This is a genomic window from Rhodococcus sp. JVH1, from assembly GCF_000280725.2.
Classification (GTDB): domain Bacteria; phylum Actinomycetota; class Actinomycetes; order Mycobacteriales; family Mycobacteriaceae; genus Rhodococcus_F; species Rhodococcus_F jostii_A.
In genome coordinates this window covers 7,455,275-7,511,463 of the sequence record NZ_CP166289.1, presented here as the reverse complement: position 1 = coordinate 7,511,463, position 56,189 = coordinate 7,455,275, and the positions used below count along the sequence as shown (strand labels likewise).

The window sequence follows — 56,189 nt, the reverse complement described above, 5'->3', positions numbered from 1 at the left end:
ATGACTTGGCACACTCACGGGGCACGAGTCGGTCGCACACGGGAATCCACCTCGGCCGCCACGGCAGACGCCTATACCTTCCGCCAGCCCGCGGCGTTCCGCCGGCCGTCACGACTGCATCTGCCTGAACCAGAACTCGACGGCCCGCGCCGGGCGGCGTGCCCAACGGGGGTCCGGCATTGTTCCACGCACGGTGATCGCGAAGAATTCCGCGTGCAGGCGCAGATGTCTATCCATAGCGGGAACGGGTTCTCAGTGGTTCGATTGCCGGTGGCACGGAGTGCGCCGGCACATTCAACCCGGGTAATCTGATGTCGGCGACCGTGAACGATCCGTCGTCGAGCAACACCGGAGCGATCCTTACCCCGGTTGACCGTTCGACCAACGCGAACACACCCCTCGACGTGTTGGTACTCGCGGCAGCCGCACGCAGCCTCGTCAGTTCGATCCCGGTCTCGCGGACAAGCGCAACCCGCGATTCGGGCGCCGTACCCACATCCGACCACGTGACCAAGACGCTGAGCGTCAGCAGTCAAAAGTTCGCGGGCAGTATGCCATTCGCACCACAACTCGTCGTTCCCCGAAGCTTCAGCTCTATGAATTCGTCCACCCTTGATGCTGCGGTGGTGCGAGATCACCTGGTGATGGTCACGTGGCAAACGCATCAGCGTATCGGTGATCCAGACATCGCCGCTGTTCCGCTGGATCATCAGCGACCCGCCGTTGCCTGATTCGGTCACGGCGGCATCAGGGCTGGAATGGGATGTGTGCCTCCCCTCTCGCTGTGGAAGCGCCTGTATCTGCTCTGCACACGCCCCCAAGGGCTCATCGCCGAGTACGACGAACTCGGCGCACTCGTCCGTGCGGGGGTTCTTGCCGAGCTCTACCTGACCGGCGAGGTAGCGGATCGCAAGGGCCGCGCGGTCATCGAGTCCACCCCGGTGCTTCCGGGCGCGCTGGAGCAACATCTGATCGCGCAGATCTCCGCCTCACACCCGCGCACCTGGGAACACTGGATCGGCACCGACCCGCGGCCCACCGAGCGGCTGGCCCGGGACCAACTCGTAAGTGAGACAATCGTGGCCACGGAGCAGCGCCGGGCCCTCGGCATGGTCCCCTATACGAGTTACCGGGCGTCCGACCTGGAGTTGAGGGCACGGCTGCGGGCGGCGGTCGAAAACACATTGCGCGCGGCCAAAGCCGACGAGCCCGACCACGACGCCATCACACGCGCCGCGCAGGGCGCCCTCTCGATGCTGCCGGACAATGCCAAGTCCCTCCCCCGCACACAACAGCATGAACTGCTGGCCGAACTCCGCGAGCGGGCCGAGTCCACCCTTCGCGCCTCCCATCCGCGCGGTCAGGGACGCGCGGTCACCGACACGGACGCCGTATACGCCGCCCTGTCAGTGCGAATCCCATATCGCTGCAAACACTTCCAAGTTGAAGGCGACTACCACGACCAAATCGTGTCCTTCTCGAAACGAATCGGTCCGATCGCCCCGGCGTTGTCGTCGGCATTGCGCACCATGAAGTGGACGCGCGGCGCCAGTTTCACTTAGACCGACCCGGCCGAGCGGGACATCCGACCCGGGTCCGATCGGCTCGGGATCCTCCGAGACCGTCGAGTCACGGAGCGGAGCCGAGGCGGCATCACACCCGAACCCGTTGATGCAGCGGTCCTCCCGCTGTGACCGGCGCCAGGCCGCGTCGAGCTCGCGGAGACCATCACAAGTTTTCGTTCAGAATCCGACAAGCGACATCCCAGATCCTTTTCATACCAGCCAATGGCAACCCAATGAAAAGGACCCGCCATGTTCCCCAAGACCGTCAAGTCCGTCAAGTCCGCCGCTCGCGTCGCCACCGTCACCGCCGTGCTCGGCGTCGCCGCCGTGGGTGGGGTCGGGGTCGCCAACGCCACCAGCTATGCGCCGGAGGAGGTGTACCTCACCGCCCTCGACGAAGAAGGCATCCCCTACGACTCGGCCTACTACGCGGTGGCGCTGGGCTACGCGGTCTGCGGGGACTTCGAGAGCGGCTACGACTTCTACGACATCGGACTGGATTTCCTGAGCGAGTCCTCCTACTCGCCGTACGAGGCGGGCTTCATCATCGCCGACGCCATTCACCCGCCACACGCCCCGCCGAGTCGGTTGCCGTACCCGAGACGAACCGGTCGGTGGGGTGTGCCCGTCGGTGTCGCTCCGCGACAGGCACCCGGAGCGTCAAGGCCCGGTGGTGATGCCGCGAGGCGGAACACCGGTCGGGTAGCACGACGACGCACGCGTCGGGGGTTGGAGGCGCTGCGCTATTCGAGCACGATCTGGAATTCGAGCTCGGTGTCGCCGATCCGAATGATGTCACCATCGACGAGCCAGACGCTGTCGACGACGCGGTTTCCGCCCACGTACACACCGTTCGAGGAACGCAGGTCCCGCAACACGAAGTTCATCCCGGTGTCCACGATGATCGTGTGGTGGCGACTGACCTTGCCCTGTGCGAGCACGATGTCGTTGTCGGGCATCCGGCCGATCCTGACCCCCGCCGATCCGATCCGAAAGACATGGCCCTGACGATCACGCAGCTGCGCGGCCAGGGCGCGTTCCAGCGTCTCGAGGACGGTGACCGTATGAGCGGCGGTCGCCAGCGCGGTCTCGGTCACCGCCAATGATTCCTGCCGCAGGATGCGGCCCTCCAGTTCCAACAGATCACGGCCCGGATCGATGCCGAGTTCCTCGGCCAGGTTCGAGCGCAGCCGGCGACACGCCTCGAGGGCGTCGGACTGTCGGCCACACACATACAGCGCGGTGATCAGCTGACCCCACAACGGCTCGCGATGCGGGTAGACGGACGCGAGGGACACCAACTCGGGAATCACCGCCTCGGCTCGTCCGCACACGATCTCGGCTTCCGCGCGGGCGGCGAGGGCCGACACCTTCTCCTCCTCGATCGCGGCGGCAAACGTCTCGGCGAACTCCAGATCCCGGAGATCGTCGAGTGCCGGGCCCTTCCACTCGGCGAGCGCGGCGGCCAGGTGCCCGCTCGCGTCCTCGAATCGCCGGGCGGCGGCGGCCTGGATCCCGGCCCTCTTCTCGGCGAGGAATCGTCCCAGATCACAACCCTGGTCCGGCACGATGAGCCGGTACCCCGGCGGCGCGCTGGCCAGCACGGCCCGGGCATCGACCCCGGCATGGCGCAGAATTCGACGCAGATTCGAGATGAACACCTGTAGGCTCGCCCGGGCCTCGGGCGGCGGCCGATGATTCCACACCCGGTCGGCGAGGGCCTCGGCGGACACCGGGTGGTTGCGGTTGATGATCAGGGCCGCGAGCACGGCACGCTGCTTGGGGCCACCCAGCGGTGGGGCGATCCCGTCGATCATCATCTGCACCGGGCCGAGTACGTCGAAGTGCAGTCCCGTCCCGGGCTGTGTGCCGTCCACTACATCGATGACCCTACCCCGGTGGCCCCCTCCGGTGCGGCCCCGTCGTCGGGGACCGTCGCGGCGCTGACACAAAGCCTGTCCGCCGTGACCCGCGGACAACGGTTGGCTGATGCCCGGACGTGGCGGAGGTGGTCGGTGTTGACTGAGGACGGCGAGGCATCCGGGTGAGGTGGTGACGGCATGGGTGAGCGCGGCATCTTGAGGCCGGGTGAGGTGTTCGCCGGGTACACCATCGAACGCGTGGTCGGCGTCGGGGGGATGGGCACCGTGTACGCGGCGGCGCATCCGCGGTTGCCGCGGCGGATCGCCCTGGGGTGCCGGGTGCTCGCCGCGGTCGGCGCAGGCCACGATCCCGAGCTGTGGACCCGCAACCGGAACGTCGTAACAGCCGCCTACCCGGAGGTCGGCGAAGTCCACGGTCGGCGTTCCGCGGGTCCTCAGGATATTCACAGGTTTCATGCATTGCTGCGGCCACCGTGGGGGGTGGACGATCGGGCTGTGCATCGACGACGCTGGCCGGCGAACCCTCCGCCCCCATGCGGGGGTGTCCGGGTGCACGGTCGCCGCGTGCTGGCCGCAGACCCACACCTGACGTTGGAGCTGGGGCGGATCGTCGGGTTCGGCAGCGGGCTCGCGGTGTACCTGGCGCTGACCGTCACCGGCATCCCGGCCGAGCGGGCCCGCCACGAGACCCGCACGCTGACCGACCCGGCGGATCGGTCGGCGCGGTGGTCCTACCTCGGGGTGTGCGCGGGTGCGGACCGGATCGCCGTCGCGGACCCGTACCTCGCCCACCCGGATCTGCAGGCGTGCACGGCCGGACTGTGCACGTACCGCACCGAGCCGCAGTACTGGATCGACACCCCGGCGCCGGTACGGTCGGTGACCCTCACCGCCGGGTGGCCGCAGATCGGTCTGGCACCTACGGTCGCGACGCTCACGCTGGCGCGTCGCGATCATGCGTCGACGAATCGGCGGTAGTCATTTCGCCGACCTGTCGGATGAGGAAGGTGTACAGATGGGATTCGACTCGGCCGACCCGGACCTGTGGCGGTCGGTGTTCGAGCGTGCCACGGACCTGGTGATGGTGTCGGATTTCGTCTCCGGCCGCATCGTGTTTCTCAACTCGGCGGGAATCCGACTGGTGGGCCTGCACGACGATGCGGACGCCCGCGCCCGGACCACCGCCGAGTTCCTCACCGACGCCGGGCTGGCCCAGACCCCCGAGGTGGAGGCGGCCCTGACCTGCGACGGGCATTGGGAGGGAATCAGCGAGCTGCGACACTTCGGCACCGGGGCACCAATCCCGGTGTCCATCTCCACCTTTACCGTGCGCGACGGGGAGGCCGGCCCGGCGGTGATCGCCATCATCGCGCGCGACCGCCGCCACCGCCGCACCCACGATCGCCGATTCCGGAAGGCCCTCGATGAGGCCGCGCACCGGGCCCGTGAACAACACGCCCTGGCCGAGCTCGGCCAACTCGCCGTCGACGCCGACCTCGACACCCTGCTGCCCGCCGCCACCGGTGCGGCCGCCTCCCTGATCGGGGTGCAGTGCGCCTCCATCTCCCGGATCACCGACACCGACGCGCTCGAGGTCCTCGCCTACCGCGGACACCCCCCGCAACCGCGGTCCTTCGCCACCGGGTCGGCATCCCAGCCTGGGTACGCCCTGGCCACCGGCGAGGTGGTGGTCTGCCCGAACCGGGAGCAGGAAACCCGGTTCGCCACCACCACGATGGCCGGGCGCGGGCTGCGCAGCGGCATCAGCGTGCCGATCGGCGACGGAACCCGCTGGGGGGTGCTTACCGTGCACAGCGCCCACCCCCGTGACTACACCGACCGCGACGTCGCGTTCCTGCGGGCGGTCGCGGCCGTGCTGTCCGCTGCGATCGGCCGGATCGACACCGAAACCCGGGTGCGGCAGCAGAGCAGCCGCGACCCGCTCACCGGGCTGCCGAACCGCACCGCCGCGTACCGGCGGATCACCGCCGCCCTCCACACCGCCCACCAGGACCACACCCTGCTCGCTCTGCTGCTGGTCGATCTCGACGACTTCAAAGTCGTCAACGACAGCCTCGGCCACGCCCACGGCGACGCCGCCCTGATCCGGCTGGCGGAGCGGCTGGTCGGGGCCGTCCGCCCGGCCGACACCGTCGCCCGCCTCGGCGGCGACGAGTTCGTCCTCGTCTGCGAGGACATCGGCACCGCGGACGCCGCGACCGAACTGGCCGACCGGATCACCACAGCCCTGCGCACCCCGGACCACTCCGCCAGAACCCCGGTGCCGCTGCGCGCCAGCATCGGCATCGCCCTCTCCGACCCAACCTGCACCGCCGACGAGCTGATCCGGCGGGCCGATCTGGCGATGTACCGGGCCAAGAGCGCCGGCGCCGGCGGTCACGCGCTCTACCACCCGGGCGACCGCGACAGCTACGACGCCGACCGGGTGCTGCGAATGTCCACCGACCTGCGCACCGCACTCGACCGCGACCAGCTGACCCTGCTCTACCAGCCGATCGTCGCCTTGAGGAACGGCGCCGTCGTCGCGGTCGAGGCCCTGGTCCGGTGGGCGCACCCCACCCTCGGGAACATCAGTCGCACCGAGTTCGTCGCCGTCGCAGAACGGACCGGCCTGATCGGCCCTCTCGGCTCCTGGGGGCTGCGCACCGCCTGCCGGCAAGGTGTCGCCTGGCCGACGCACCCCGGGACCGACGTCCGCGTCCACGTCAACGTCAGCACCGTGCAACTGCGCGACCCCATCTTCGCCGACCAGGTCGCCGACATCCTTGCCGACACCGGGCTGCCCGCGCACCGCTTGGGCCTCGAGATCAGCGAGACCGCGTCGGCGTCGGTGACCGCCCGCACCGTCGGCACCCTGACCGCGCTGCACGAGATGGGGGTCGTGCTGCTGCTCGATCACCTCGGCACCGGACATGGCCCACTCGGATATCTCATCCGCTACCCGATCTTCGACTCCCTCAAAATCGACAGGTCCTACATCACCGCCCTCCCCGGGCCACGCCCCGAGGCCGTCGTCACCGCCTTCGTCACCATCGCCCGTGCCTACGGCGCCACCGTCATCGGCAACGGAGTGGAAACCCGGATCCAACTCGACACCCTCCACGCCTGCGGCTGCGACCTCGCCCAAGGCTCCTATCTCGCCGAACCCGCCCCCGCCGACGCCATCCCCGCACAGCAGCGCGACCACCGGGCCGGCACCGACGGACCGAAACCAGCACCCCCGCCAGCCCACTGACCCTACAAAAGACGACCGGTGTCGAAAAGCGATCAATATCTTCAGCCCTCCCGATGCTGTCTTTCACGTAGTTCACGCGATGCTTCGGGAGTACACGGTGTCCATGCGCCGGCCGGTCGTCAGCGGCACGAGGAGATCTACGGCCAGGGGTGCCCGCATCCGCGTCCGCCGTCACCCGCGCCACCGCCGCCTCGGTGGGATACACATGGCTGAGGATGTGCACCATATGACCGCCGATGATGCGGTGATTCTTGCCCGCGGCGGCGGCAGCGAGATCCGCCAGCGCACTTGGGCCCCAGGTCCGCCGCGTTGGAGGCGGCATCGATCCGCACGACGTCAGCCACGCCAGGTTCCATCCAGGATCGCCCGACGCAGATGCTCGGCGGCCGCCGCCGCATCCGGGCCCGGGCTGCCGAGCACATCGTGTAACGCGATGATCGGATCGACCCGCACCACAGGCACATCGTCGACTAGGACGGTCGGATCGAGCGCCGTCGGTTGTGCCGCGGCGGCCGCAGTGCGCCATACGGTCCGGTCCTGCGGCAGAATGTTCTGGAAGACCACATTCGTGATCCTCCTGCTGGTCGTCATAGTGCCGACAGGTCAGCAGCACTTGCTGCCCGTCCTGCACGAAGTGCTCGGCTCAAGCTTCGGGTTGGCGGCGTGACAACCGTCAGGTTGGCGGCGTAACAACCGTCGGGAACGGCACCCGGCCCCGCACCGGGTGTCGTTCCTCTGTGCACGAGGTCGTGCACGTCGGGCAGTTGGCTCTTCGACCTGCCGGAACAACGAAAAGTCGGGCAGGAAACCCACGACCGCGGCGATGTCGTCCGGGGTGGCGAGTTGGCGCAGCGCAGTGGTGGAGGCGGCGGTAGCGCGGGCATGGTCGTCACCGCGAAGCCAGCGTGCGTTCATGTCGGTGTCAAGGGCCGCGGGTGCCACGGCGTTGACGGTGATGCCGCGTTCGCCGATGTCTACGGCGAGGGCGGGTGTGAACACCTCGATCGCCCCCTGGCGTAACTGATGACGTCGGGTCTGGCGGATCCGGAGGAAATGTTGACGATGCGACCGCCGTCGCGCATGCGGGGCAGGGCGTGCTGAGTCACGAAGAACGGGACTCGCTGGTTGAGCGCGCCAGTCGGTCGAAATCCTCAACAGTGACGCGCTCGAGCGCTCCGCACCGATTGATCCCGGCGTTGTTGACGAGGATGTCGAGCCCCCGGTCGAGCCCGAGACCGTTGAGTTCGGAGTCGAACTTCCGCATCAGCGCTTCGGGCCCCTCGGGTCGGGACAGGTCGGCCTGGACGGCGGGCGCGAGATGCCCGGCAGCCGTATTGCTGTCATCCATCGCAGCGGCGGCCGTCCGATCGGATCCGTAGTGGACGATCCTTCGGCGCCGGAGGCGGCCACCGCATGTGCGGCGGCCGCCCCGATGCCGCGGCTGCCCCCCCGGTGACCAGGGCGACCCGTCGGCCGATGTGCATTCCTACTGACGGGCCGCGAGGTCGAGGGCGATGTCGGTGATGAGGTCTTCCTGGCCGCCGACCAGTCCTCGTTCGCCGACGGCGAGCAGGATCTGCCGGGTGTCGAGCCCGTACTGTTTTGCGGCCGTTTCGGCGTGCCGCAGGAAGCTCGAGTACACCCCGGCATAACCGAGGGTGAGGGTTTCCCGGTCGACCTGCACCGGACGGTCCTGCAGGGGTCGGACGACGTCGTCGGCGGCGTCCTGGAGGGCGAACAGGTCGCAATTGTGCTTCCAGCCGTGCAGGTCGGCGACGGCGACGAACGGTTCGATCGGGCAGTTGCCGGCACCGGCGCCGTGCCCGGCGAGGGAGGCGTCGACCCGGGTGACGCCCTCTTCGACCGCGACAACGGAGTTGGCGACGGACAGCGACAGGTTCTGGTGGGCGTGGATACCGATCTGGGTCTCGGCATCGAGGATGTCGCGGTAGGCGCGGACACGTTGGCGGACACCGTCCATAGTGAGCCGGCCGCCGGAGTCGGTGACGTACACGCAGTGCGCGCCGTAGGACTCCATCAGTTTGGCCTGCTCCGCCAATTGCTGCGGTTCGGCGAGATGGGACATCATCAGGAAGCCGGAGACGTCCATGCCGAGTTCGCGGGCGGTGCTGATGTGCTGGGCGGAGACGTCGGCCTCGGTGCAGTGGGTGGCCACCCGCACCGACTGCACGCCCAGGGCGCGGGCGCGTTTGAGTTCGGCGACGGTCCCGATGCCGGGGAGCAGCAGGGTGGTGAGCTTGGCGCGGTGCACCACCGCGGCGGCGGCCTCGATCCATTCCCAGTCGGTGTTGCTGCCCGGCCCGTAGGTCAGGGAGTGCCCGGCGAGGCCGTCGCCGTGGGAGACCTCGATGGCGTCGACGCCGGCGCTGTCGAGGGTGCCGGCGATGACGGCGACGTTTTCGGGGGTGATGTGGTGGCGGGTGGCGTGCATGCCGTCGCGGAGGGTGACGTCCTGGATGTAGAGGGTGACGCCGTCGTCGGCGGTCGGGGTGGTGGTGCTCATCGTGCGATCTCCAATGCTGTGCGCTCGGCCAGCTTTTCGGCGACCTGGAGCGCTGCGGATGTCATGATATCGAGGTTTCCGGCGTAGGCGGGCAGGTAGTGGGCGGCGCCTTCGACCTCGAGGAACACCGATACCTTCCACACCGGTGAGCCGATGTCGGCGCCGCCGGTGAGGGTGGCGACCGTGTCGGCGCCGCCGAGTTCGGTGAACTGCACGTCCTGCTTGAGTCGGTAGCCGGGTACGTAGGCGGCCACCGTGGCGACCATGTCGGTGATCGACTGGCGGATTGCGTCCTGGTCGGGGTTGCTGACCAGGGCGAGGACGGTGTCGCGCATGATCAGCGGCGGGTCGGCGGGGTTGAGGACGATGATCGCCTTGCCGTGCGCGGCGCCGCCGACCTCCTCGATGGCCTTCGCGGTGGTTTCGGTGAACTCGTCGATGTTCGCGCGGGTCCCGGGGCCGGCGGACTTCGACGCGATCGAGGCGACGATCTCTGCGTAGTGCACGTCGGTGACCTTGGAGATCGCGGCCACGATCGGGATGGTGGCCTGGCCGCCGCAGGTCACCATGTTCACGTCGGGGGCACCCAGGTGCTGGTCGAGGTTGACCGCGGGCACCACGTAGGGGCCGATCGCGGCGGGGGTGAGATCGATCAGGTGCTTGCCGTAGGGGCGCAATGCTTCTGCGTTGGTCAGGTGCGCCTTGGCGGAGGTGGAGTCGAAGATGATTTCGATGTCGTCGAACTCGGGGTGCTCGATCAGCCCCTGCACCCCGGTGTCGACGGTGCTGATGCCCAGGCGGCGGGCACGTGCGAGTCCGTCGGAGGCCGGGTCGATGCCGACGAGGACGGCGATCTCGACGTTCTTCGCGACCTGCTCGAGCTTGATGACCAGGTCGGTTCCGATGTTTCCGGATCCGATGACCGCTACTTTGGTGGTGCTCATGGGTTTCTGCTTCCTTCTTCAGTCTGTGAACGAGACCCGGACGTCGCCGATCCCGGTGATGGAGGCGGCGTAGGTGGCGCCGGCGACGACGGGGACCATCGGGCCCAGCGCCCCGGAGAGCACGACCTCACCGGCGCGCAGGGGGGAGCCGTAGGACAGGCTGGTGTTCGCCAACCACACCAGCGCGTTCCAGGGGCTGCCCAGGCAGTCCGCCCCCACCCCACTGGAGACTTCGGTGCCGTTCTCGGTCATCGTCATCGAGATGGCGGACAGGTCCGGTGCCTGCGTGCGGGGAATCGACGCGCCGAGGACGTACAGGCCGGAGGAGGCGTTGTCGGCGATGGTGTCCGCGAGGCTGATGTCCCAGTCGGCGATGCGGGAGTCGACGATCTCGAACGACGCCACCACCTGCGCGACGTACTCGGGGGCGTCCTCGCTGGTGATCGGGTCGGTGATGTCGCGCGAGAGAATGAAGGCGATCTCGGCCTCGATGCGGGGTTGCAGCATCCGCGACCGTCTGACCTGTAGCTCGGAGCTGACGTCCATGTGGTCGAACAGCACCCCGAAGTCGGGTTGGTCGACACCGAGTTGGGCCTGCACCGCGGGTGAGGTCAGGCCGATCTTGCGGCCGACGATCCGGTGACCGGCGGCGACCGCCGCGTCGACGTTGCGGGTTTGGACGCGATAGGCGGTGTCGATGTCGTTCCGCCCGATCAGATCCCGTACCGGGGTGCACGGGGCGCCAGCACGTTCGGCGTCGGCCAGCCGTGCTGCGGCATCCTCGATCAGGTGATTGTCTACTGGGCGGACGGAGGTCATCCGGGGCCCCTTTCCTTGGTCGGCGTGATGGGAGCGGCGGGGTCTATTCGTCGACGGCGACGGCGGTACTGATGCCGAATCCGGCTATCCATTCCGGGATTTCGCGGTAGAAGGTCGAGGTGACGCGGTACTTCCCGGCGGCGCTCATCGCCGCGTACGCGGCGATCCAGGTGCGTACTTCGTGGGAGGAGTGCCCGGCCTGTTCGACGAACCATTCGTTGGTCCAGGAGTCGATCTGCTCGATCTCGCCGGAGGCGAGAACGTCGAGCAGGTGGCGATCCCAGTGCGGGTTGAGGGGCGCAATGGTGGCCACCCCGGCAGCGAAGTCGCGACCGGCGTCGATGACCCGCTGTTCGCGGGCATTGCGCTCGGCCTCGGTGGGGTTGCGACCGTCGATGAGCTTCTCCTTCACCTCCGCGGGGGCGGTGGCGAACTGCGGTACCGGCGGATCGTGGGACAGCCCACCGGATCCGACGAACAACACCCGCTTGTCGAGGTTTGCCGCGGCCCGCCCGACGGCCTCGCCTAGCAGTCGGACGCGGCTGACCGGGCCGAGTGGTTCGGCCACGGAGTTGATGAAGATCGGCACGGTCGGGACCGCGGTGATCGAGCCGACCAGCAGTTGCAGGGCTTGGGCGAAGCCGTGGTCGACGTGCATGCGTTCGGAGAACGCGACGTCGACTCCGCTGGCGAGGACTTCCCGGGCGACCGTGTAGGCAGCGTCGCGGTCGACGTTCAGTGGTCCGGATTCGGTGCCGTAATCGCCGACCGACTGGGCCGCGGCACCGATGCAGAACGGGGGCATCAGATCGTAGTAGACCCCGTTGTAGTGATCCGGGGCGAAGATCACGATCAGGTCGGGGGCGAAGTCGGCGATGAACGTGCGCGCATTCTCGAACGCGGCATCGACGTCGTCGATCACGGTTTGGGCCGGGTCGTTTCGTCCCATGAGGGGGGAATGCGACATCGTGCACAGCGCTACGGGCATCGTCTGTTTCCTTCTGGTTCTCGCGCGGTTCGTCGACCGGGAGTGCGAGGGATCGGGGTGGCTATGTGGGGGCGCCGATTCGTGGGTGCCTGCTCGGGGTGGCAGACACCCACGGGGTGATCAGGCGCGGTCGAGCAGGAAATCCAGGTGCAGCTGGTTGAACGTGTCCGCGTCCTCGTACTGGGGCCAGTGCCCGCAGTTCTCCATGATCGCGAGCTTCGCGCCGGGAATGTGGGAGGCGATCCGCTTGGCTTCGTCGACGGGACCGGAGGGGTCCTTGGTGGTCCACAGCACCAGCGCGGGCGCGGTGATGCCCTCGAGGGTGGCGTCGGTGATCATGTTGCGCTTGCGGGTTTCCGGGTCCTGCAGGGCCATGTTCGCCTCGCAGGCCTTGAGCCAGTCCGGCTGTTGGAAGATCGCCTGCCGGGTGCGGATCAGGTCGTCGGTGACCATCGCCGGGTCGGCCATCAGCCACTCGAGCCGGGCCTGGACGCGTTTCCAGCTCGGGTCCTTCGCTGCCTCCATGGACAGGGTGTAGAGGCGTTCCATCACCTTCGGGTTGGCCATGGTGCCGCCCATGGTGTTGAGCACGATCCGCTCGACCTTCTCCGGGTGATCGTGCGCGAACTGGGCGGTGACCCAGCCGCCGAGCGATTCGCCGGAGAACGAGGCCTTCTCCACGCCGATCGCGTCCATGAACTGCAGGACGTGGTCGATGTAGTGCTTGATCTCGAGCGGGTGATCGGGCTTGCTGCTGTAACCGTGGCCGATGAAGTCGATCGCCCACACGTTGAAGTGCTCGGCGTGGGCGGCCAGGTTGCGGACGTATGCTTCGGCGTGCCCGGTGATGCCGTGCAGCAGGATCAGTGCCGGCTTGGAGGTGTCGCCGGCGTGCAGGTACCGGGTCCGGTAGGGGCCCGCTTGGATGAAGCCCTGGCTGAATTCGACCTGGTTCAGGTCGTTCCAGACGCTGGTGTAAGGGCGGGTCATCGGTTTACTCCCTCGGTTGTGGTGCTGGTAGCGGAGGCGGGTGCTGCGTCCGCGGGGGTGGTGTGCGGGACGGTGATCGGCACGGCCTGGGTGTTGTACTGCGGCTCCTGCGTGGCGTCCGGGGCCGGTGCGCTGCTGCCGGACGGGCGGTCGAGGACTGCGGTGATTGCGTCCTCGAGGCTGGTCAGTGCTTCGCTGTCGTCCCAGACCGGGGCGCTGTGCCGCCACGCGATGTACCCGTCGGGGCGGACGAGGAGGGCACCGGCCTCGTCGATGTCGCGGATCTGCCGCCAGTAGCCGTAGGGGTCGATGGTGCCGGGTTCACCGACGACCACGGTCCGCAGGAACGGCACGTCGAGTTTGGCGGCGGCACGCTTCCACGCCTGGCCGCCGATTCCGGTGAGCAGGGTCATCATTCCCTTCCCGGTGACATCGAGAGTGGAGATGCGGGTGCCATCGGCGCCGACCAGCCACGCGTGCGGCAGCTTCGCGCCGGGCCGGGTGGTGGCCTGCAGGTACAACTGCCGGTCTCGTGCCCACACCTCGTCTCCCGCCTCGGGATCGGGGACGACCGCGGAGGAGGCGTAGCGCTGGTTGAGTTCGACGCCGTGGGCGTTGAATTCGGTGTTCTTCACCTCGAGCGCCTCGTACAGCTGCTCGCGCAGGGCGACCCCCTCGGGTGTGGGTTCCTTCAGCTTCTCCAGACCGGCGGCGACCGGATCGTCGCTGCCTGAGTCGAACCACTCGCGCAGCCCGGCGTAGTCCTTGCGGGACTGGTTGGCGCGAGCGACGATCTGCTTGCCGACCGGGACCCGCTCGGGCGAATAGGACTCGAGCAGGCCCTGCCCGGCGTAGCCCTTGACGACGAACGCGACCTTCCACGCCAGGTTGAACGCGTCCTGGATGGAGGTATTCGATCCCAGCCCGCTGCTCGGTGGGTGCCGGTGCACGGCGTCGCCGCCGCACAGCACCCGGCCGGACTGATAGTGCTCGGCGTACTGCTGGTTGACATACCAGAAAGACCGGGACACGATCTCGACGTCCAGATTTGGGTCGCCGACGAGGGTCCGGATCTGTTCGAGGACAACGTCGTCGGAGACGTCGGGCTGGCCCTTGGCCATGTCGAATCCCCAGCCGGCGATCCACTGGTTCCACGGCTTGATCGCCCGCAGCAGGCCCATGCCGATCTCACCGAACCCGGCGTTCGAGTTGACGATCCAGTGCAGGATGGACGGCCGGTGAGCGACGTACTTGCTCAGGTCCGCGTTGAAGAGCACGTAGGCGGTGCCGGCGCGGGCCAGTTCGCCTTGGAAGGGAAGGTCGATCTCCTCGGCGATCTTCGAGCGTGCACCGTCGAAACCGAGCAGGAAGCGGGCTCGCTGGGTGAATTCGGTGCCCGAGCGGACGTCGCGGAACCGGACGGTCACCCCGTCCGCGTCCTGGGTGTGGTCGAGGTATTCGGTGTGGAAGCTGATGATCGCGCCGCGTTCGGCGGCGTTCTTGATCAGCACCGGCTCCATCAGCGGTTGGGGGATGTCGAGCATCGTGCACGGGCTGCCGGACAGGTAGTCCCCGTAGCGGGTGTCGCCCGTTCCCCAGGTCTGCATCCGGACGATTTCTTCGCCGGCCAGGCTCGTGGTGAACAGCGTGTCACCCATCTGGTCCCACGGTGTGGCGTATTTGCGTGCCTCGTCTTCGACGCCCAGGTCGCGGAGCACCTCGACGGCGCGCTGGTTGGTGATGTGCGCGCGCGGCGAGTTCGCCACCCAGGGGAACATCGAGACGGCGTGGACGCGCAGGCCGTAGGTTGCCAGGGCGAGCGCCGCCGTGCCACCGGCGGGCCCGAGTCCGACGATCACGACGTCGGTGTCGTAGGAGGTTCGGTCGTGGTCACTCATGTCTGTCATCACTTCACTTGTCGAGGACACGCAGGTCCGTGGCCGTGTCCGGGGTTGAGAATGTGGTCACCGCGGGGGTGGGCCGGGCGGAGCCGGCTTCGTCTCGAACGAGTTGGCTCGCTGCGCCTTTGCGGCCCCAGCCGCCGGGCAGCAGGATCACCGAGACCACCGAGATCGCCGAGACCACCAGCAGGTAGGCGACGATCGAGGTGCTGGACTCGGTGGAGGCATACAGGGCGGTGGCGATCGTCGGCGCGAACGCCGAGCCCACGACCTGGGAGAGGGTGTAGCCGATCGAGACGCCGCTGTAGCGCACGTCCGCGTCGAAGACCATGGTGAACAGGGATCCGGTGACTCCGGCGGCGGGTGCCATCGCGATCCCGAAGACCAGTACCTGTGCGGCCATGAACAGCCAGGGGTTGCCGGTGTTGATCAGCGCGAACGCCGGGGCGATCACCACCCCCATGGCCACGGCCCCGAGCAGATACATCGTCTTGCGGCCGAAGGTGTCGGAGAGGGCCCCGAAGACCGGGTAGAGGATGACGGCGACGATGCCGGCGACGAACACCCCGGCGAGGGCGAAGGTGCGGCTGATCCCCGCGACGGTGGTGCCGTAGGAGACGAGGTAGGCCATGCAGATGTAGGCGAACACGCCCTGGGACAGGTAGGTCCCCGCGATGAGCAGGATTTCCTTCCAGTGCTTGCGGAATGCTTCGGCGATCGGCATCCGCACCACCGCGCTCTGCGCCTTCACCTCGGCGAAGTCGGGGCTCTCGGTCAAAGACAGGCGGATGAACAGCCCGATCACGATCAGTACCGCACTGAACAGGAACGGCAGTCGCCAGCCCCAGCTGAGGAACTGCTCGTCGGGCAGTTGGGAGACCGCGAAGAATGCCAGGGTCGCGACGCTGGTCCCGGCCGGGGCGCCCATCTGGGAGAAGGATCCGAAGAAGCCCTTCTTCGCGGTCGGGGCGTGCTCGACGGCCATCAGTGTGGCCCCACCCCACTCGCCGCCGACCGCGAAGCCCTGCACCAGGCGCAGCAGGGTCAGCAGGATCGGGGCGGCGATCCCGATCTGGGCGTAACCGGGCAGCAGTCCCATCAGGACGGTGGCCGAGCCCATTCCGACCAGGGAGATCACCAGCATCTTCTTGCGGCCGACCCGGTCACCGAAGTGGCCGAAGACGATGCCGCCGAGCGGGCGGGCGAGGAACCCGACCCCGAAGGTCGCGAAGGACAGCAGGATTCCGATTGCCGGGGACACATCGGGGAAGAACAGCGTGGGGAAGACCAGGGCGGCGGCGGTGCCGTAGACGAAGAAGTCGTAGTACTCGACCGTGGTGCCGATGAAGCTGGCCATCGCCACCCGGAGCGGTGAGGTGGCTGCGGGCTTCGTCGAGGACGCGGAGGTGTTGCTCACGGTCGGGCTTCTCCGATCCGCGGGCCGAAACATGTCGGCGCCGCGTGGACCAACCTGCGCGAAGCGGTCGTCATGGCCGCTCCTTTCTCTGAGGGAAGTGAGAGAAACATTCGCAACTGGAATGCTAGAAGTCTAGAAGTGAAGTTACGCCGCCATGGAAGGTGACGCAAGTCTCTCCGGTATACGAGATGCGACCAGCGGTACTCACCGGCACGAGGCGCCGGTCACCGTCAAAGGGTGTTTCCCCCGGCAGTGGGCACAGAAAAGGCCCGCCCCGTGCAACGCGTGGTTGCCAGGGCGGGCCGCCGGTGGGGCGTCTCAGCCGGCCAAGTCGCCGGCTTCGTCGCGGATGACCGAAATGGTTCCCACGATGTGCCGTTCCATGGCCTCGCGGGCTCCCGCCTCGTCCTGCTGCCGAATCGCCTCGATGATCGCGTGGTGATCGTCCTGGCGCTCGGGCAGGGCGCTCGACAGCGGGTTGGTGATCCCAGTGGTGTTGATCAGGAAGTCGGACATGTCCCACATCCGCTGGCTGGTCTCGGCCATGATCCGCGAATGCGCCATCGCGTGGATGGCGGCGTGGAATTCGCGATTGTGGATGCGGTATCCGTGCGCGCGCACCTCGGGGTCGTCGGAGGTGAGCAGTGCATCGATCCGGGACGAGATCAGGCCCAGCTCGATGAGCTGGGCGTCGGTCCGGCGGGCGGCGGCGACCGCCGCGATCGTGCCCTCGAAGCCCCCGAACAGGGTGAAGAAATCCTCGACCTCACGCTGGGTGTAGGAAACTACCTCACACCCACTCTGCGGGAAGATGTAGACGAGCTTGTCGCTGGAGAGTCGGCGCAGGGCGTCCATGACAGGCTGCTTGCTGACCCCGAACTCCTGGCGGATGGACTCGACGACGATCTTCTCCCCAGCTGCGTAGCGTCCCTCGAGCAGTCTGGTCTTGAGGATGTCGTACATGGCGGCGGAGAGCCGTGCGCCCGAGGTCCGGACATTCGCGAGAAGGGCGGCAGCCTCCGGATCGGTGCTAATGGTGCTCATACATACACGCTTTCGTCGGGCGCGCTGATCATGGTGTCCCCCTCGTCTGCGGCGCTCACCGCAGCAACTTGCATTCTAGTACTTGTGGTCCGCGTCACTGTCAGCTACGGTCATCTGGAACGCTAGAATTCTAGTTTTGAGGTGTACGGCTTGTTTTACCAGCACAACGGGTCGGCGGCAACCCTTCCCTAGCGGGATCGCGCCGCTCAATGCCGTTCCCTTTCAACGGAATTGCTCACCATTCGGCGCTTGCGCGACCTGACCCGGGACCCGAACACGCAGTCCCGGATTGCTCATCCCGCGAGCCGATCGCCCTCGTTCATGGAGTCGAACCACACCAGCGGGTCAATGCAAGGAGAAGAAGATGGAATTCTGTATCGGCACCTGCGCCAAGGTCGACCAGGTCGCGATGGTGAAGCAGGCCGAGGACCTCGGGTTCTCGCACTTCGGTGTCGGCGAAGGGCCCTTGCTGTTTTCCGACCCGTACCAGTACCTGGCGCTCGCCGCGACCCAGACCAGCTCGATCAATCTGGGCACCATGGTCACCAATCCGCTGACCCGGATCGCCCCGGTCACCGCGAACTCCATGGCCACCCTCAACGCCCTGGCACCGGGGCGCACCTTCCTCGGCATCGGCACCGCCAACAACGCGCTGCGCTCGATGGGTAACCGCACCGCGAAGATCTCCGAACTCACGCACGCCATCGAGGTCTCGCGGGAGCTGATGGCCGGACGCCGAGTCGCCCACAACTGGCTCGGACAGTCCCGGGAAGTGGAGTTCCTCGACAAGGACAGCGGTTTCTACAACGTCACCGACCACATCCCGATCTGGGTGGCCGCCGGCGGACCGCGCGGGCTCGCCGAGGCGGCCAAGTACGCCGACGCCGTCGTCTACTGCCTCGGACCGAACGTCGAGATGATCAAGCTGATCCGCGGTCGCCTCGACAAGGCGGTCGCCGACGCCGGCCGAGCTCCCGGTTCGGTCAAACTCGTCTCCCTGTCCTGGTTCTACCAACTCGGCAGCGGTGAGACCTGGGAAGACGGTGTCACCAACGGTTTCGGTTCCGGACCGATCAGCTCGTGCATCACCAACGCCGGCCTGATGGACCAGCACCGCGACCAGCTGGGCGATTCCATCGTCGATGCCTCCATCACCGCCGCGCAGCGGTATTTGGGCGACCCGAAGGCCCCGGACCAGCCGCACTACCTCGACGTCTGGGCGAAGTACCTGCGCGGACTCGATCCCGCACACCGGCCGATCATCAGCAAGGAACTCGTCGACTACTGGTGCCTCTACGGATCACCCGCCGAGCTGCGGGACAAGGCCGCCCTGATGCGCGAGGCAGGTGTCGACATCCTCCAGGTCTTCCTGTCCAACCCCTTCACCGCAGCCCGAGACATCGACAACATCGGGCACTCGATCCTCGCTCACGCCTAAACCCGCACCCCCGAACCAGGAGCTATTGATGGAACTCGACCCCCGCACCACCGCCGTCGTGGCCGTTCACTGCCAGGGCGACGTCGTCGGCCCCACCGGCGCCTTCGCCGACTTCTTCCACCAGCAGGTGAGCGAACGCCGCGTCATCGACCAGATCGCCGCGCTCATCGCCGCGGCCCGCGAGGCCGGCGCCCCCGTGGTCTACACCCGGGTCGCCTGGAAACCCGACTTCTCCGACCTCGAGGTCAACTCACCGCTGCTGGGCATCGTCGCCCAGTCCGGCTGCCTCAAGGAGGGCAGCGAACTCGCCGAGATCGTCGAACCGCTGAAGCCGAACGGCGACGAGATCGTGCTCACGCACCAGCGGATCGGCGCCTTCGCCGGGACCGACCTCGACACCATCCTGTGGGGCAAGGGCATCACCACACTCCTGTTCGCCGGTGTGGCCACCAACGCCTCTGTCGAGGGAACAGCTCGCGTTGCAAGCGATCTCGGCTACCGCGTCGTGATCGTCGAAGACGCGTGCTCGGCGGCCAACCCCGAAGCGCACGAGGCGAGCATCAACTCGCTCGGACTGCTCGCCGAGATCGCCACCGTCGACGACATCCGGACCGCCCTGACCGCCTCGGTCACCGGCACCACCGCCTGACCACACCACCACTCGAAACCCCGGTTGCACTGGTGTGGGCGCCCCGCGGCGCCCACACCAGCACTCCGTGTGCCCGACATCCCGCTATCCAGCCAGACGAACCACCACTCAGGAGTTCCCTTCATGAAGTCGACCATGCGCGTTGCCCGCCTCCACGAGATCAATCAGCCGATGCAGATCGAGGAACTCCCGACCCCCGAACCGCGGGCCACCGACGTGCTGGTGCAGGTCAAGGCCTGCAACGTCGTACCGAACCTGTCCAACGTGCTCGCCACCTACAGCGAATGGTTCCCCTACCTGCCGCTTCCGAAGCTCCCCGCCATCTTCGGCCTCGACTCCGCCGGCGTCGTCGCCGCCGTCGGCAGCCACGTCACCGACGTCGCCGTCGGCGACCGCGTCTACGTCAACCCCGGAATCTCCTGCGGCGGCTGCCGCGCCTGCCGGCAGGGGCACGATCAGAACTGCGACAAGTACACCTTCATGGGCTACTTCTCCTTCGGCGCCGACGGCCAGCAAATCTTCGACGCCTACCCCTACGGCGGGCTCGGTGAGTATCTGACTGCGCCGCAACGCAATCTGGTGAAGCTGCCCGACTCCGTCAGCTTCGAGGAAGGCGCCCGATTCGGCTACCTCGGTACCGGTTACTCGGCCCTGTGCAAGGCCGGCGCCGGCGCCGGCTCCACCGTGCTGATCGATGGCATCTCCGGGACCCTGGGTCTGGGTACCTGCCTGAGCGCCCTCGCGCTCGGTGCGAGCCACATCTTCGGCACCGGCCGTAACGCCGATCTCCTCGAGGACGTCCGATCCATCGCCCCCGACCGCATCCACGTCCTGCCTGCCGGCGAGGGCGACCTGCGCAGCTGGGTGCGCGAACACAACAACGGGGAGGGCGTCGACATCGTCATCGACTCACTCGGCCCCGGCGCACCGGCAGAATCGTTCCTCGACGCCATCACCACCCTGCGCCGCGGCGGCGTGGCCGTCGACATCGGCGGCATGATGGAACGCCCACCGCTGGACATGTTCTCGCTGATGTGCAGCCAGATCAGCGTCCTCGGCAGCCTGTGGTTCTCCACCGCCGAGGCCCAGGACATGGCCGACCTCGCCGGCGCCGGGGTCCTCGACCTGTCGGTGTTCGAGCACCACAGCTTCCCGCTCGAGAAGATCAACGAAGCTCTCGCCGACCTCCCGGCCCGGCACGGCGGCTTCACCAACTTCGTCAGCGTCCCCTGATCCGCCGGCGCCCCGCATCACCCACCGGTGCGGGGCGCTCGACCGCCCTCCAGCAAAAGGAGCACCGCTGTGCGGGCCTATCGAACCGTCAGACAAAGCGACCTACCCGAGCCCGAGGAACTGAACTGGCGCCTCGCCGCGACGTGCCGGATCGTCAGTCCTGCCCTGTTCTTCCACCCCACCAACGAACGCGGACCCAAACGGCAGAAGCGCATCCACGAGGCCAAGAAGATCTGCGCCCAATGCCCCGTCCAACGGCCATGCCGGGACTACGCGCTCGCCGTGCGAGAACCCTTCGGGATCTGGGGCGGGATGTCCGAAGAGGACCGCGACCGCATCCTCGGCCGCGGCCGTGGCCGTGCCGACAACACCACCGAGCGCAGCGCGTGACAGGCCGATCTCGACGAACAGGGAAATACCCATGCCGATCCTCCGCCTCCACGCCGTGATCGCCGGAATCAGCGTCGTCAGCGGGTGGCCGTCGGCACCACTGCAGAGACCCGTGGCCGCGCTCGCACACTCGTACACGGTCATGCGATGGACGGTTCTGATTGCAATCGAGGACGACGCTGAGCACCGCTGAACTAATCACCGGCCAGATTTGCGATAGCAGTCTCAGCACCCCAGCGTCGCAGTCGGACAAAGACGCTCGAACCCCGCGAACCCAGTGATGAAGAGTCACTTGCTCTACCCGGGATCGCAGCCGATGCCGCATGGTCCGACTCGCAACCCACCGGCAACTGTATCTGCCGCGGATGTTGTTTACGACGGACGCAGCTCCGCGCCGGCTTCGCGGTGGATGCGATGGCCCTACCCATGGGGACTGGTGAATCGGCGAACACCCAACGCGCGGTCGGTCTCGAAACGGACGAGACTCAGCGACCCGCCGATATCGGGTCGCGTCCTGGGTCAGGCCGGGCTCTGACGCCGCCGACACCGGCCACTCGGTTTCGGCCCCCCATCCCGGCCAAGGTTCCGGTGGTGCGACAACGGTTGATCGACATGCGTGAGGACGGTCGGCGCCCACGGTTGACCGTGATCCATGCCCGGCCGGCTACGGCAAGTCGACCCTCGCTTCCCAATGGCAGCAGGCACTGACCGCCGACGGAGTGAGCGCGGCGTGGCTGACCATCGATACCGATGACAACAATGTGGTGTGGTTCCTTGGGCATCTGATCGAAGCCCTCCGCCGGGTGCGGCCCGAGCTGTCCCAAGATTTGGGTCAGGTCCTCGAAGAACACGGCGATCGGGCCCAGCAGTACGTGCTGACGAATCTGATCAACGATATTCATGCCGGGGGCGACCGCGTCGCCCTGATCCTCGATGACTGGCATCGGGTCACCGAGCCGGGCACGATCGCTGCGTTGGGATATTTGCTCGATAACGGATGCCACCACCTCCAGTTCGTGGTCACTAGCAGAACCCAAACCGGCCTCCCCTTAAGCCGGATGCGGGTGCGCGATGAGCTGGTCGAAGTCGGGCCGGAGGCATTGCGCTTCGCCCCGGACGAATCGAAACGCTTTCTCGTTGACGTGAACGGGCTGGTCCTCGCCGATTCTGAGATCGACCGGTTGACGGCCTCGACAGATGGGTCGGTGGCGGCCCTCCAGCCAGCATCGCTGTCCCTGCGTGACGCAAAGGATCCACGGTTGCTGATCGACCACCTGTCCGGACGGCACCGGACGATCGGCGAATACCTGGTCGAGAACGTGCTCGACGCCGTCGAACCGCGCATTCTCGAATTCCTGCTGGCGACCAGCATCCCCGCTGGGGCCGGAGCTGGGTCATCGCGCGCCCCCGAGGCCCAACATCGGTGAAATCAGCAGGCCGCGCAGTCCGGCAGTTCTGGTGCCCAGTGTTTCGGAGATCTTCAGGGTTCCCCCCCGAGACGGAGCCGCCGAATACCACCGCGGGTGTGGCAAACCCCGCCGTGATGACGCGTAGCTCGGCGCGCAGGGCATCGTCATCTCGCGGTCGGAGCAACCGCGCTGGATGTTGTGCCTGTGAAACCGTCACCGCGACCTCCTCCGGGGCGGGTGCCCCATGACTCGCAAACGCGACAATGTTTATATCCCAATAGCATTCATTTGCGGCGGGAAGAGATGCTTGTGCTTCGTCACGTGAACTGGAGGTCGTGGGGCCTCGAGAGTCCTCCCCGATGTCCGCAGACAGGAGCCGGCCCCCGGAGACCGGGGCCGGCTCATAGAAGCCCTATTGCGTGGTGCCAGAGATAACGGGGCTGGGGTCCATGAAGATCAGGTATTCGGTGACCTTGTTGTTCTCGACGCGGGTGCGCGTCACGGCCGGGAGTGTGAAGGATTCACCGTTCTGCAACGTGTAGGTGACCTCCACCCGGAGCGCGGCTACGGTGCCCTCCGACCATTGTTCGATGATCTCGTGGCGCATCGACGCCACCGAGGTCAGGTATTGCGCTACCCAGGATTGGATGGCGCTCTTGCCGATGACGGGGGCGTTGTTGCCCATGCGGAAGACGCAGTCGTCGGAGAAGTAGTCGAAGAATTCTGCGATGTCGGTGTCGGCGGCTTGGAGAAGTTTGCGGGTGGTCTCGACCTCGGTCGTGGCTGTGGTCATCGCGGACTCTCTTTCTCTGGTGTGTGACGGAGACCCCGGCAGTGTTGGGGTCGTTCTGAATTGGAGGTGGGCACGCCCCGGGGAAGCCGTCTCCAGCCCTCATGCCCAGTGCACGGTCTCTGCGGGATCGAGTCTGGGGAGACGCTCGAACCACGGATTTCTCACCGGGGTGTCCGATGTTGACGACCAGGATCGATCTCCAGGTTGTTCCGGAGAAGAACTCGGTGTCCATTCCTGTGGGGTCGAATCCGGCCATCGGCCCGGCCGCCAGACCGGCGGCCCGGATGGCGAGGATGAAGTACCCCGCCTGCAGGGCGGCGTTGAAATTGGCGGTGCGCTCGCGCAGCGCGTCGTTGGCGGCGACGACCTCGCGGATCTGCGGCCGGATCGGCAGCAGATGGGGAAGGTGCTCGTGAAATCCGCTGTCTACCGCGAGAATCACGATGACGGGAGCTGATGTCGTCTTCTCACGGTTGCCCTCGTCCAGGTGCTCGATCAGTCTGCGGCGGGCGTCGTCGGTGCACACGTATTGCACGCGCAGCGGTTGGGAGTTCGCGGCCGTCGGCGCCCAGCGGGCCATTTCCCAGATCTGCGCGAGTTCGGCATCGCTGACCGGGGTCGGTGCGAAGTTGTTGACTGTTCGTGCTTCCGCGAACAGCAGGTCTCTTGCTGCGTCATCGAGGCGTTCGATGTCGAGTTACTGCCGACCATGTGTCTGTTCCTGTTCTCCAGATCCTGCGCCGGTCGATGCCGATTCACCGGGTGTCCGGCCGGTGGGCGCATCATTGGGGTCATGGGGTCCGAGTCTCGGCTGCCCCTCCCGAGTCGGCCGTGGTGGAGCCGCGACCGAGGCTCGGGTGAGGTGGTAGCGACAGCTCGTCAGAGGAGCGGATCGGACACGGGCAGGTCGAGGGTGAACCGGCCGATGGTTTCCGAAGCCGTGTCGATGTCGAGGAAGGCGTGCACCGACAGCACGGACAGGTCACGGAAGAACCGCTGGATCGGTGCGGAGTTCCGGTATCCGTCGCCGCCGATTCCGCGCACCATGTCGTTGAGTGCGTTGCGGGCCAGATCTGCCAGATATGCTGCCTTGAGCTTCATCTCGGCACGATCGCGGGGGTCGGACTGCTCGGGTCGCTGTGCGGTGAGGCGTTCGAAGAAGGCGTCGAGGAGTGTTTCGGCAGCGTCCGCGGCGGCCAGCGCCCGGCCGAGCCGCATCTGGGCGGCCTGCTTGCCGGAGGCCTTCTCCTGGCTGATGGTTCCCTGCCGGTCCCGGGTGCGCTGGACGAACGCGTCCGCCGCCCCGCGCAGAGCACCGACGACGACCGGGGTGACCTCGGCCATCGCGAACGGCAGGAAGGGCAGGTGGTACATGGGGTTGGGGTGGATCAGCTGCCCGGGCGCAGTACCGGCGAGGGCGAGGGCGAACGGTCCGGTGCGGTAGTCCGGGACGAACACGTCGTCGACGCTGATGTCATTGCTGCCGGTCCCGGCCATGCCGGCGATGAACCAGGTGTCGAGGATCTTGACGTCCTCACGGGGCACGACGAACCACAACGGGGTGGGGGCGCTGCCCTTCTCGAATACGACGCCTGCGAAGGTGAACCATTCCGCGTGCACCGATCCGGAGTTCCAGGCCGTCTGCCCGGTGATGCGGTAGCCGCCGTCAACCTTCTGCACCTGTCCCAGCGGGGCCGCGGTACCGGCGGTGAGGGTGTAGGGCTTGTCGGCGAACACTTCTCGTTGGGCCTGTTCGGTGAAGATGTTCACTCGCCAGGCCGCTCCGGTGTAGAAGGAGGTGACCCAGCCGGTCGACGGGCAGGCCGCGCTGATGGTGCGGACGATCTCGGCGGCGACGTCGAGTCCGAGTTCGAGTCCGCCGTACTCCTTGGGGGTCAGCGTGGCCAGGATTCCCGAGTCGATGAGGTCGGTGATCGTCTCGTCGAGGGGAGCACGGTTTTCCTCGGTCTTCTGGGCGCGTTCGGCGAAGGCCGGTACCAGGGCGTGCACCCGGTCCATGAGTTCGGTGCGGGTGATGTCCATTGTGTCCTCCGATGTGGGTGAATGGCTGTTTCTTGGAGCTGTGGGGTGTGATCGGCGCAGCTCCGGGCATGCGGGGACCGCGCCGGTCGTGTGCGGATGCTGGTGAGGGTGTGCGTGCCACATGCGGCACGGCCGGGGTGTCAGCGGACGTTGTTCTCCAGGTCCTGGCCGGCGACGAGTGTCAGTCCGTACCGGTCGGCGAGGATCTCGGCATCGTGTCGATCGCCGACACTGATCGGGTCGGCGATGCCGTCGAGGTCGGCGAAAACCGCGCCTGAGCATTGGGTGGCTGTAGCGTCGGTGAGCGCGAGGGCGAGGGACGCGGTGGTCTGACGCGTACGAAACTCTGTGGGTGTCACGCGCACCGGGACCAGGTGCCCGGGCCGGGTGAGGTCGCCGGGGCCCGTGGCCGGGTCGGCGAGGATGCGGGCCGTACGCGCCCGGTCGGCGCCGGAGATCCCGGTGGTAATACCGGCAGCAGCGTCGACGGTGACACATTGGCCATGGCCGAGTGTGGAACTGGTCCGAACCGTCGGGGTCGCTTCCGGCAGAAAGAGAAGGTCACAGATCCGTTCGTGCAGCGCCACCTGCAGAAATCCGGTGGTGTGGCGAATCAGAAAGGCCATCTGCTCGGTGGTCACGACGGAGGCGGACCCGACGAGCACGACGCGGCGGAGATGGCTGAGGATGATCAGCTCACCGGCGGCGAGGGCGCGGCTACCGGCGGCGATCGTCGACCATGACCGTTGGCGTGGGGCGCGGGGCGCGAACGACGTCGTCATGGCGTGCCTTCCTGGTGCGAATGATTTTGCTGTAGTGGGCGATACGGCTTGGTGAAGTTGGTCGCGGCGACGCCGTGATCGTGCGGTCGGGTTATGCGGATTCGAGCGCCGAGTGCGTGCCGAAGACGCGGCGGTGGTAGGTGAGCGGATCGCTGTAGTTGTTCTCTGCTGCGACGACGGTGCCGAGCACGACCACGTGGTCGCCGCCCTCGACGAACTGGTCCACGTGGCAGGCGATCCAGCCGGCGGCGCCCGCGATTCGGGGAAGGTCGTGGTCGATCTCCCACCGCACGCCCTGGAACTTGCCGATTCCGCCCTTCTTCGCGAACTTGAGCGCGGTGCCTTGTTGATCGCTGGCCAGCACGTTCAATCCGAACTTCTTCGACGCCGTGATCAGTTCGAGCGTCTCCGATCCTCGATCCAGTGAGACCAGGACCATCGGGGGTGTCATCGACAGGGAGGTGAAGGCGCTGACGGTGGTACCGAAGGGCAGGCCGCCGTCCATGGAGGTCACGACGGCGACCGGAGTGGCCACGTGTGACATCACGTCCTTGAACGTTTCCTGGACAGGACTCAAGGGGGTGTGCATCGTAGACTTCCTTCTGTCGACTGCGGTTCTTACCGCGATTCCCGGCGAAGGGACGGTCTTCCGTCTCTGGGCTTTGTGGACTCTCGCCACCGGGATCTGGTGTGTCCTACACCACAAGTAGACCGCATGAGTTGCGTGGTTCGCACTACTGCAGAACCCAGGGTTGTCGCCGTCTTTTGGTTTCTAGACCAATCGGGGACCGGCGGCTCGCCGACCTGCGACAGCTACCACTGTGCGATGGGGGCGTCTCGAAGCCACTCGTAGATGCGCAGCGCTGCCCGCAGGTCCGTGCTCGATCCACCTGAAGGCGTGCACAGACTCAATGCCTTCTGCACTCGATAGGTCACTGTGTTCTTGGAAATATGCTCTGCCGTCGCGACTTTGGCCAGACTGTGGTCCATGTCGAGGTAGAGGCTCAGGGTCGAACGCAGATCGGCCATGCGGGGGTCGTTGCCCGCGAGCGGGCCGAGCAGTCGGGAGGCGAACTGCACCGCGGCTTCCGGATCGGCAAGGAGGAGCACTTCGAGGGCGATGTGCTCGTGAGCGGTGGTGGTGGGTGGATGACCGACCCGCAGGCGAACCAGCCGCTCGACCGCGCGGGCCTCGAGGTGACTTCTGCGGAATCCGTCGATCCCGGAGCCGAGTTGGCCGGTCACGACGAAAGTGTCGCCGAAGGCGGGCAGGGTGGACGTCAGCGCGCGCGTTGGGTCAGGGGTGATGGCACCCCACGCCCAGATCGCCTGCAGGCCGACGGGGATCACCAATGATGCGGTCGGTGTTCCCCACTGTCGTAGCACCGGGTCGACGACGGCCCGCAGGTCATGGCCCGAGTGCGGGCCGCTCCAGGCGATGAGGGCCACGTGGTGGCCGCCGAGGGGGTAGCCGAGGACCTGTTCGGCGTGGGCGGATTCGATGGGGTCCGCGGCGATGATCTTGGTGACGAGATCGAGTCGCGCTGCGGATACTCCCGCGGCCCACGCGCTCTGCTCCTCGAGGAAGGCCGACGCGGCCACCCCGGTGAAATCGTCGAGCACCTCGAAGAGCAGCAGCGAGATGCGGCGCATCTCGTTGCCGCTCTCGCTCGGTGGAATCAGGCGGGTGACCGCGTCGAGAAGTGCGGCCGCCAGCACGGCGTACCCGACGCGGATGGTCCGGAGCAGGTCGTCGAGCTCCATGCCTCGACGGGCGAAGTCTCTGGCGATCTCCTCCACCTCGGCGCTGGCCAGCGACGTCTCCGACTCGCCGAGGCCGGCGACCAGTGTCAGGGCTCGACACACGGTCGCTGTGGTGGCCCGCCGGATCGCGTCCAGGGGTAGCGCACCCTCGCCCACCGCCGGCACTTTTCGGGAGATCTTGGCGGCGATGTCCTGACCGACTTCGACAGCCCAGGTGACGGCACCGTCGCCGAGCACGGCGCGAATCCGGTCGGCGTCCGGACTGAGCCACTCGAGCTCCGATTGCCGGGCCCGTGTTCCCGAAAGTTCACCAGTCCAATGCGGCACTCAACATCCTTCCGATCCGCCTCCACGGTACAACGAGCACACCAGCTGTTTTGGTCTGTAAACCAATTTCTCCCGCAGTTCCTGTTCCGTAGCCCGTAGCCATCCCCGGTGGAATTTCGTGAAATGGGGAGACCACTACGTGACGGGGACCACAGAGAAGTCTTCGGCACAGGTCGGCGCACCGACTGTTATCAGGTATAGCACCCGCGCCAGGTAGGCACACGTAGCCGACGAACGGACCTTCCGTAGTCCGGTGTCCACATATCCCCTCGCGGTCGCCGACCGCGAGTATCGAAGGAGTCAACGATGACCGCCACTCCCAAGTTCGCGCACGTCGTGCTGCAGACCAGCCTATTCGAGGAGATGCGCGACTGGTACTGCACCGTGCTGGACGCGCACGTGGTCTACGAAGGGCACGGCTTGTGCTTCATCACCTTCGACGAGGAGCACCACCGGGTCGCGCTGCTGGGCGCCCCGGTGCAGCTCGAACCGCGCAATCCGGGTGCAGCGGGCATGCACCACACCGCCTACACCTTCGACACACTCGACGATCTGCTCGATCGCTACGACTCGCTCAAGGAAAAGGGGATCGAACCGAAGGTGCCGATCCAGCACGGGGTAACGACCTCGCTGTACTACCAGGACCCGGACGGCAACTTCGTCGAACTGCAGATCGACAACTTCGCGACGCCGGACGAGGCGACGGCCTACATGAACGGCCCCGAATACGGCAACAACCCGGTCGGAGTTTCGTTCGTCCCGGAGGCGATGCGGCAAGCACTCGCCCAGGGCACCCCGGTCTCGGAGATCACCACCCACTCCTGGGCCCTGCAGACCAGCCCGGACCTGCCCGACCCGATGGCGGCACTGACCAGCTGACCGCACGCGAGCTCACGCTCGGCCCGACGAATCAGCATCTTTCCGATCGATCACCCGAAGGACTTCTCATGCGTGTGGCAAACCAGGCCGGCCGGCTCCAGATCGTGGCGGACGGCATCGCCGTCGACGTCGAGACGGCCAGCGGGGGCCGCTTTTCCGCCGAACCCCAGCAGATCTTCGACCGATGGGACGAGTTCACCGCATGGGCAGCCACGGTGAATTTCGCCGCCGGGGCGCCGGTGGTCGAGTCCGAGCTGGGCGCCCCGGTCCCCCGGCCCGGCCAGATCTTCGCGATCGGCGTGAACTACGCCGACCACGTCGAGGAATCCGGGCTGACCCTGCCCGACGCCCCTTTCGTATTCACCAAGTTCCCCGCCTCGATCACCGGTCCCTACGACACCATCGAACACCCCGGCGGGTCAGTGGATTTCGAAGTCGAACTCGTGGCGGTCATCGGCAAGGAAGCCCGACACGTTCCCGTCGCCGAGGGCTGGGAGTATGTGGCCGGGCTGACCCTCGGCCAGGACCTGTCCGAGCGGGACCTGCAGCTGTCCGGTCCCCCACCCCAGCAATTCACCCTCGGCAAATCGTTCGCCGGTTTCGCCCCGATCGGGCCGGTCCTGGTCACCCCGGACGAATTCGCCGACCCCGACGACATCGAGGTCAGCACGATTCTGTCGGGCGAGCTGATGCAGAACTCGCGCACCCGGCACCTGATTTTCCCGATCCCGGTCCTCGTGTCCTACCTGTCGTCGATCCTGCCGCTGCGCCCCGGCGACCTCATCTTCACCGGCACCCCATCGGGTATCGGCTTCACCCGCGACCCGAAACGGCTCATCGGTGTCGACGACGAACTCGTCAGCCGCGCCGACACCATCGGCGAGATGCGGCACCACTTCACCGCCGCAACCCGCCCGCACCCACTCACCACTGTTTCCAGGAGCACCAGCCATGTCTGAGATCACCGTTCCCGTCCTCATCGTCGGCGGAGGCGGGTGTGGATTGACCACCTCGATCCTGCTGTCCGAACACGGCATCGACCACCACCTCGTCGAGCGGCACACCGCCACCTCCCATCTGCCCAAGGCCCACTACCTCAACCAGCGCACCATGGAGGTGCTGCGCCAGGTCGGCGTCGCGGACTCGATCTACGCGGTGGGCACCCCACCAAAGAACATGGGCAAGACCCGGTGGGTCACCTCCCTCGGCGGCGACGGCGAACTGGACGGCCGCACCCTGTACACCCTCGAATCGTTCGGCGGCGGACGACTCGAGAGCGCATACGCGGTCGACAGCCCGTGCCCGTCCACCAACTACCCGCAGATCCGCCTCGAACCCCTCCTGCGTGAGCACGCCGAGAAGCGGGCACCGGACTCGATCCACTTCGGCCGCGAACTCGTCTCGTTCGAGCAGGACGAGAACGGAATCCACGCCGTCGTCCTGAACCGCGACACCCAGCAGACCTACACCGTCCACGCCCAGTACATGGTCGCCGCCGACGGCGGCAAGACCGTCGGACCCGAACTCGGTGTGAAAATGGAGGGCCCGACCGGGATCCTCGACATGGTCAGCACCCACTTCACCGCCGACCTGTCGCAGTGGTGGGAGGACGACGTCCTGATCACCTGGCTGCTCAACCCCGAGGGCGCCGGCTCCTGGAACAGCGGCGCCATGGCCGCCATGGGCCCCACGTGGGGCAAGCACTCAGAAGAATTCGTCCTGCACTTCACCTTCCGCCCGGACGACCCGGCCCGGTTCGACGAAGAGGCAATCGTTCCCCGGCTGCGCGAGCTCCTCAAGCTGCCCGACCTCGAATTGAAGATCCACAAGGTCAGCCACTGGATCCTCGAAGGGGTGCTCGCCGACAAGTACCAGGTCGGCCGGATCTTCCTCGCCGGCGACGCCGCCCACCGGCACCCACCCACCACCGGTCTGGGCCTGAACACCGCCATCCAGGACGCCCACAACCTGGCCTGGAAACTGGCCGCGGTCGTCAAGGGTGACGCCGCCCCCGCCCTGCTCGACACCTACGAGCCCGAACGCCGCCTCGTCGGCATGCGCAACGTCGACTGGGCCATGTTCACCTTCCTCAACCACATGGTCGTCGACGCCGGCCTCGGCCTGATCCCCGGCCAGCCGCTCGAAGCCCAGGTCCAGGTATTCCGGGACTACTTCTCCGACACCCCGATGGGCGAAACCCGCCGGGCCCGCGCGGCCGAGGTGATCAGTACCCAGCGCACCGAATTCCAGGCCCACGACCTCGAAATCGGCTTCGCCTACCGCGACGGGGCCCTCGTCCCGGACGGCACCGAGGCACCGCCGCGCGACCCGATGGGGCACAACTACCACCCCACCACCCGCCCCGGGCACCGACTCCCGCACGCCTGGCTCGAGCACGACGGCCGGCAGATCTCCACCCACGACCTCACCGGCAACAACGCTCACTTCGTGCTCATCACCGCCGCAGACGGTGCCGCCTGGTCCGATGCCGCCCGGTTGGCCAACGACAAGTTCGGGGTCCAGATCAAGGTCGCCCAGATCAGCGCCGGCACCGACTACACCGACCCCACCGGCCGCTGGAGTGAACTCCGCCAGATCGACGACACCGGGGCAATCCTGGTCCGACCGGACAACCACGTCGCCTGGCGCAGCACCGGCGCCGTCGCCGACCCCGCCGACGAGCTCACCCGCGCACTCGGCACCGTGCTCTCACGCTGACCCCACCGCACGAACCCTCCCGCCACGGGCAGACCAGGACACCACGTCTGCCCGTGGCGGCGGGAGCCGGAAAGGACGCACCAACAATGACCGCCCCAGGACGTGAAGTGTTGTGGACCCCGCCGCCCGAGCGGGTCTCGGCTTCGAACATGAGCCGATACCAACGCTGGCTCGCAGCCGAGAAAAACGTCTGCACTACCGACTTCGACTCGCTGTGGTGCTGGTCGATCAGCGACCTCGAAAAGTTCTGGCTCTCGATCTGGGAGTACTTCGACGTCATCGCCTCGGCTCCACCGCAGACGGTGCTCTCCGACCCCCGGATGCCCGGGGCCCGGTGGTTCCCCGGCACCCGGCTGAACTGGGCCGAAAACCTGCTCCGTCACACCGACCAGACCGGGCCCGCGATCATCTCGGTCGACGAAACCGGCACCACAGGCGAACTCTCGCGGGCCGAGCTGGTCGCGCAAGTCGCCAACCTCGCCGCCCACTTCCGGAAGATCGGTGTGCAGCCCGGAGACCGGATCGCGGCGATGCTTCCGAACATCGCGCCCACCGTCGTCGCGGTGCTCGCCGCGGCCAGCGTCGGTGCGGTGTGGTCCTGTTGCGCACCGGATTTCGGTGTGAAAGGGCTGGTCGACCGGTTCGCGCAGATCGAGCCGACCGTGCTGATCGGGGTGGACGGCTACCAGTTCAACGGCAAACGCGTCGACCGCCGAGACGTCTTCGCCACCCTGCTGGACCAGCTCCCGACCGTGCGGCACGCCGTCGTCGTCGACAACCTCGGCCTACCCTTCACCGGGGAGCATCGGCCGAGCATCGCCGCGTACGCCGATGTGGTCGTCGGAGACGCCGCACCACAGTACGAGCAGGTGCCGTTCGACCATCCGCTGTGGATCCTCTACAGCTCCGGCACTACCGGCCTCCCGAAGGGCATTGTGCACTCGCACGGCGGCATCCTGCTCGAAGCGCTCAAGGCCAACGCGCTGCACTATGACCTCGGCCCCACCGATCGGGTGTTCATCGCCGCGAGCACCGCCTGGGTGGTGTGGAACATGCTCGTCGACACCATGGTCACCGGCGCTGCGATCATCACCTATGACGGCAGCCCCACCTACGGCCGGCCCGACCACCAATTCGAGATCTGCGCCCGCTACGGGGCCACCCGATTCGGCACCGGCGCCGCCTATCTGACGCTGTGCGAGAAGGCCGGCACCGAGCCCGGTACCGCTTTCGACCTGTCGGGGTTGCGGTCGATCATGTCGACCGGTTCCCCGCTGCCGGACACCACCTGGCGGTGGATCTACGACACGGTCAGCCCGGATGTGCACCTGGGATCCGACAGCGGCGGCACCGATGTGGCCACCGGCTTCATCGGCGCCAATCCGCTCTCCCCCGTTCGGGTGGGAGAACTGCAGGGCCCCTACCTGGGGGTCGATGTGCAGGCCTGGACCGAGACCGGTGAGGCGGTCGTCGGGGAAGTCGGGGAAATGGTGATCACCGCACCGATGCCGTCGATGCCGATCTACTTCTGGAACGACCCGGACGGAAACCGGTACCGGGACGCCTATTTCGAGGTCTACCCCGGGGTGTGGCGGCACGGAGACTGGATCACCATGGAACCCGACGGCGGCTGCGTGGTCCACGGGCGGTCGGATTCGACGATCAACCGTGGCGGGGTCCGGATGGGGTCGGCGGATATCTATCAGGCCGTCGAAGCACTGCCGGAGATCGCCGAGGCGCTGGTGATCGGCGCCGAACTACCCCACGGTGGCTATCACATGCCGCTGTTCGTGGTACTGCGCGACGGATACGACCTCGACGACGCGCTCGTGGAGAAGATTCGCACCACGATCCGCCGGGAGGCCTCGCCCCGGCACGTGCCGGACGAGATCATCGACGTCCCGGCTATTCCCATCACCCGTACCGGCAAGCGGCTCGAGATTCCGGTCAAGAAGCTGATCCAGGGAGTCTCTCCGGAGACCGCGATCAACCGCGCCACGGTCGCCGACACCGACGCCCTCGACTGGTACATCGACTACGCGCAGCGGTTCCAAGACCACCGCGCCGACACCTCTACCCTCACCTGAGGGCAGGTCGCCGGGGCGGGGCCTCGGCGACCGCAGAGCCGACGTGAACATGCGCCGAGGCGGCAGCGTTCAGGGCGCGATCGGGTCGAGCGCGCGAAGCGCGATCTGTTCGTTGTCGTCGAGGTGCTGCCGTGTCGCCGCGGCGACCTTTCTCATGTTGCGGGTGCGCACGACGGTGAGGATGTCCGCATGCACGTGTCCCCGCCGCTCGTGTTCATCCGGTTCGGCCTCTCGACCCGAGAACGCCAGCCGGATATACCGTTCGGCGGCGTGCCACAGGCCGTCGAGCACGCGCAGGTCCCACGCGGTGGCGGCGGGCCGGAGCAGCTCGTAGTGGAAGGCGTGGTGCGCCTGGTAGATGTCGTCGAGGTCGAGGCTCTCGTCGCCGAACATGGTCACGTAGTTCTCGAGTCGACGCAGGTCGGCGTCGTCGAGCAGTTTGCAGGCGCGGCCGGCGATCTCCGGTTCGAGTTGGCGGCGCAGCCGATAGATCCCGTGCAGGTCCTCGTGCGAGAGCGGGGCAACCATGGCGCTTTTCCCGGGGCGGGTCACCACCAGACCCTGCGCTTCGAGCTCTTTGAGTGCTTCCCGGACCGGGATGAAACTCACCCCGAGCTGGCCGGAGATTTCCCGCAACGAGAACGTCTGCCCCGGACGGAGTTCACCGGCGAGGATCGAGCGCCGGATTTCCTTGGCGACCTGCTCGGGAACGGAGGTCGGAGTCAGGGACCGCACCGGCGGTTGCGGGTTTCTCGTGCTCGTTGTCACGACCATCTCCGTCTCGTTCTCATCGCTGTCACCACGTACGAGGCATGTTATAACACGAGGTCGGTGCCGATCCGGGCGCGGACCGGCCGGTGTCAGTCGATGAGCTTCTCGACCAGCGGCGCGATCCGGTAGTCGACCATCTCGCGCATCACCAGGGCGGTGGTGGTGCGTTTGACCCCCTTGATCCCAAGGATGTCCCCGGCCACCCGATACAGGTCGTCGGCGTCCCGGACGGCGACGTGGATGAGCAGATCCGCGACACCGCTCAGGCCGAGGACCTCGAGCACCTCGGGAATGCCGTCGAGGGCGGCCCCGACACGGGCAAGCTTGCGCTGGGTGACGTTGGTCAAGATGTATGCCTGCAGCGGGTAACCGAGAATCGCCGGGTCGATGCGGCGCTCGAACGAGCGCAGCGCGTGCGAGTCGTCGAGCTTGCCCATCCGGGCCTGAACGGTGTTGCGTGAGAGTCCTATCCGGTCCGCCAGGGCAATGGTCGTGGCCCGCGGCGACTCCGCGAGCGCGAGCAGAAGCCGGGCGTCGATCTGATCCGCTTTGTGCGTGCTTGGCATTGTGCCAATCCCACCGTCCCTCGAGCGCCCTGCCGGCGTGCATTCTGCTCAATCTCGACACCGACTATTGCGCAGGCGGCAAAATCCTGATCCACTGTTATAACAGGTGGGCGGCGATCAGACCAGATCCGGCACCGCCGCATTCCGATACCGCATCCGACCGCACACACCCCGTCACCGGTCGAGTGGATTGCTCCCTGGCCACCCCGTCGGAGCCGTTCTGATAGTTGCGCTCGTCCGCAGCGATCCGCCCTTGTGAGGAAAGAGAATCCGATGCACGACACCCTGCCCGTCGCCCCCGGAACCGCGACCCCGCCCGCCCAGGCCGGTGGTCCGGTGGATCTGGAGACACTCGAAACGATTCGGCAGCGGGTGTTGTGGCTCTCCACCTCGATGATCCATCATGCCAACCGCATCCGCCCCAACCCCACCGGCCTCAAGGTCGGCGGGCATCAGGCCTCGTGCGCCTCGATGGTCTCGATCATGACCTCGCTGTGGTTCGAACAGCTCCAGCCCGGCGACCGGGTGTCGGTCAAGCCGCACGCCTCCCCCGTGTTGCACGGCATCAACTACCTGCTCGGGGAGCTCGACGAGAAGTACCTGACCACCCTGCGGGAATTCGGCGGCCTGCAGTCCTACCCCAGCCGGTCCAAGGATCCCGACACCGTCGACTACTCCACCGGTTCGGTCGGCATCGGCGCTACCGCCCCGATCTGGGGTGCGATAGCCCGCCGCTACGTCGAAACCACTACCGGCGGGGCGGGCACCGGCCGTCAGTACTCGCTGGTCGGAGACGCCGAACTCGACGAGGGCGCGGTGTGGGAGGCCATCCTCGACCCGGGCATCGCCGACCTCGGTGAGGTCGTGTGGATCGTGGACCTCAACCGGCAGTCCCTGGACCGGGTCATTCCCAACATCGCCGCGAACCGGTTGGAGAAGATGTTCGACGCCGCCGGCTGGCAGGTGATCACCGTCAAGTTCGGCAGACTCCTCGAAGAGTTGTTCACCCGGCCCGGTGGGCAGGCACTGCGCACCCGGATCCTGGACATGCCCAACCCGGAGTACCAGCGGCTGCTGCGGTGCAGCGCCGATGAGGTCCGGACCCGCCTGCCCGGGAACGGCCCCGGGAGCACCGAGATCAGCGCGCTGATCGCCGGCCTCGACGATGCCACCCTGACCGCGGCGATCCGCAACCTCGGCGGCCACGACCTGTCCGCCCTGACCGCGGCCTATCGGCAGATCGACGACACCCGGCCGACCGTGATCATCGCCTACACCATCAAGGGCTACGGGCTGCCCACCCAAGGACACCCGCAGAACCACTCGTCGCTGCTGTCGGTCGACGAATATGCCTCGCTCGCGGCGGATCTGGGCATGGACCCGGCGTCGCCGTGGGGCCGGTTCGCCGCCGACTCCGCGGTCGGGCGGCGGTGCGCGAGCAACGCGGAGCGGCTGCGCCGGAACCCTGTCCCGGCGCTGCCCGCGCTCACGATCCCCACCGACATCGGCCGCACCCCCAAGGGCACCGCCACCACCCAGGCGGCCCTGGGCCGGGTGCTGCTGGACCTGACCCGCGAAGCCCCCGAGGCGGCCAAGCGGGTGGTCACGGTCAGCCCGGACGTGAGTTCGACGACCAACCTGGCGGGTTGGGTCAACAAGGTCGGCGTGTGGTCGGCGGCCGAGCGCCGCAACTGGTTCGACGACGACCGCGAGACCATCATGCACTGGAATGAGCGGCCCACCGGGCAGCACATGGAACTGGGCATCGCCGAAACCAACCTGGTCGGACTGATGGGTGAGCTCGGTGCCACCTGGAGCCGGTGGGGGCAGCCGCTGTTTCCGATCGGCGTGATGTATGACCCGTTCGTCGAACGCGCCCTCGAGCCCTGGTCGTACGGCATCTACGCGGGCGGGCAGTCGATCCTGGTCGGCACCCCCTCTGGTGTCACCCTGGCCGCCGAAGGCGGTGCGCACCAGTCGATCAAGACCCCGTCCATCGGTCTCGAGCAGCCCGGGTGCATCAGCTACGAACCGGCGTTCGCGATCGACACCGAGTGGACCTTGCTGGCCAGCATCGGCCGGCTCGGTCGCCCGGACGGCACCTCCGCATATCTGCGCCTGTCCACTCGCCCGGTCGATCAGACCCTGGCCGCGGTGCCCACGGACCCGGCGGCCCGCGAGCGCCGTCGCCGTCAGGTGGTGGCCGGTGGCTACCCCCTCGTCCGCCGAGATGATGCGCAGGTGACCCTCGTGGCGATGGGGGCGATGGTGACCGAAGCCCTGGCCGCCGCCGACCGGCTCTCCGAGCAAGCCATCCCCGCCGACGTCGTCTGCGTGACCAGTCCCGGGTTGCTGTTCGAGGCGGTCCAGGCGCGGCAGGGCCGCGGGTCCGGGGACAGCTGGATCCTTGATCAGCTCTTTCCCGCTGATCGCGCCAACCCAATGGTCACCGTCCTCGACGGCCACCCGCACACCCTGGCTTTCCTCGCCGGCATCAACCAGGTGCGCAGCACCGCACTCGGAGTGAGCAAGTTCGGGCAGGTCGGCTCGCTCGACGAGGTGTACCGCTACCACGGCATCGACACCGACAGCATCGTGCGGGCCGCACTCGACATCATCCCCTGATCACCGAGACCCGCACGCACACAGGCCAGGAGCAAACAACACGATGACAACCGAACAACTCGAAGGCACCACGGTGCGGATGCCAGCCCTCGGGGAAAGCGTCGACGAGGGCACCATCACCCGGTGGCTCAAACAACCCGGTGACCACGTCACCGCGGAGGAACCACTGCTCGAGGTCGCCACCGACAAGGTCGACACCGAGATTCCGTCACCGGTCACCGGGATTCTCCAGCGCCACCTCGCCGAGGAGAACGACGCCGTCGCCATCGACGCCGACCTGGCCATCATCACCGAATCCGGCGGCACGGCTGCGGCTCCCGCGGCCCCTCCCATACCGGCACCGACGGCGGATCCTGCACAGACCCCGCCGCCGGTGCCCCCGGCTCCGGCGGCGGTTCCCTCGCCGCCTCCGGAGCCGGACACGGCCACACCCCCGGCCACACTAGGCACCGCTGCGTCGCTGCCGGCGACCGGCTCGACCACCGAAAAACTGCCGCGGATCCGCCGCACGATAGCGAAGCGGATGGTCGAATCGTTGCAGACCGCCGCCCAGCTGACCACGGTGCTCGAGGTCGACGTCACCGCGATCGCCCGGCTGCGGGCCACCCACAAGGACGCCTTCCTGCAGCGGACCGGAATCAAGCTGTCCTTCCTGCCGTTCTTCGCCCAAGCCGCCGTCGACGCGTTGGCCGAGCACCGGGTCCTCAACGCCTCGCTGAACACCGACGTCACCGAGGTGACCTACTACGACCACTGCCACCTCGGCATGGCCGTCGACAGCGCAAAGGGCCTGATGGTGCCGGTCATCCGAGACGCCCAGCAGCTCGGCACCGAGGGACTGGCCCAGGCGATCGCGGACAAAGCCGACAAGGTCCGCACCGGCACGATCACCGCCGACGACCTGACGGGCGGCACCTTCACCCTCACCAACACCGGCAGCCGGGGTGCGCTGTTCGACACCCCGATCATCAACCAACCGCAGACCGGGATCCTCGGTGTCGGTGCCGTGGTCGAGCGGCTGATCCCGTCCCGGCGGGACGGTGAGCTCCGCATAGACGTGCGGTCGATGGCCTACTTGTCCATCTCCTACGATCACCGCATCGTCGACGGCGCCGACGCCGCCCGCTTTCTCACCGCCGTCAAAGCGCGACTCGAAAACGGCTTCACCGCAGATGATCTCTGACAGATATCAGCAACACCCAGCCGGGGACGAGGAGGAACAATGACCCGAGACGATCAGGCCATGCTGGCGTTCGCCACCAAATGGTCCCCATTCGGCGGAGGAGACGAATACATCCTGCCCGAGTTCGGCATCACCCCGCAGGTGTTCTACCAACGCCTTCTGGCGATGGTGACGTCCACAGTGATCAACGACGTCGACTTCTCAACCCGGACATACTTGATGGACTTCTGCTCGAGCAAGCTCGCCCGGCCGGCCTCGAAAAGTGTCGCGGCCGCACACACTGCCGTGTGATCGATCCGCACCGGAATGGTTGCGAGAGATTGCTTGCGCCAACGGATTCGGGTACTACGCGTTCCCGGTTGGCCGAGCGACGAGCGTGATGCCCAGGTTCGCACGACGTGACACTCCGGCCCACGGGCCCAGCATCGGATACACGGTGCGATCCACCGTCGTCTCCGCGGTGATGTCGAGTGTGTCGGCCGCCGCGATCGATCGAAGCTGCAACTGGGCGGGAGCGGTGGTCCCCCGGACCATCACCTCACACACAACTGAACCGCTCGACAAGTCGGCACCGTCGATCGCCACTTCGATCGTGGGGTGCTTGTCCGTGTGGAGATAGTGCGCGGACCGCAGGTGCCAATCACGGGGCCCCAATGCGGTATCGATCCGATCGGCGGCGAGCAGGCCGGTCCCGGTGATGCGGCCGCCGCTGACCGTGATCGAGCCCTCCAGCACCGGGATACGGCCTCGCACCCACATCAACCCGAACGCTTTGGCGCGGAACGTCACCGCCGATTGCTCGGTATCAACGGCATACGTACCGGCGGGAATGGCCGGGGAGGCCGAGGACGCGGAATGGATGTCGGGCATAGGTGGACTCCTTGGGTCGTGTGTCGCCGATCGGGCTATTGCAATATTTGATAACAGTTGAGGTTGATGTGCAAGGTTCGACCGTCAGCTCCTGTGCCCTGCTGGTCCCCACAGCCGATCACGGTCAGTGCGCAGCGATTTCGTCCGACAGCGTCGCCGGTGGGCAGGATGACCACCGGGATCGGGACCAGCAGCAGTGCCGGCGTGCAGACTGCTCACCCTCATGAGTGCTGGTTGCCGGATCTGCCGGTCACTGCATGACTGAGATCACGCCAGGCACGAGAACGCCACGCCGTTCCTCGATCGCCCGCCGGGAGAGCTCACGAGGCCGGAGACCCGGACAACGACACCGCCGCACGATTATCGACGCACCGTATACGGCGCGGTCTGACCCGTAACCGCAATTCGGCGCAGCAAGTACAGCACGGACCCGACTCGAGGACTTCCTGTGCGATCTACCTTTTCCCCTATCCAGCGACCCCTCCCGGCAATTCGCGACACCGAGCCGCCCAGCCGGAATTCCGCCGCTTCCTCCACTGCGCTCCCCGAGCGAATCCACCCGATGCGGATGACCGGCGCTCAAGCGGTGGTGCGCGCGCTCGAAGCGCTGCCCGTCGAGGTGGTCTTCGGCATTCCGGGCGGAGCAATCCTGCCGGTGTACGACCCGCTGATCGATTCCCAGCGGCTGCGTCATGTGCTGGTGCGTCACGAACAGGGTGCCGGACATGCCGCCACCGGGTACGCCCAAGCCACCGGCAAGGTCGGGGTTTGCATGGCAACGTCCGGGCCGGGCGCAACGAACCTGCTCACCCCGCTCGCCGACGCGCAGATGGACTCGGTGCCGGTCGTGGCGATCACCGGGCGGGTCGGGCGCGGGCTGATCGGCACCGACGCCTTCCAGGAAGCCGACATCTGCGGTATCACCATGCCGATCACCAAGCACAACTTCCTGGTCACCGACCCCAAGGACATCCCCCGCACTCTCGCGGAGGCGTTCCACATCGCCGCCACCGGGCGCCCCGGTGCCGTGCTCGTCGACATCCCCAAGGACGTCCTGCAGGCCACCACCACCTTTGCTTGGCCACCGGCGACCAAGCTGCCCGGCTACCGGCCGGTGAGTAGACCGCACGGCAAGCAGATCCGGGCGGCCGCCGACCTCATCGCCGCCGCGAAGGCGCCGGTCCTTTACGTCGGCGGGGGTGTGATCAAGGTTTCCCGTCGTGACGACGCTGATGGCCCGCGGAGCGTTCCCCGACAGCCACCGCCTGCACTACGGGATGCCTGGCATGCACGGCACCGTCGCCGCTGTTGCGGCGCTACAGAAGAGCGACCTGTTGATCGCGCTCGGTGCCCGGTTCGACGACCGCGTCACCGGGGAAGCGGCCTCGTTCGCGCCCGGCGCCCAGGTCGTTCACGCCGACATCGACCCGGCCGAGATCGGCAAGAACCGATTCGCCGATGTGCCGATCGTCGGCGACTGCAAGCAGACCACCACGGCACTGATCGACTCGATACGTTCCCGCCGAGACCAAGGCCGACCGATCGACCTGGCCAGCTGGCGCACCTATCTCGACGGGATTCGCCGGGCCTACCCGTCAGCTACGACCGCCCTCGCGACGGAGCCCTGTCGCCGGAGTTCGTCATCGAAGCTCTCGGTAAGGCCGCCGGCCCCGATGCGATCTACTGTTCAGGCGTCGGCCAGCACCAGATGTGGGCCGCGCACTACATCAGCTACGAAAAGCCGCGTACCTGGCTCAATTCGGGCGGTCTCGGCACGATGGGTTATGCGGTGCCCGCGGCGCTCGGTGCCAAGCTTGGAGCACCCGACCGTGAGGTGTGGGCGATCGACGGCGACGGCTGCTTCCAGATGACCAACCAGGAACTGGCCACCGCCGCGATCGAAGGTCTCCCGATCAAGGTCGCCCTGATCAACAACGGCAACCTCGGCATGGTCAAACAACTCCAGGCAATCCACTACGACGGCCGGTACTCGAACGTCGACCTGGCCACCCATTCCCGCCGCATCCCCGACTTCGTGCAACTCTCCGAGGCGCTCGGCTGCATCGCCTTGCGCTGCGAACGAGAGAAGGACGTCGACGCGGTGATCGCCCAAGCCCGCGCCATCAACGACCGCCCCGTCGTCATCGACTTCATCGTCGGCGACGACGCCCTGGTCTGGCCGATGATCGCCGCCGGCGCCAGCAACGACCAGATCATGGCAGCTCGCGGAATTCGACCGCTGTTCGACGACCACGAGGAAGCCACCGAGACAGCAACCATCAATGAACTGCTGAAAGGGAACGAAGACCAGTAGGACGCCGGTCGCTGACGCGCCGTTCAGTGCCGAAAGCGGGACTACTCGTCGGTTTGCATCGCCAGCACGACAGCGAACGCGGTGATCAGCAAAACTAGCAGAAGCAGCACATTCATCCTGTCCCCCTTGATGTGTCAGAGTGCACCCGTCTGGCTGACCGGTCGTCGGTCGTCGGCGAACATGGCCTCGATCCTCGCTTTGATCTCCGCGGTGCTCATGCCGCCCCTGGACAGCACCAGCGGCCGCGAGGTGATCGAAGACGCCGGAATCATCGACGCTGTGGTCACGCGCGCGGATTTCCCGAATCAGAAACAATGTGCTGGCCTTCCCCGGTGTGTTCCGGGGTGCGCTCGTTGCCAGTGCCCGCCGGATCACCGAAGGTATGAAGCGCGCCGCCTGCCAAGGGCCGGAGGCGGGTTCTTCCCCCCAAGAGCCGCTGCTGCGCAGCGCCACTGGTATACAAGCGCAGCCCCGAACAATTCGGCATCTGAGCCACCTACCAAATACTCAGTACCACAACCACTTACATCAATACTCAGTCCCAAGAATCTCGTAGGGGCGCTCGCGGGTCGATTTCGAGCAACCCCGTGCATTCCAGACAGGATGTGGAAGTTCTCAGGGCGGCGCATCGTCTGTCAGCGCACCGGTTCCTCGACAGGAAGCTCGGCGGGCCGCCCCTCTGTCTGCCGGGGCCGGATGTGCCGTCTGCGGTCGTTCTCGGACATCCCGCCCCACGTTCCGTACGGTTCGGCAACGGCCAGGGCGTACTCGCGGCATTCGGTGAGCACCGGGCAGTCCTGGCAGACGCGTTTGGCGCGCGCTTCGCGCCGCGCCCGGTCCCGACCACGCTCCCCCTCTGGAGAGAAGAACAACGACGACTCGACGTTCCGGCACGACCCCAGCATGCGCCAATCTCCACGATCACGGTCGGCGGGCAGTCCGGTCCGTGGCGTACCTTCACGGCGGGAAGCCGGCACAGTGTTCGGCGCACGAGCGGATATACAAGTCATCGATCGGTCTCACTCATCTCACTCACGGGTATTTGTGCTGCGGACCTGTCACCGCGGTAATCCTTTCGCAAACAACATCCTTCACAATCAGTCCGGACGGTCTCTTTAAGTTCAGGTGCCCAGCCAGAACCTTCGACGAGCGACGGTGATCATTTGCTCGACCAAGCGGCCGCAGCGGTGCCGGCGCGGCGACGTCGAGATACGCGACCAGTGCCCGACAGAACGCTGCGGTGTCCTTCCCGAAATCGGTTCTGATCACCTCGGGAGGGCCGCCGCCGTGGGCGCACCAACGTGGGGCGCGGGCCGAGGTAGAAGTATCGCCCGGCTGCGCGAGTTCGCGACCTCCTCTACCGGGGGATGGGACATGGAACGGCTCCGAATATGCACGTGGAGTGCGCACCTGAGAAGGCTAAAAGTACGGATGAGATGACTTGTGTCCTATTTCGCAACACTGGTTGCTCCATGAAGAAACGGAGTCGGATCTGACCATCGTGTCGTACCCCAGCTCGGGTAAGGTCCGAGGCCGGGCTTGCGCATGAGGTGCACCGGAACCCCGACGACGCTCACCTGGCCGTGCTCGTAGGCGTTGATGGCGGCCTCGGCCCTGCGCCAGTCGTAGCCGTCCCACCAGTAGGCAACCAGCTCACTGAGATTAGTGTCCGGGAAGCCGTAAGACCATTCCCCGTTCCCCTCGTCCAGCGCGAGGGTCCGCAACATAACTGCGAGGTTGTTTGCACGCCGCATCCTTCGACGCCATGACGACCCGAGGTCAGCTTTCAGTCGCTGAGAGGGCACTGTACTTGGTTGTTGAAGGGCACCCAGATCGTAACGGCGATCTCGCCGCGGTCCGCGTCAGCTAAGGGACCAACAAGCCCATTTGGTGGTGCTGCCAGAAGTGTGGGCATGAATGGTTGAGCGCGCCTCGGACGAGAATCCGGTCGACCGGGACAACGAGTTCACAACGGATCATGGGGTGCCCGTCGTGCTGAAAGTTCAGCGCTAGCTGTTGCGGGTCATGACGTTGTAGACGCCCGGCGGAGCATAGGCTGAGCGAAGGGGACGGGCCTTCCGACGGCAGGATGAGAAGTACCACCAACGCATCCGCCGACAGGAAGAACCCGTCCGTGCTCCACCGTAACGCGCCGCTGTCCGTCGAAGGCCGCCGCCGACTCGTCGAACGTTGCCAGACCCGTCCCATCGCCCACGTCGCCGCCGAGATGGGCATCTCCCGCGCCTGCGCCAGCAAATGGGTAACCCGCTTCCGCGAGTTCGGGGAACTGGGACTGCTGGATCGCCCGAGCGTGCCCCACCACCAACCGACCGCCACCCCCACCTCGGTGGTGGCACGGATCGAGAAGCTGCGCCGCGACAAGAAATGGTCGGCCCGCCGCATCGCCCACGAACTGAGCAGTGATGGCACCGCGATATCCGTGCGCACCGTCAGCCGACACCTGGCCCTCCTCGGATTGAACCGGCGCAAGTTCCTCGACCCCACCGGTGAGAGCAACCATGAACCAAGGCGAATCGTCGCCCGCTGGCCGGGGCACATGGTGCACGTGGACGTGAAGAAGGTCGGGCGGATACCGGAAGGCGGTGGCTGGCGTGCCCACGGCAAGGGCTCTGACCAGGCGAAGGCCGTCGAACGCGCCAAGGCTGCCGGAGCCCGCGCCGGATACGTATACCTGCACTCCGCCGTCGACGGGTTCTCCCGCCTTGTCTACACCGAGGCTTTGACCGATGAGAAAGCCTCCACAGCAATCGGATTCATGCATCGAGCCCGGGTGTTCTTCGCTGCACACGGCATCGGCCACATCAATCGGATCGTCACCGACAACGGCTCATGCTACCGCGCGAAAGACTTCGCCAAGGTCCTGCACGGCGCGCGCCACCAGCGGATCAACCCATACACCCCACGGCACAATGGCAAGGTCGAGCGCTACAACCGGATCCTGTCCGAGGAGTTCCTCTACGCCCGAACCTGGACCAGCGAGCAGCAGCGCTCACAAGCTCTCGAAGTGTGGAACGTGCACTACAACTACCATCGACCTCACACTGCCGCCGGAAACCGGCCACCCTCGAGCAAGCTCCACGCCGGTGTCACCAACGTTATGGCCTCATACAGCTAGCAACAGCACGCAAATTTCGGGCCAACAAATGGCATGCGACACTCAGCCACCGACCTGACCCTCTCGAAGACCGACGTCACACAGGGTTACCTCGACCAGTGCCTTCTCGCACACACCCACGGTGGGTTGTCCGCAATGGACGCAGCCAAGGCGAAGTGGTGGTCTGAGGAAATCCAGAACGAGGTCCTCGACTCCTGCGTCCAGCTGCACGGCGGCTACGGCTACATGAACGAGTACCGGATGGCGCGCGCGTGGAAAGACGCCCGGATCACCAAGATCTGGGCCGGCACCAACGAGATCATGAAAGAACTCATCGGCCGGGACCTCGGCCTGTAGCGCAACCGACCTGCAGACGCCAGCAACCCACCCAGGCAAAGACCACAGCCGGGCCCACACGCAGACAGCCAGCGACCACCCGCACACGCACACTCTCGCGAGGGAAGGCCCTGGAATGGTCGTCCTACTCCGGCACGCCCACGCGATAGGAAAGCAGAGCTGGCGCGGGTCCGACGCCCACCGGCCCCTCAGCGCCCTCGGCCAGGAACAAGCCGCCGGCCTCGTCGACACCCTCACCGGCGTGGAGTTACGCGTCCTGTACTGCAGCCCGACCACCCGCTGCCTGGACACCCTCGCCCCGTTGGCCGCCGCCGACGGCCTTGCCATCCACGAGCACCCCCTCCTCGCCCCGGACGCCGCCGCCGACGATTTGTTCGCCGCCCTCGACACCGTCGACCTCACCGGCACCCTGTGGGGCACCGCGCTCGCCGCATGCACCCGCACCGACGGGACACGCGCATTCCCCATCGGTGACACCGCAAAGGGTGGGGCCTGGCTGCTCAATGCCCACACCCCGCCGCGCTACATCGATCCCGATCCGCCACAGGCAGCCACTCGGTCGTGACACACGTCACACCAATCCGGGGTTCGGTCGGCGTAACGCTTCCGGCCCTCCCCGACACCGTTCGAATAGCCGCAGACGCTGGGCCCGCGGCACCCGAATGAGGACCACCGATCACCATGAGCACCACACAGCTCCACCCGAACACCCACCCCGCCACCAGCACCTCCCCCTGGAAGCGACTCGCCACCGCCGCCGCCGCGACCGCCGCACTCGGCCTCGTCCCGGTCGCCGCCGCCAACGCCACCACCGCACCGCCGAACGCCGCGCAGCCCGTCGCCGCCGCCGCCGCCGTCACCCACGACAGCCCACTCGACCGCGACAACGACATGCAACAGCAACACCAGCACGACCGTCAGCGTGACCAGCGGCAGGACCGCCGCGCCGACACCATCGGCCTCGACCAGATCCTGCTCGACGGCTGAAACAGCAGCACCCCGCTGTAGCGCAACCCGGCCGCCCAACACCCAGGGGAACCGAACAGCGCACAGCTGTTCCCCAACCTGGATTGACGGCCCGCATCCGACATCCCCCGCGTTTTTCGAGACCCCGCGAGAAGGCAACCATGAACACCATCGAACCCCCCTCCACCGAGGCGGTCACCACCACGGCAACAACATTCGGCAGCACCGCCGACCTGACCAGCGCGCTGATTCGCGCCGCGACCGCCCACGGTCAACACGAAACGCGCACCGGCACAGCCGATCCGAACTGGCCCGACTGGTACGCCGCCTACATGGTCGCCGAACAGGCAGGGACGGAGCCGCCCCTCTAACCACCCTCCACACCATCGACCGACCCCCACCCCGGCACCACCCCACCAAGGAGAACGTCATGTCCACGATCCACCTGCACCAGACCACCAACGCCACACCGGAACAATTCCTCGACGCACTCACCGACTTCGGGCCCGGCCGCCAGGCGATCTTCGGCAACAGCGCCGACGACCACCTCCAGGTACACGAACTCGACACCACCCACGCCGACGTCACCGAAGGCTCCGGCGGGGCCTGGGAACGCCTGCACTACGACTGGACCGACCCCCACCGCATCGTCATGACGACCACCGACTCCAACCTGTGGGGCGGCAACTCCGGCCACACCTACACCCTCACCCCGCGCCCCGACGGCACCACCGACATCGACGCCGTCGTGGTCCGCAACGGCAAAAACCTCAAAGGACGAGCACTCGCAGCCGTGCTCGGCGCCTTCGGCACCCGCGTCCTGGGAAAGGCGTTCGACAACACCATCGCCGCCATCGAAGCCCGCAACCACACCCCACGAACGGCAAACAACACCTAACCCAGATGGCGCCGTCGAGCACCGCAACCACGGCGCCCGACGGCGCCACCATGTCCGACAGTCCGTAGCAGTGAAGGTAGGCAGGCCGGCGACATCCGCGTCGGGCCCACTGTCACGGTGGCGACGAGGGCGGTGTCTTCGCAGACGATGTCCTCGCCGGTGTTCTGCGCCCTCGCACCGGCTTCCCCGCCTGGGTGGGAGTCTTGTCTTCGGCCGCGGCTCCCGCCGGGGCCGCCGACACCTTCTGCACAGGACTGGGAGTCGTTGCTCCGGCCACGGTTCCGGGTCCGGTCGACGGCTCACCGGCCCCCGCGCGGTCCGGCTTCGTGTCGAGTTTGAGTTGGTCGAGGACCAGCGCCGTAGAGCCTCCTCCCACTCCCACGGTTCGACATGCGCACACCTGACCAATAGCGCCCGAGGAGCATGGTCTGCATCACTATTTTATGTCAATGATCCCCTTGTCCCTGCTCCGCCGGAGCTCGTCCTCGTTGTCGATCGTCGTACTCGTCGGCGGACCTGCAGCCCGAACCCCGGCGCCGCAGAACGGCGCACGGAATTGAGCGGCGGCACCGCGGGTCAGAGCGACCGCCACTCCCGGCCGGTCCGGCTGAGGATTCGTTCCGCAGACTCCGGGCCGGACGCGCCGGACGGATAGTTGTCCGGGCGACCGAGGGCTGCCCAGTGCTCGAGGAGAGGATCGATGACCCGCCAGGACCATTCGACCTCCTCACGGCGAGGAAAGAGGGTGGCGTCCCCGCGCAGCACGTCACAGATCAGCCGCTCGTAGGCCTCCGGCGCCGGGTCGAACACCGACCGAAAGTCCATCCCCAGGCTGACCGGCTGAATGTGCATGCCGCCGCCCGGACGTTTGGCGCCGATGTGCAACTCGATTCCGTCGTCCGGCTGAACCCGGAACACGAGCACGTTCGACACCGCCGCGGCCCGGGCAGCGGGTGAACCATGGGCGGGGGGTGTGAACGTTACCGCGATCTCGGCGGTCCGCCGTGCCAGGCGTTTGCCGGTGCGGATGAAGAACGGCACGCCGGCCCACCGGCGAGTCGCGATGCCGACTGTCAGGGCCGCGAAGGTCTCGGTCGTCGAGTCGGCTGGGAAGCCTGCCTCGTCAGCCAATCCTGTTACGGGAACACCGTTCTCCACCCCCGCACCGTATTGTCCGCGGGCAGATGTCTCCGCGAGCGGTCCGAGGAGTCCGGTGGCGGAGAGGACCTTGATCTTCTCGGCGGCGATGCTGTCGGCATCGAACGCGACGGGTTCCTCCATCGCGATCAACGCCAACAGTTGCAGCAGATGATTCTGGATGACGTCGCGGGCAGCACCCACGCCGTCGTAGTACCCGGCGCGCCCGCTCACTCCGACGCTCTCGGCCATGGTGATCTGCACGTGGTCGATGTGCCGGTTGTTCCACAACGGCTCGAACATTCCGTTCGCGAAGCGTAACGCGAGGATGTTCTGCACCGTCTCCTTCCCCAGGTAGTGATCGATGCGGTAGATCGAGGACGGCGGAAACACCCTTTCCAGCGCGACACCGAGGGTCTGCGAGCTGGCGAGGTCGTGCCCGAACGGTTTTTCCACCACCACCCGGCGCCACCCACGAGCCCCGCGGTGGAGACCGGTGATCGCCAGCTGGTCGCAGACCGTGGCGAACGCGGACGGCGGCACCGACAGGTAGAACACGTAATTGCCGGGCTTACCACGACGGACGTCGAGCTCGGCCAGCCGGGCGGAAAGCCGGGTGAACGCGGCCGTGTCGTCGAACGACCCCTGCACGACGTGGATACGCTCGGCGAGCTCAGCCCACACCGCAGGGTCGAATGGTGTGCGCGCGTGCGCAATCACCGCATCCCGCAGCCGGGCTTCGGTGTGCGCGCCGTCGCGAGCGAAGCCGACGAGATCGAAACCCGGTGGCAGCTGGCAACCGTGCGCGAGGTCGTAGATGGCCGGGACCAACTTCTTGCGTGCGAGATCACCGGTGATTCCGAAGATCACCATCGAGACCGGTTCGGTGACCTGACCACTATTGCCGATCAACGCCTCACCGAGTCCGCCGTCCGAGCCGGCTGCCAGCGGGTCCCTCTCCTGCACTTCAGACACGGTCACTTCTGTTCCCACTCCGTCTTTCGCTCCACCACACGCGCATTCGGACAATGCGTCGAATACCAGTGTCGAAGGCCTGAAGACGGAATGCACTTGGCCGAGCGGCCAGTGACAGCTCCCCGTCCGGTCAGGTGAGGCGACCCCGAAACCGCCGTAGACATAGACATCGGCACGATACCGAGAATCGAGAATGGAACGGTGACGATGAAACTGGGACTGGTCGGTCTGGGCCGCATGGGTCTGAACATGCGTGAGCGGTTGCGCGAACGCGGACTCGAGGCGATCGGATACGACCCTCACGCCGCCGCCAGCGATGTGGACAGCCTCGAATCGTTGGTCGAGTCGCTTCCGGCACCGCGGGCGGTGTGGGTGATGGTGCCTGCCGGTGCGCCGACCCGTCAGGTGATCGGGCAGCTTTCGCGCCTGCTCGCGCCCGGTGACCTCGTCGTCGATGGCGGCAACTCCCGGTTCACCGACGACAAGGTGAACGCGGACATCCTCGCCGAACACGGCATCCGCTACCTCGACTGCGGCGTCTCCGGCGGAGTGTGGGGACGCACGAACGGCTACGCGCTGATGGCCGGCGGCGACGCCGCCGACGTCGACCGGTTGATGCCGGTCTTCGACGCGCTGCGACCGAACGGTGACCGTGAGGACTCCTTCGTCCACGCCGGCGCGGTCGGTGCCGGCCACTACGCGAAGATGGTGCACAACGGCATCGAGTACGGGTTGATGCAGGCCTACGCCGAGGGGTACGAGCTGCTCGCCGCCGAGGACTCGATCGTGGACGTTCCCGCAGTCCTGCGTGCCTGGTCCAAGGGCACCGTCGTGCGGTCCTGGTTGCTCGACCTCCTGGTGCAGGCCCTGTCCGAGGATCCCGACCTGGCCGCGATCTCCGGCTACACCGAGGATTCCGGCGAAGGCCGCTGGACCGTCGAAGAAGCCATCGCACACGCGGTTCCCGCGCCGGTGATCTCCGCCGCACTGTTCGCGCGGTTCGCCTCCAGACAACACGATTCGCCCGCCATGAAAGCCGTTTCGGCGCTGCGTAACCAGTTCGGTGGGCACGCCGTCCGACGTTCCGAACCCGCCGGGATCGCCTGAACAGTGACGGCCTCGACCCGACCTGCCCGGCAATTCACCGGTGCGTGTCCTCGCGGCGGCCGGCGGCGGACGGCGCCATTCCGAACTCGCGGCTGAAGGCGAAGGAGAAGGCTGCGGGAGATGCGTAGCCGAGAGTCGAGGCGACCCGAGTCACCGGCTGCGACCGGAGCATCGGGATGGCTGCCAGCAACCGAGCCCGCAGGCGCCAGGCCGCCGGACTGACCCCGACCTCGCGTAGGAATCGCCGGGTGAAGGCGCGTTCGCTCATCGCCACTCGGCCCGCCCACTCGGCGTTCGTCACGCCGACCTCCGGCTTGCCGAGATAGGACCGGCACAACGCGACCAGGTCGGCCGACGTGGGCAGCATCAGGTGCAGGGGCAGCGACCTGAGCGTTGCCAGCTCGAACAGCAGCAGTGCCGCGATGGCGCCCTCCCTACCGTCGCGTTCGTACTCGGCGGGTAGATCGGCGGCGACGAGCAGCAATTCACGGAGCAGCGATGACACCTCGACTACGACGCACGCCATGGGCCACCACGGCACCGCAGCTGGTTCGATGTAAAGACTGCTCGTACTCACACCGAGCATCCGTACCCGATGCCGTGTGGCCGGCGGAATCATGACGCCCTGAGCCGTGGGCACCGTCCAGGTTCCGTTGTCGGTCTCGACGACCATTGTTCCTGTAGCTCCGTACAGGAACTGCGCACGACGGTGTTCGTGCCAGTCCAGCACGAAGCCGGCCGGATAGTCGGTCGCGATCGGGAGCACGTCCCGCTCGATACTGTCGATGTCGCCGAGCGGGACATTTCTCACCACACCCAACCTACCGGCTGACTCTCGAAAGAAATCGACTGACATTCGATTGTCGCCGCTACAGCGATACGGTGAACTGGACCGAGTGAATATGTTCGTTCTCGTTCTCATCGGCCTCGTGACCGGGTTGACCACCGTCCTGTTCGGTTTCGGCGGCGGGTTCGTGACCGTCCCGGTCGTCCTGTGGGCAGAAGCAGGGCTCGGCGACTCGGCCGCCCGGGTCGCAGTCGCAACATCCGCGGCGGTGATGATGGTGAATGCTGCCGTCGCCACGTCCGCAACCTCCCGCACGGTGCTGCGTCACTTGCGTGACTCTCGTTGTCTGCTCGCACTTCTCGGTCTCGGAGGCGTGGCAGGCGCGTTGCTCGCCCGGCTCGTACCCGGCGCAATCATCCAGTGGGGGTTCGTCATCTACCTCGTCGGGACGATCGTTGATGTCCTGGTGCGGCCGGGCTTCTTCCGTCCGGCGGCGCCGCACACCACCGACTCTCGGCAACGGTTCGCCATACCGACCTCGCTCGGGCTACCGATCGGCGCGAGCGCAGCATTTCTCGGCGTCGGCGGCAGTGTCATGACGGTGCCTCTCCTGCGCCGCTCCGGACTGACGATGGGTGTCGCCACCGCACTCGCAACCCCGCTGACCCTCGCCATCAGCCTGCCGGCAGTTCTGATCTTCCTCGTCGGCCGCGGTCCCGGATCACCCGCCGGCGCCGCCCTGGCCGGCTCCATCGACCTGGCCGCGGCCCTGGCGCTTCTCCTCGGCGCACTCCCAGTGATCGTCACGCTGAGGCGACGCCCACCCCGTCTGCCCGACCGTGTCCACGCGGTCGGTTACGTGCTGCTCCTCGTCGCGGTCACCATGACCACTGTGCTTGCTGCGCTTCGGTAACCGCAAGCGCGTATCCCGCCGACACGGGAGGAAGGATCACGCCGGTGCCGCCCACACCCAACGACGTCCGTGAACCCACCGGGGTAAGCCACGTCGACGGTAGCCGACTCTCCTTCCCGGACTTCAGGAATGCTGATGTTCGGGCCGGTCGGATGCGGCCCAGCTGGAGAGCAGGCGGAGAGCCTCCTCGGAGGAGGAACCTGGCGACGCGGTGAATCCGAACAGGGTGAGACCGGCCGCGCTGGCAACCTCGAGCGCCTCGAAACGCAGCGTCAGGTCACCGACGACCGGATGATGGAACCGCTTGGTGCCGCGCCGGTGCGCCTTGATGTCGTGAGCCGCCCAGCGAGTGCGGAACTCGTCGCTGCGGGTAGCGAGCTCGCCGACGAGACCGGTGACCGCCGCCGAGTACGGCGACCGCGCCGCCTCCACCCGCGGCATCGCGACGGCGTCGTCGGCCGCGTTGTTCCAGTCGGGGAACGTTTCGTCGGCGCGGCGGTCGAGGAAGATGAACCGGGCCAGGTTGGGCACGCCGTCCACGCGGTCGTACACGTCGGCGTACAGCGCGCGACCGAGCGCATTGGCGCCGACGATGTCGAGGTGACCATTCTGCACGACGGCGGGGGCGGTGATCATCGCATCGACGAGCGCCTGGACCGGCTCCGGCATCTCGACACGCGCCTTGGCGGGCTTACGCCTGCGGGGCTTCGTGGCCGTGGCGCGGGCGAGGGTGAACAGATGCTTCGTCTCCTCGTCGTCGAGTCGCAGCGCGGTCGCGATGGCGTCCAGCACCTCGTCGGACACACCCGACACGCCGCCGCGTTCGATCTGTACGTAGTACTCGGCGCTCACTCCGGCGAGCAGTGCGACTTCCTCGCGACGTAGCCCGGCGACCCGACGTCGGCCGCCGGCGGGCAGGCCCACCTGGTCGGGTGTGATGCGTGCGCGGCGGGTCGTCAGGAAGTCCTTGATCTCCTTGGCGATCTCCATACCTGCAGCCTAGGGACCTCCGACAGCCCGAGGGAGAGGCTGCCGGTACCCCCGATAACCGGCCTCTGGTACAGCCCCGCGCGTCGCAGCAGAGTGATGAGTGCGGGTCGCGGACATCGTCCACGACGCAATGAGATTCAGACCGCCGGGCTCCGGCGGAGACGAAGGGAGATCAGTTCATGGCCACCGAGAGGATCGAGACCGTCAGCGTCAAGACCCCGTACTGGGACATCGCGGCGGACATCTACTTCCCGCCCGGATTCGACGAGACGAAGAAGTACCCGGCCATCATCAGCGCGCACCCCATCGGCAGCTGCAAGGAGCAGACGTCCGGCAACGTGTACGGCACCGCCCTCGCCGACGCCGGCTACGTCGTCATCGCATTCGACGCCAGCTACCAGGGCGCCAGCGGCGGCGAACCCCGATTCATCGAAGACCCGGCGCAACGAGTCCAGGACTTCGGCTTCGTCGTCGACCACCTCGTCACCCTCCCCTACGTCGACGCCGACCGGATCGGCGTGCTCGGCATCTGCGGCGGCGGCGGATACTCCATCGCCGCCGCGAAGACCGACCGACGCATCAAGGTCGTCGGCAGCGTCGTCGGCGTCAACTTCGGCCACCTCCTGCACGAGGCGTTCAGTGCCTACGACCCGATCGCAACACTGGACGCGATCGCCGCGCAGCGCACCGCCGAGGCCCGCGGCGCCGAACCGAATGTCGAGAACCTGCTGCCGCCCACCGTGGACGCGGCGGCCGGGACGGGACTCGACGTCGTCGAGGCCACCGACTACTACAAGACACCCCGCGGGGAGAAGCCGAACGGCGCCACCCGCAGCCTGATCTCACGACGAGCAGCGGGATACGGGTGGGACGCCTTCACCCACGCCGAAGTACTCCTCACCCAGCCGCTGTGTGTCGTCGTCGGCGACAAGCCCGGTGCGTTCGGTTCCTACCGTGACGGCCTCGAAATCTACCGCCGCGCCCGCTCCGAGACAAAGCAACTCGTCGTGGCCGAAGGCTTCTCGCACTACGACCTGTACGACCAGCCCGAGCCCGTCACGATCGCCCTCGACGCCCTGATCCCGTTCTACGACACCAACCTCTGACCACGCGCGACAACACCCCCATCAAAGAAAGAGACACAGCAATGGACAGCATCACCTTCCCCAACGGCCCGATCGCCATGGCCGGCAACCTGTTTCTGCCCGACAACTTCGATCCGCAGAACAGCTACGCGGCCGTCGTCACCGTGCACCCGGGCGGCGGTGTGAAGGAGCAGACCGCGGGCCTGTACGCCGCGAAGCTCGCCGAGGAAGGCTTCGTGGCACTGGCCTACGACGCCTCGTTCCAGGGCGAGAGCGGTGGCGAGCCGCACCACCTCGAGGACCCGGCAGCGCGAGTCGAGGACGTGCGCGCGGCCGTCGACTTCCTGCAGAGCCTGGACTACGTGGACGCCGAACGGATCGGTGTTCTCGGGGTCTGCGCCGGCGGCGGGTACGCCGTGAACGCGGCCCTGACCGACTACCGGATCAAGGCCGTCACCACCGTCAGCGCCCTGAACATCGGCACCTCGTTCCGCCGAGGGTGGTACGGAACCGACTCCGACGCGGCCGCGGTGCCCACACTGCAGGCCGTCGCTCAGCAGCGGACCGCCGAGGCCCAGGGTGCAGATCCGGCGTACATCCCGTACGTTCCGGAACAGCCGGACGAGAGCACCCCGCGCGACCTGGTCGAGGCACACGATTACTACCTCACCCCGCGTGCGCAGCACCCGAACGCGAAGAACAAGCAGCTGTTCACCAAGAGCATCTCCCGGATCTTCACATTCGACGCGTTCCACCTGGTCGAGGACCTGTTCACGGCACCGCTGCTGATCGTCGCGGGCAGTGAAGCCGGTTCGCTGTGGATGTCCACCGAACTGCACGGCCGGGTGCGCAGCCCCAAGAAGCTGGTGGTCGTCGACGGCGGCGCCCACATGGACTTCTACGACGTGCCGAAGTACGTCGACCACGCCGTCGCGGAGGCGACGCCGTTCTTCCGGGAGAACCTCGCGGCTCGCCCAGTCGAGAACTGACACCAGCCCGACCCGGTCCTCCCGGCCTCTGGAATCCCCAATGGCTCGGGAGGACTCGGCATCGCCACTCCAGCTTCCGGGTACCAGCTCAATGGTTCGGGCTTGCAACAGATCCGGCATGCCACCGACGCCACGTGAACTGTTCTACTCCCCCACCACGTCAGGGGCCCATCCCATCAATCGCTTCTCGATGACCGAGAACGCAGCTTCGCGCGGAAATGCATTTTATAGTCTACCGTGAACGGCGCCGCGCCAGCGGTTGGCAGCTGTATCAGGCCGTCGGCGTGGAGCGCGGCGACCGCGAAGCCTCGGCCCTCCAGGCGTTCGAAAACTTTCGCTTCTTCGGCGCGCCGCACGTCGCGATCATCACCACCGACGCGGTGCACGGGGTGTACGGGGCCGTCGATACCGGCCTGTACGTGGGCACATTCCTACTCGCGGCGCGGAGCCTCGGACTCGGGGCAATCCCCCAGGCCGCGCTCGCCAGTCATTCCCCGCTCATCCGCAAGCACTTCGACATCCCCGCCGATCGAAAGATCTTGGTCGGCATCTCGTTCGGCTTCGCAGACACCGACCACCCGGCCAACAACTACCGCACCACACGGGCGCCGCTGAACGAAGTCGTGACGCGGATCCGCGAATAAGCATCCGGGAACGACGGAGGCGATGTCGCGCTGACCTCCGCTTCGAATGATAGA

The 56,189-nt window shown here is 66.9% G+C and carries 54 protein-coding genes and 6 pseudogenes; 32 read left to right on the top strand and 28 right to left on the bottom strand.

Annotated elements, in window-relative coordinates:
- Positions 1-229: 229 nt before the first annotated feature.
- The gene (locus JVH1_RS35360; protein ID WP_371113103.1) at positions 230-496 is read right to left on the bottom strand and encodes a DUF6461 domain-containing protein; all 267 of its coding nucleotides are present in this window, start codon (positions 494-496) and stop codon (positions 230-232) included.
- Between the two features lie 10 nt (positions 497-506).
- Here JVH1_RS35360 and JVH1_RS35355 point away from each other — a divergent pair, with 10 nt between their 5' ends.
- The 3 genes and pseudogenes from JVH1_RS35355 to JVH1_RS35345 all read left to right on the top strand — a co-directional run.
- Positions 507-731: a hypothetical protein gene (locus JVH1_RS35355; RefSeq protein ID WP_371113070.1), complete on the top strand. Its 225-nt coding sequence runs from the start codon at positions 507-509 to the stop codon at positions 729-731.
- Positions 732-758: 27 nt separating this feature from the next.
- A complete protein-coding gene (locus JVH1_RS35350) occupies positions 759-1,562 on the top strand; it encodes a GPP34 family phosphoprotein (RefSeq protein WP_083849696.1) in 804 nt (267 codons plus the stop codon).
- Positions 1,563-1,814: 252 nt separating this feature from the next.
- Positions 1,815-2,066, top strand: a pseudogene (locus JVH1_RS35345) (DUF732 domain-containing protein); the annotation flags it as partial.
- A gap of 242 nt (positions 2,067-2,308) precedes the next feature.
- On the opposite strand, the gene JVH1_RS35340 reads toward JVH1_RS35345, so the two are convergent.
- The gene (locus JVH1_RS35340; protein WP_009473117.1) at positions 2,309-3,442 is read right to left on the bottom strand and encodes a BTAD domain-containing putative transcriptional regulator; all 1,134 of its coding nucleotides are present in this window, start codon (positions 3,440-3,442) and stop codon (positions 2,309-2,311) included.
- Positions 3,443-3,625: 183 nt separating this feature from the next.
- Between JVH1_RS35340 and JVH1_RS35335 the strand changes: the two genes are divergently transcribed.
- Both JVH1_RS35335 and JVH1_RS35330 read left to right on the top strand, forming a co-directional pair.
- On the top strand, positions 3,626-4,426 hold the full coding sequence (locus JVH1_RS35335; RefSeq protein ID WP_009473118.1) for a serine/threonine protein kinase: 801 nt from the start codon (positions 3,626-3,628) through the stop codon (positions 4,424-4,426).
- 37 nt (positions 4,427-4,463) lie between these two features.
- Complete coding sequence (locus JVH1_RS35330) at positions 4,464-6,704, top strand: bifunctional diguanylate cyclase/phosphodiesterase (protein WP_009473119.1); 2,241 nt, start codon at positions 4,464-4,466, stop codon at positions 6,702-6,704.
- A 336-nt stretch (positions 6,705-7,040) separates the two neighbouring features.
- Here the strand turns inward: JVH1_RS35330 and JVH1_RS35325 are convergent, their stop codons facing one another.
- The 11 genes from JVH1_RS35325 to JVH1_RS35275 form a co-directional block, all read right to left on the bottom strand.
- Positions 7,041-7,268, bottom strand: a complete 228-nt coding sequence (locus JVH1_RS35325; protein WP_009473120.1) for a hypothetical protein — start codon at positions 7,266-7,268, stop codon at positions 7,041-7,043.
- A 39-nt stretch (positions 7,269-7,307) separates the two neighbouring features.
- The gene (locus JVH1_RS35320; RefSeq protein WP_009473121.1) at positions 7,308-7,703 is read right to left on the bottom strand and encodes an SDR family oxidoreductase; all 396 of its coding nucleotides are present in this window, start codon (positions 7,701-7,703) and stop codon (positions 7,308-7,310) included.
- Between the two features lie 103 nt (positions 7,704-7,806).
- On the bottom strand, positions 7,807-8,052 hold the full coding sequence (locus tag JVH1_RS35315; RefSeq protein WP_009473122.1) for an SDR family oxidoreductase: 246 nt from the start codon (positions 8,050-8,052) through the stop codon (positions 7,807-7,809).
- A gap of 138 nt (positions 8,053-8,190) precedes the next feature.
- Complete coding sequence (dmpG, locus tag JVH1_RS35310) at positions 8,191-9,228, bottom strand: 4-hydroxy-2-oxovalerate aldolase (RefSeq protein ID WP_009473123.1); 1,038 nt, start codon at positions 9,226-9,228, stop codon at positions 8,191-8,193.
- Positions 9,225-10,172: an acetaldehyde dehydrogenase (acetylating) gene (locus tag JVH1_RS35305; RefSeq protein WP_009473124.1), complete on the bottom strand. Its 948-nt coding sequence runs from the start codon at positions 10,170-10,172 to the stop codon at positions 9,225-9,227. Before JVH1_RS35305 ends, dmpG begins: the two co-directional genes overlap by 4 nt.
- Before the next feature lie 18 nt (positions 10,173-10,190).
- On the bottom strand, positions 10,191-10,991 hold the full coding sequence (locus tag JVH1_RS35300; protein WP_009473125.1) for a 2-keto-4-pentenoate hydratase: 801 nt from the start codon (positions 10,989-10,991) through the stop codon (positions 10,191-10,193).
- A 43-nt stretch (positions 10,992-11,034) separates the two neighbouring features.
- Positions 11,035-11,979 carry a 3-carboxyethylcatechol 2,3-dioxygenase gene (locus JVH1_RS35295; RefSeq protein ID WP_009473126.1) on the bottom strand — a complete coding sequence of 315 codons (945 nt, stop codon included), beginning with the start codon at positions 11,977-11,979 and terminating at the stop codon, positions 11,035-11,037.
- Between the two features lie 120 nt (positions 11,980-12,099).
- A complete protein-coding gene (locus tag JVH1_RS35290) occupies positions 12,100-12,969 on the bottom strand; it encodes an alpha/beta fold hydrolase (protein ID WP_009473127.1) in 870 nt (289 codons plus the stop codon).
- The gene (locus JVH1_RS35285; protein WP_009473128.1) at positions 12,966-14,876 is read right to left on the bottom strand and encodes an FAD-dependent monooxygenase; all 1,911 of its coding nucleotides are present in this window, start codon (positions 14,874-14,876) and stop codon (positions 12,966-12,968) included. Before JVH1_RS35285 ends, JVH1_RS35290 begins: the two co-directional genes overlap by 4 nt.
- A gap of 4 nt (positions 14,877-14,880) precedes the next feature.
- The gene (locus JVH1_RS35280) at positions 14,881-16,227 is read right to left on the bottom strand and encodes an MFS transporter (protein ID WP_192817809.1); all 1,347 of its coding nucleotides are present in this window, start codon (positions 16,225-16,227) and stop codon (positions 14,881-14,883) included.
- Between the two features lie 378 nt (positions 16,228-16,605).
- Positions 16,606-17,331 (bottom strand): GntR family transcriptional regulator, encoded by a 726-nt coding sequence (locus JVH1_RS35275; protein WP_009473130.1) that lies wholly within the window; start codon positions 17,329-17,331, stop codon positions 16,606-16,608.
- A 364-nt stretch (positions 17,332-17,695) separates the two neighbouring features.
- Between JVH1_RS35275 and JVH1_RS35270 the strand changes: the two genes are divergently transcribed.
- The 6 genes from JVH1_RS35270 (at position 17,696) to JVH1_RS35245 (ending at position 22,468) form a co-directional block, all read left to right on the top strand.
- Positions 17,696-18,769 carry an LLM class flavin-dependent oxidoreductase gene (locus tag JVH1_RS35270; RefSeq protein ID WP_009473131.1) on the top strand — a complete coding sequence of 358 codons (1,074 nt, stop codon included), beginning with the start codon at positions 17,696-17,698 and terminating at the stop codon, positions 18,767-18,769.
- Positions 18,770-18,797: 28 nt separating this feature from the next.
- A complete protein-coding gene (locus tag JVH1_RS35265) occupies positions 18,798-19,418 on the top strand; it encodes a cysteine hydrolase family protein (protein WP_009473132.1) in 621 nt (206 codons plus the stop codon).
- Between the two features lie 123 nt (positions 19,419-19,541).
- Positions 19,542-20,651: an alcohol dehydrogenase catalytic domain-containing protein gene (locus tag JVH1_RS35260; protein WP_009473133.1), complete on the top strand. Its 1,110-nt coding sequence runs from the start codon at positions 19,542-19,544 to the stop codon at positions 20,649-20,651.
- Positions 20,652-20,720: 69 nt separating this feature from the next.
- Complete coding sequence (locus tag JVH1_RS35255) at positions 20,721-21,041, top strand: WhiB family transcriptional regulator (protein ID WP_009473134.1); 321 nt, start codon at positions 20,721-20,723, stop codon at positions 21,039-21,041.
- A gap of 31 nt (positions 21,042-21,072) precedes the next feature.
- A complete protein-coding gene (locus tag JVH1_RS35250; RefSeq protein WP_009473135.1) occupies positions 21,073-21,234 on the top strand; it encodes a hypothetical protein in 162 nt (53 codons plus the stop codon).
- Between the two features lie 526 nt (positions 21,235-21,760).
- Positions 21,761-22,468 (top strand): hypothetical protein, encoded by a 708-nt coding sequence (locus JVH1_RS35245; RefSeq protein ID WP_009473136.1) that lies wholly within the window; start codon positions 21,761-21,763, stop codon positions 22,466-22,468.
- A gap of 394 nt (positions 22,469-22,862) precedes the next feature.
- On the opposite strand, the gene JVH1_RS35240 is transcribed toward JVH1_RS35245, so the two are convergent.
- The 6 genes and pseudogenes from JVH1_RS35240 to JVH1_RS35215 form a co-directional block, all read right to left on the bottom strand.
- Positions 22,863-23,243, bottom strand: a complete 381-nt coding sequence (locus JVH1_RS35240; RefSeq protein WP_009473137.1) for a nuclear transport factor 2 family protein — start codon at positions 23,241-23,243, stop codon at positions 22,863-22,865.
- Positions 23,244-23,342: 99 nt separating this feature from the next.
- A pseudogene (locus JVH1_RS35235) lies at positions 23,343-23,934 on the bottom strand (malonic semialdehyde reductase).
- 188 nt (positions 23,935-24,122) lie between these two features.
- Entirely contained in the window at positions 24,123-25,286 is a 1,164-nt protein-coding gene (locus JVH1_RS35230; protein ID WP_009473138.1) for an acyl-CoA dehydrogenase family protein, read from the bottom strand.
- 140 nt (positions 25,287-25,426) lie between these two features.
- Complete coding sequence (locus JVH1_RS35225; RefSeq protein ID WP_009473139.1) at positions 25,427-26,068, bottom strand: 3,4-dihydroxy-2-butanone-4-phosphate synthase; 642 nt, start codon at positions 26,066-26,068, stop codon at positions 25,427-25,429.
- 91 nt (positions 26,069-26,159) lie between these two features.
- Positions 26,160-26,657, bottom strand: coding sequence for a flavin reductase family protein (locus JVH1_RS35220; protein ID WP_009473140.1), 498 nt, complete (start codon positions 26,655-26,657; stop codon positions 26,160-26,162).
- Between the two features lie 224 nt (positions 26,658-26,881).
- Positions 26,882-28,159, bottom strand: coding sequence for a CdaR family transcriptional regulator (locus JVH1_RS35215; RefSeq protein ID WP_009473141.1), 1,278 nt, complete (start codon positions 28,157-28,159; stop codon positions 26,882-26,884).
- A 306-nt stretch (positions 28,160-28,465) separates the two neighbouring features.
- Between JVH1_RS35215 and JVH1_RS35210 the strand changes: the two genes are divergently transcribed.
- The 4 genes from JVH1_RS35210 to JVH1_RS35195 all read left to right on the top strand — a co-directional run bounded on the left by JVH1_RS35210 (position 28,466) and on the right by JVH1_RS35195 (position 33,843).
- Positions 28,466-29,038, top strand: a complete 573-nt coding sequence (locus JVH1_RS35210; RefSeq protein ID WP_009473142.1) for a VOC family protein — start codon at positions 28,466-28,468, stop codon at positions 29,036-29,038.
- 68 nt (positions 29,039-29,106) lie between these two features.
- Positions 29,107-29,997, top strand: a complete 891-nt coding sequence (locus JVH1_RS35205) for a fumarylacetoacetate hydrolase family protein (protein WP_009473143.1) — start codon at positions 29,107-29,109, stop codon at positions 29,995-29,997.
- Positions 29,990-31,756, top strand: a complete 1,767-nt coding sequence (locus JVH1_RS35200) for an FAD-dependent monooxygenase (protein WP_009473144.1) — start codon at positions 29,990-29,992, stop codon at positions 31,754-31,756. The genes JVH1_RS35205 and JVH1_RS35200 overlap by 8 nt, the downstream gene beginning before the upstream one ends.
- Before the next feature lie 86 nt (positions 31,757-31,842).
- Positions 31,843-33,843, top strand: coding sequence for an acetoacetate--CoA ligase (locus JVH1_RS35195; RefSeq protein WP_009473145.1), 2,001 nt, complete (start codon positions 31,843-31,845; stop codon positions 33,841-33,843).
- A gap of 69 nt (positions 33,844-33,912) precedes the next feature.
- On the opposite strand, the gene JVH1_RS35190 is transcribed toward JVH1_RS35195, so the two are convergent.
- Both JVH1_RS35190 and JVH1_RS35185 read right to left on the bottom strand, forming a co-directional pair.
- On the bottom strand, positions 33,913-34,617 hold the full coding sequence (locus JVH1_RS35190) for a GntR family transcriptional regulator (RefSeq protein WP_009473146.1): 705 nt from the start codon (positions 34,615-34,617) through the stop codon (positions 33,913-33,915).
- An 86-nt stretch (positions 34,618-34,703) separates the two neighbouring features.
- A complete protein-coding gene (locus tag JVH1_RS35185; protein ID WP_009473147.1) occupies positions 34,704-35,180 on the bottom strand; it encodes an Lrp/AsnC family transcriptional regulator in 477 nt (158 codons plus the stop codon).
- A 273-nt stretch (positions 35,181-35,453) separates the two neighbouring features.
- Between JVH1_RS35185 and JVH1_RS35180 the strand changes: the two genes are divergently transcribed.
- Genes JVH1_RS35180 through JVH1_RS35170 form a run of 3 tightly spaced genes read left to right on the top strand, consistent with a single transcriptional unit; the run spans position 35,454 to position 39,279 of the window.
- Positions 35,454-37,805: a transketolase C-terminal domain-containing protein gene (locus tag JVH1_RS35180; protein WP_009473149.1), complete on the top strand. Its 2,352-nt coding sequence runs from the start codon at positions 35,454-35,456 to the stop codon at positions 37,803-37,805.
- A 43-nt stretch (positions 37,806-37,848) separates the two neighbouring features.
- Positions 37,849-38,988 (top strand): 2-oxo acid dehydrogenase subunit E2, encoded by a 1,140-nt coding sequence (locus JVH1_RS35175; RefSeq protein WP_009473150.1) that lies wholly within the window; start codon positions 37,849-37,851, stop codon positions 38,986-38,988.
- Between the two features lie 39 nt (positions 38,989-39,027).
- Positions 39,028-39,279: a DUF3263 domain-containing protein gene (locus JVH1_RS35170; protein WP_009473151.1), complete on the top strand. Its 252-nt coding sequence runs from the start codon at positions 39,028-39,030 to the stop codon at positions 39,277-39,279.
- Between the two features lie 54 nt (positions 39,280-39,333).
- Here the strand turns inward: JVH1_RS35170 and JVH1_RS35165 are convergent, their stop codons facing one another.
- Complete coding sequence (locus tag JVH1_RS35165; RefSeq protein ID WP_009473152.1) at positions 39,334-39,858, bottom strand: YceI family protein; 525 nt, start codon at positions 39,856-39,858, stop codon at positions 39,334-39,336.
- Between the two features lie 562 nt (positions 39,859-40,420).
- On the opposite strand from JVH1_RS35165, the pseudogene JVH1_RS35160 reads away from it, so the two are divergent.
- Positions 40,421-42,172, top strand: a pseudogene (locus JVH1_RS35160) (acetolactate synthase large subunit).
- A gap of 134 nt (positions 42,173-42,306) precedes the next feature.
- On the opposite strand, the gene JVH1_RS35155 reads toward JVH1_RS35160, so the two are convergent.
- Positions 42,307-42,459 (bottom strand): hypothetical protein, encoded by a 153-nt coding sequence (locus JVH1_RS35155; protein ID WP_157173926.1) that lies wholly within the window; start codon positions 42,457-42,459, stop codon positions 42,307-42,309.
- 1 nt (position 42,460) lies between these two features.
- Here JVH1_RS35155 and JVH1_RS35150 point away from each other — a divergent pair.
- A pseudogene (locus JVH1_RS35150) lies at positions 42,461-42,575 on the top strand (malic enzyme-like NAD(P)-binding protein); the annotation flags it as partial.
- Between the two features lie 232 nt (positions 42,576-42,807).
- On the opposite strand, the gene JVH1_RS35145 reads toward JVH1_RS35150, so the two are convergent.
- A complete protein-coding gene (locus tag JVH1_RS35145) occupies positions 42,808-43,077 on the bottom strand; it encodes a WhiB family transcriptional regulator (RefSeq protein ID WP_371113069.1) in 270 nt (89 codons plus the stop codon).
- 543 nt (positions 43,078-43,620) lie between these two features.
- A complete protein-coding gene (locus JVH1_RS35140) occupies positions 43,621-43,899 on the bottom strand; it encodes an epoxide hydrolase N-terminal domain-containing protein (RefSeq protein WP_009473155.1) in 279 nt (92 codons plus the stop codon).
- Positions 43,900-44,057: 158 nt separating this feature from the next.
- Here JVH1_RS35140 and JVH1_RS35135 point away from each other — a divergent pair, with 158 nt between their 5' ends.
- From JVH1_RS35135 to JVH1_RS35105, 7 genes and pseudogenes are all read left to right on the top strand, one after another.
- Positions 44,058-44,171, top strand: a complete 114-nt coding sequence (locus JVH1_RS35135; protein ID WP_083849698.1) for a zinc-ribbon domain-containing protein — start codon at positions 44,058-44,060, stop codon at positions 44,169-44,171.
- A gap of 135 nt (positions 44,172-44,306) precedes the next feature.
- Entirely contained in the window at positions 44,307-45,308 is a 1,002-nt protein-coding gene (locus JVH1_RS35130) for an IS481 family transposase (protein WP_371113102.1), read from the top strand.
- 81 nt (positions 45,309-45,389) lie between these two features.
- Positions 45,390-45,644 (top strand): annotated as a pseudogene (locus JVH1_RS35125) (acyl-CoA dehydrogenase family protein); the annotation flags it as partial.
- 115 nt (positions 45,645-45,759) lie between these two features.
- Entirely contained in the window at positions 45,760-46,209 is a 450-nt protein-coding gene (locus JVH1_RS35120; RefSeq protein WP_009473157.1) for a histidine phosphatase family protein, read from the top strand.
- 116 nt (positions 46,210-46,325) lie between these two features.
- Positions 46,326-46,631 carry a hypothetical protein gene (locus JVH1_RS35115; protein WP_009473158.1) on the top strand — a complete coding sequence of 102 codons (306 nt, stop codon included), beginning with the start codon at positions 46,326-46,328 and terminating at the stop codon, positions 46,629-46,631.
- A gap of 140 nt (positions 46,632-46,771) precedes the next feature.
- Positions 46,772-46,981 (top strand): hypothetical protein, encoded by a 210-nt coding sequence (locus JVH1_RS35110; RefSeq protein ID WP_009473159.1) that lies wholly within the window; start codon positions 46,772-46,774, stop codon positions 46,979-46,981.
- 59 nt (positions 46,982-47,040) lie between these two features.
- A complete protein-coding gene (locus JVH1_RS35105) occupies positions 47,041-47,508 on the top strand; it encodes a hypothetical protein (protein WP_009473160.1) in 468 nt (155 codons plus the stop codon).
- A gap of 576 nt (positions 47,509-48,084) precedes the next feature.
- Here the strand turns inward: JVH1_RS35105 and zwf are convergent.
- On the bottom strand, positions 48,085-49,626 hold the full coding sequence (zwf, locus tag JVH1_RS35100; protein ID WP_043777770.1) for a glucose-6-phosphate dehydrogenase: 1,542 nt from the start codon (positions 49,624-49,626) through the stop codon (positions 48,085-48,087).
- Positions 49,627-49,827: 201 nt separating this feature from the next.
- Here zwf and gnd point away from each other — a divergent pair, with 201 nt between their 5' ends.
- Positions 49,828-50,727, top strand: coding sequence for a phosphogluconate dehydrogenase (NAD(+)-dependent, decarboxylating) (gene gnd / locus JVH1_RS35095; RefSeq protein WP_009473163.1), 900 nt, complete (start codon positions 49,828-49,830; stop codon positions 50,725-50,727).
- 34 nt (positions 50,728-50,761) lie between these two features.
- Here the strand turns inward: gnd and JVH1_RS35090 are convergent, their stop codons facing one another.
- Entirely contained in the window at positions 50,762-51,538 is a 777-nt protein-coding gene (locus JVH1_RS35090) for a helix-turn-helix domain-containing protein (RefSeq protein ID WP_043777771.1), read from the bottom strand.
- Between the two features lie 91 nt (positions 51,539-51,629).
- Here JVH1_RS35090 and JVH1_RS35085 point away from each other — a divergent pair, with 91 nt between their 5' ends.
- Positions 51,630-52,427 (top strand): sulfite exporter TauE/SafE family protein, encoded by a 798-nt coding sequence (locus JVH1_RS35085; protein WP_009473165.1) that lies wholly within the window; start codon positions 51,630-51,632, stop codon positions 52,425-52,427.
- Positions 52,428-52,550: 123 nt separating this feature from the next.
- Here the strand turns inward: JVH1_RS35085 and JVH1_RS35080 are convergent, their stop codons facing one another.
- Positions 52,551-53,417 carry a helix-turn-helix domain-containing protein gene (locus JVH1_RS35080; protein ID WP_371113068.1) on the bottom strand — a complete coding sequence of 289 codons (867 nt, stop codon included), beginning with the start codon at positions 53,415-53,417 and terminating at the stop codon, positions 52,551-52,553.
- Between the two features lie 179 nt (positions 53,418-53,596).
- Between JVH1_RS35080 and JVH1_RS35075 the strand changes: the two genes are divergently transcribed.
- The 3 genes and pseudogenes from JVH1_RS35075 to JVH1_RS35065 form a co-directional block, all read left to right on the top strand.
- Complete coding sequence (locus tag JVH1_RS35075) at positions 53,597-54,523, top strand: alpha/beta hydrolase (protein ID WP_371113067.1); 927 nt, start codon at positions 53,597-53,599, stop codon at positions 54,521-54,523.
- Between the two features lie 41 nt (positions 54,524-54,564).
- Entirely contained in the window at positions 54,565-55,491 is a 927-nt protein-coding gene (locus tag JVH1_RS35070) for an alpha/beta hydrolase (RefSeq protein ID WP_009473170.1), read from the top strand.
- 230 nt (positions 55,492-55,721) lie between these two features.
- Positions 55,722-56,135: pseudogene (locus JVH1_RS35065) on the top strand (nitroreductase); the annotation flags it as partial.
- Between the last annotated feature and the right edge of the window lie 54 nt (positions 56,136-56,189).

Excerpts from the sequence above, each read along its gene's own strand:
- JVH1_RS35165 (WP_009473152.1), bottom strand. The coding sequence starts at position 39,858 with ATGCCCGACATCCATTCCGCGTCCTCGGCCTCCCCGGCCATTCCCGCC.
- JVH1_RS35315 (WP_009473122.1), bottom strand. The coding sequence starts at position 8,052 with ATGGATGACAGCAATACGGCTGCCGGGCATCTCGCGCCCGCCGTCCAG.
- JVH1_RS35145 (WP_371113069.1), bottom strand. The coding sequence starts at position 43,077 with ATGCTGGGGTCGTGCCGGAACGTCGAGTCGTCGTTGTTCTTCTCTCCA.
- JVH1_RS35300 (WP_009473125.1), bottom strand. The coding sequence starts at position 10,991 with ATGACCTCCGTCCGCCCAGTAGACAATCACCTGATCGAGGATGCCGCA.
- JVH1_RS35220 (WP_009473140.1), bottom strand. The coding sequence starts at position 26,657 with ATGCACACCCCCTTGAGTCCTGTCCAGGAAACGTTCAAGGACGTGATG.
- dmpG (WP_009473123.1), bottom strand. The coding sequence starts at position 9,228 with ATGAGCACCACCACCCCGACCGCCGACGACGGCGTCACCCTCTACATC.
- JVH1_RS35110 (WP_009473159.1), top strand. The coding sequence starts at position 46,772 with ATGAACACCATCGAACCCCCCTCCACCGAGGCGGTCACCACCACGGCA.
- JVH1_RS35115 (WP_009473158.1), top strand. The coding sequence starts at position 46,326 with ATGAGCACCACACAGCTCCACCCGAACACCCACCCCGCCACCAGCACC.
- JVH1_RS35120 (WP_009473157.1), top strand. The coding sequence starts at position 45,760 with ATGGTCGTCCTACTCCGGCACGCCCACGCGATAGGAAAGCAGAGCTGG.
- JVH1_RS35285 (WP_009473128.1), bottom strand. The coding sequence starts at position 14,876 with ATGACAGACATGAGTGACCACGACCGAACCTCCTACGACACCGACGTC.
- JVH1_RS35170 (WP_009473151.1), top strand. The coding sequence starts at position 39,028 with ATGACCCGAGACGATCAGGCCATGCTGGCGTTCGCCACCAAATGGTCC.
- JVH1_RS35070 (WP_009473170.1), top strand. The coding sequence starts at position 54,565 with ATGGACAGCATCACCTTCCCCAACGGCCCGATCGCCATGGCCGGCAAC.
- JVH1_RS35080 (WP_371113068.1), bottom strand. The coding sequence starts at position 53,417 with ATGGAGATCGCCAAGGAGATCAAGGACTTCCTGACGACCCGCCGCGCA.
- JVH1_RS35075 (WP_371113067.1), top strand. The coding sequence starts at position 53,597 with ATGGCCACCGAGAGGATCGAGACCGTCAGCGTCAAGACCCCGTACTGG.
- JVH1_RS35085 (WP_009473165.1), top strand. The coding sequence starts at position 51,630 with ATGTTCGTTCTCGTTCTCATCGGCCTCGTGACCGGGTTGACCACCGTC.
- JVH1_RS35305 (WP_009473124.1), bottom strand. The coding sequence starts at position 10,172 with ATGAGCACCACCAAAGTAGCGGTCATCGGATCCGGAAACATCGGAACC.
- JVH1_RS35185 (WP_009473147.1), bottom strand. The coding sequence starts at position 35,180 with ATGCCAAGCACGCACAAAGCGGATCAGATCGACGCCCGGCTTCTGCTC.
- JVH1_RS35200 (WP_009473144.1), top strand. The coding sequence starts at position 29,990 with ATGTCTGAGATCACCGTTCCCGTCCTCATCGTCGGCGGAGGCGGGTGT.
- JVH1_RS35140 (WP_009473155.1), bottom strand. The coding sequence starts at position 43,899 with ATGTTGCGGACCCTCGCGCTGGACGAGGGGAACGGGGAATGGTCTTAC.
- JVH1_RS35295 (WP_009473126.1), bottom strand. The coding sequence starts at position 11,979 with ATGCCCGTAGCGCTGTGCACGATGTCGCATTCCCCCCTCATGGGACGA.
- JVH1_RS35270 (WP_009473131.1), top strand. The coding sequence starts at position 17,696 with ATGGAATTCTGTATCGGCACCTGCGCCAAGGTCGACCAGGTCGCGATG.
- JVH1_RS35275 (WP_009473130.1), bottom strand. The coding sequence starts at position 17,331 with ATGAGCACCATTAGCACCGATCCGGAGGCTGCCGCCCTTCTCGCGAAT.
- JVH1_RS35290 (WP_009473127.1), bottom strand. The coding sequence starts at position 12,969 with ATGACCCGCCCTTACACCAGCGTCTGGAACGACCTGAACCAGGTCGAA.
- gnd (WP_009473163.1), top strand. The coding sequence starts at position 49,828 with ATGAAACTGGGACTGGTCGGTCTGGGCCGCATGGGTCTGAACATGCGT.
- JVH1_RS35230 (WP_009473138.1), bottom strand. The coding sequence starts at position 25,286 with ATGGACATCACCCGCACCGAACTCATGGACCGGGTGCACGCCCTGGTA.
- JVH1_RS35240 (WP_009473137.1), bottom strand. The coding sequence starts at position 23,243 with ATGACCACAGCCACGACCGAGGTCGAGACCACCCGCAAACTTCTCCAA.
- JVH1_RS35190 (WP_009473146.1), bottom strand. The coding sequence starts at position 34,617 with ATGGTCGTGACAACGAGCACGAGAAACCCGCAACCGCCGGTGCGGTCC.
- JVH1_RS35250 (WP_009473135.1), top strand. The coding sequence starts at position 21,073 with ATGCCGATCCTCCGCCTCCACGCCGTGATCGCCGGAATCAGCGTCGTC.
- JVH1_RS35205 (WP_009473143.1), top strand. The coding sequence starts at position 29,107 with ATGCGTGTGGCAAACCAGGCCGGCCGGCTCCAGATCGTGGCGGACGGC.
- JVH1_RS35180 (WP_009473149.1), top strand. The coding sequence starts at position 35,454 with ATGCACGACACCCTGCCCGTCGCCCCCGGAACCGCGACCCCGCCCGCC.
- JVH1_RS35280 (WP_192817809.1), bottom strand. The coding sequence starts at position 16,227 with ATGGCCAGCTTCATCGGCACCACGGTCGAGTACTACGACTTCTTCGTC.
- JVH1_RS35265 (WP_009473132.1), top strand. The coding sequence starts at position 18,798 with ATGGAACTCGACCCCCGCACCACCGCCGTCGTGGCCGTTCACTGCCAG.
- JVH1_RS35330 (WP_009473119.1), top strand. The coding sequence starts at position 4,464 with ATGGGATTCGACTCGGCCGACCCGGACCTGTGGCGGTCGGTGTTCGAG.
- JVH1_RS35350 (WP_083849696.1), top strand. The coding sequence starts at position 759 with ATGGGATGTGTGCCTCCCCTCTCGCTGTGGAAGCGCCTGTATCTGCTC.
- JVH1_RS35260 (WP_009473133.1), top strand. The coding sequence starts at position 19,542 with ATGAAGTCGACCATGCGCGTTGCCCGCCTCCACGAGATCAATCAGCCG.
- JVH1_RS35210 (WP_009473142.1), top strand. The coding sequence starts at position 28,466 with ATGACCGCCACTCCCAAGTTCGCGCACGTCGTGCTGCAGACCAGCCTA.
- JVH1_RS35105 (WP_009473160.1), top strand. The coding sequence starts at position 47,041 with ATGTCCACGATCCACCTGCACCAGACCACCAACGCCACACCGGAACAA.
- JVH1_RS35225 (WP_009473139.1), bottom strand. The coding sequence starts at position 26,068 with ATGACGACGTCGTTCGCGCCCCGCGCCCCACGCCAACGGTCATGGTCG.
- JVH1_RS35195 (WP_009473145.1), top strand. The coding sequence starts at position 31,843 with ATGACCGCCCCAGGACGTGAAGTGTTGTGGACCCCGCCGCCCGAGCGG.
- JVH1_RS35175 (WP_009473150.1), top strand. The coding sequence starts at position 37,849 with ATGACAACCGAACAACTCGAAGGCACCACGGTGCGGATGCCAGCCCTC.
- JVH1_RS35335 (WP_009473118.1), top strand. The coding sequence starts at position 3,626 with ATGGGTGAGCGCGGCATCTTGAGGCCGGGTGAGGTGTTCGCCGGGTAC.